This window comes from Bradyrhizobium barranii subsp. apii, from assembly GCF_011516635.5.
Classification (GTDB): Bacteria; Pseudomonadota; Alphaproteobacteria; order Rhizobiales; family Xanthobacteraceae; genus Bradyrhizobium; species Bradyrhizobium barranii.
In genome coordinates, this window is sequence record NZ_CP096255.1 from 1,541,680 (window position 1) to 1,598,964 (window position 57,285).

Annotated in this window: 42 protein-coding genes, 1 tRNA gene, 15 pseudogenes and 1 other annotated feature (2 of these 59 cut by a window edge); of the genes and pseudogenes, 31 read left to right on the forward strand and 27 right to left on the reverse strand. The window is 61.5% G+C overall.

Annotated features, from left to right (window positions below; translation table 11 throughout):
* The 3 genes and pseudogenes from HAP41_RS07310 to HAP41_RS07320 form a co-directional block, all read right to left on the reverse strand.
* A pseudogene (locus HAP41_RS07310) lies at positions 1-90 on the reverse strand (E3 ubiquitin--protein ligase) (its annotated part extends 698 nt beyond the left edge of the window); the annotation flags it as partial.
* Between the two features lie 516 nt (positions 91-606).
* A pseudogene (locus HAP41_RS07315) lies at positions 607-1,442 on the reverse strand (IS5 family transposase).
* 60 nt (positions 1,443-1,502) lie between these two features.
* A complete protein-coding gene (locus HAP41_RS07320; RefSeq protein WP_224580927.1) occupies positions 1,503-2,042 on the reverse strand; it encodes a hypothetical protein in 540 nt (179 codons plus the stop codon).
* Between the two features lie 478 nt (positions 2,043-2,520).
* Between HAP41_RS07320 and HAP41_RS07325 the strand changes: the two genes are divergently transcribed.
* Both HAP41_RS07325 and HAP41_RS07330 read left to right on the forward strand, forming a co-directional pair.
* Entirely contained in the window at positions 2,521-3,795 is a 1,275-nt protein-coding gene (locus tag HAP41_RS07325) for an IS256 family transposase (protein ID WP_166064748.1), read from the forward strand.
* Between the two features lie 714 nt (positions 3,796-4,509).
* The gene (locus HAP41_RS07330) at positions 4,510-4,941 is read left to right on the forward strand and encodes a hypothetical protein (protein WP_166103970.1); all 432 of its coding nucleotides are present in this window, start codon (positions 4,510-4,512) and stop codon (positions 4,939-4,941) included.
* A 574-nt stretch (positions 4,942-5,515) separates the two neighbouring features.
* On the opposite strand, the gene HAP41_RS07335 is transcribed toward HAP41_RS07330, so the two are convergent.
* Positions 5,516-6,052 carry a GNAT family N-acetyltransferase gene (locus HAP41_RS07335; RefSeq protein WP_166103967.1) on the reverse strand — a complete coding sequence of 179 codons (537 nt, stop codon included), beginning with the start codon at positions 6,050-6,052 and terminating at the stop codon, positions 5,516-5,518.
* Between the two features lie 887 nt (positions 6,053-6,939).
* Here HAP41_RS07335 and HAP41_RS07340 point away from each other — a divergent pair.
* Positions 6,940-7,086, forward strand: a complete 147-nt coding sequence (locus HAP41_RS07340) for a hypothetical protein (protein ID WP_166051656.1) — start codon at positions 6,940-6,942, stop codon at positions 7,084-7,086.
* Between the two features lie 207 nt (positions 7,087-7,293).
* Here HAP41_RS07340 and HAP41_RS07345 read toward each other — a convergent pair.
* Together HAP41_RS07345 and HAP41_RS07350 are read right to left on the reverse strand one after the other, a co-directional pair.
* Positions 7,294-8,433: pseudogene (locus tag HAP41_RS07345) on the reverse strand (IS3 family transposase).
* Between the two features lie 213 nt (positions 8,434-8,646).
* Positions 8,647-9,921 carry an IS256 family transposase gene (locus tag HAP41_RS07350; protein WP_166064748.1) on the reverse strand — a complete coding sequence of 425 codons (1,275 nt, stop codon included), beginning with the start codon at positions 9,919-9,921 and terminating at the stop codon, positions 8,647-8,649.
* 295 nt (positions 9,922-10,216) lie between these two features.
* Between HAP41_RS07350 and HAP41_RS07355 the strand changes: the two genes are divergently transcribed.
* Complete coding sequence (locus HAP41_RS07355) at positions 10,217-10,504, forward strand: helix-turn-helix domain-containing protein (protein WP_029084072.1); 288 nt, start codon at positions 10,217-10,219, stop codon at positions 10,502-10,504.
* Complete coding sequence (locus tag HAP41_RS07360) at positions 10,501-11,781, forward strand: type II toxin-antitoxin system HipA family toxin (protein ID WP_166103963.1); 1,281 nt, start codon at positions 10,501-10,503, stop codon at positions 11,779-11,781. The genes HAP41_RS07355 and HAP41_RS07360 overlap by 4 nt, the downstream gene beginning before the upstream one ends.
* 119 nt (positions 11,782-11,900) lie before the next feature.
* Here HAP41_RS07360 and HAP41_RS07365 read toward each other — a convergent pair.
* Both HAP41_RS07365 and HAP41_RS07370 read right to left on the reverse strand, forming a co-directional pair.
* Positions 11,901-13,059: pseudogene (locus HAP41_RS07365) on the reverse strand (IS3 family transposase).
* A 194-nt stretch (positions 13,060-13,253) separates the two neighbouring features.
* Positions 13,254-13,811: pseudogene (locus tag HAP41_RS07370) on the reverse strand (integrase core domain-containing protein); the annotation flags it as partial.
* A gap of 435 nt (positions 13,812-14,246) precedes the next feature.
* On the opposite strand from HAP41_RS07370, the gene HAP41_RS07375 reads away from it, so the two are divergent.
* Positions 14,247-18,689, forward strand: a complete 4,443-nt coding sequence (locus HAP41_RS07375) for a Ulp1 family isopeptidase (protein ID WP_224580926.1) — start codon at positions 14,247-14,249, stop codon at positions 18,687-18,689.
* A 114-nt stretch (positions 18,690-18,803) separates the two neighbouring features.
* On the opposite strand, the pseudogene HAP41_RS07380 reads toward HAP41_RS07375, so the two are convergent.
* Positions 18,804-19,049, reverse strand: a pseudogene (locus tag HAP41_RS07380) (transposase domain-containing protein); the annotation flags it as partial.
* Between the two features lie 375 nt (positions 19,050-19,424).
* On the opposite strand from HAP41_RS07380, the pseudogene istA (HAP41_RS07385) reads away from it, so the two are divergent.
* The 3 genes and pseudogenes from istA (HAP41_RS07385) to HAP41_RS07395 all read left to right on the forward strand — a co-directional run.
* Positions 19,425-20,861: pseudogene (gene istA, locus HAP41_RS07385) on the forward strand (IS21 family transposase); the annotation flags it as partial.
* Positions 20,862-20,946: 85 nt separating this feature from the next.
* The gene (gene istB, locus HAP41_RS07390) at positions 20,947-21,810 is read left to right on the forward strand and encodes an IS21-like element helper ATPase IstB (protein WP_166103960.1); all 864 of its coding nucleotides are present in this window, start codon (positions 20,947-20,949) and stop codon (positions 21,808-21,810) included.
* A 131-nt stretch (positions 21,811-21,941) separates the two neighbouring features.
* Entirely contained in the window at positions 21,942-22,985 is a 1,044-nt protein-coding gene (locus HAP41_RS07395; protein ID WP_166073103.1) for an IS110 family RNA-guided transposase, read from the forward strand.
* 405 nt (positions 22,986-23,390) lie between these two features.
* Here HAP41_RS07395 and HAP41_RS07400 read toward each other — a convergent pair.
* Positions 23,391-24,598 (reverse strand): annotated as a pseudogene (locus HAP41_RS07400) (IS3 family transposase); the annotation flags it as partial.
* Positions 24,198-24,315: a sequence feature (AL1L pseudoknot), on the reverse strand. (Overlaps the previous pseudogene by 118 nt.)
* 333 nt (positions 24,599-24,931) lie before the next feature.
* On the opposite strand from HAP41_RS07400, the gene HAP41_RS07405 reads away from it, so the two are divergent.
* Positions 24,932-29,152, forward strand: a complete 4,221-nt coding sequence (locus HAP41_RS07405; RefSeq protein WP_321576673.1) for a Ulp1 family isopeptidase — start codon at positions 24,932-24,934, stop codon at positions 29,150-29,152.
* 205 nt (positions 29,153-29,357) lie between these two features.
* Positions 29,358-29,900 (forward strand): annotated as a pseudogene (locus HAP41_RS07410) (IS256 family transposase); the annotation flags it as partial.
* Between the two features lie 310 nt (positions 29,901-30,210).
* Here the strand turns inward: HAP41_RS07410 and istB (HAP41_RS07415) are convergent.
* Positions 30,211-30,972, reverse strand: a complete 762-nt coding sequence (istB, locus tag HAP41_RS07415) for an IS21-like element helper ATPase IstB (RefSeq protein WP_166063422.1) — start codon at positions 30,970-30,972, stop codon at positions 30,211-30,213.
* 16 nt (positions 30,973-30,988) lie between these two features.
* A complete protein-coding gene (istA, locus tag HAP41_RS07420; protein WP_166065845.1) occupies positions 30,989-32,530 on the reverse strand; it encodes an IS21 family transposase in 1,542 nt (513 codons plus the stop codon).
* A gap of 168 nt (positions 32,531-32,698) precedes the next feature.
* Between istA (HAP41_RS07420) and HAP41_RS07425 the strand changes: the two genes are divergently transcribed.
* From HAP41_RS07425 to HAP41_RS07440, 4 genes and pseudogenes are all read left to right on the forward strand, one after another.
* Positions 32,699-32,917 carry a transposase gene (locus tag HAP41_RS07425; RefSeq protein WP_166103956.1) on the forward strand — a complete coding sequence of 73 codons (219 nt, stop codon included), beginning with the start codon at positions 32,699-32,701 and terminating at the stop codon, positions 32,915-32,917.
* A gap of 153 nt (positions 32,918-33,070) precedes the next feature.
* Positions 33,071-33,411, forward strand: a pseudogene (locus HAP41_RS07430) (SDR family NAD(P)-dependent oxidoreductase); the annotation flags it as partial.
* Between the two features lie 80 nt (positions 33,412-33,491).
* Entirely contained in the window at positions 33,492-34,334 is an 843-nt protein-coding gene (locus HAP41_RS07435; RefSeq protein ID WP_166103217.1) for an IS5 family transposase, read from the forward strand.
* Positions 34,335-34,397: 63 nt separating this feature from the next.
* A pseudogene (locus HAP41_RS07440) lies at positions 34,398-34,523 on the forward strand (SDR family oxidoreductase); the annotation flags it as partial.
* An 18-nt stretch (positions 34,524-34,541) separates the two neighbouring features.
* Here the strand turns inward: HAP41_RS07440 and HAP41_RS07445 are convergent.
* Entirely contained in the window at positions 34,542-35,435 is an 894-nt protein-coding gene (locus tag HAP41_RS07445; RefSeq protein ID WP_166103950.1) for a LysR family transcriptional regulator, read from the reverse strand.
* A gap of 287 nt (positions 35,436-35,722) precedes the next feature.
* On the opposite strand from HAP41_RS07445, the gene HAP41_RS07450 reads away from it, so the two are divergent.
* From HAP41_RS07450 to HAP41_RS07485, 9 genes and pseudogenes are all read left to right on the forward strand, one after another.
* Positions 35,723-36,118 carry a (R)-mandelonitrile lyase gene (locus tag HAP41_RS07450; protein WP_166103947.1) on the forward strand — a complete coding sequence of 132 codons (396 nt, stop codon included), beginning with the start codon at positions 35,723-35,725 and terminating at the stop codon, positions 36,116-36,118.
* Between the two features lie 83 nt (positions 36,119-36,201).
* Positions 36,202-37,144 (forward strand): annotated as a pseudogene (locus HAP41_RS07455) (aldo/keto reductase); the annotation flags it as partial.
* 70 nt (positions 37,145-37,214) lie between these two features.
* Positions 37,215-37,979, forward strand: coding sequence for an SDR family NAD(P)-dependent oxidoreductase (locus HAP41_RS07460; protein WP_166103944.1), 765 nt, complete (start codon positions 37,215-37,217; stop codon positions 37,977-37,979).
* A gap of 239 nt (positions 37,980-38,218) precedes the next feature.
* On the forward strand, positions 38,219-38,641 hold the full coding sequence (gene tnpA / locus HAP41_RS07465) for an IS66-like element accessory protein TnpA (protein WP_166055731.1): 423 nt from the start codon (positions 38,219-38,221) through the stop codon (positions 38,639-38,641).
* Positions 38,635-38,988: an IS66 family insertion sequence element accessory protein TnpB gene (gene tnpB, locus HAP41_RS07470; protein ID WP_166065968.1), complete on the forward strand. Its 354-nt coding sequence runs from the start codon at positions 38,635-38,637 to the stop codon at positions 38,986-38,988. Before tnpA (HAP41_RS07465) ends, tnpB (HAP41_RS07470) begins: the two co-directional genes overlap by 7 nt.
* Before the next feature lie 51 nt (positions 38,989-39,039).
* Positions 39,040-40,605, forward strand: a complete 1,566-nt coding sequence (gene tnpC, locus HAP41_RS07475; protein WP_166055670.1) for an IS66 family transposase — start codon at positions 39,040-39,042, stop codon at positions 40,603-40,605.
* Positions 40,602-40,922 carry a plasmid pRiA4b ORF-3 family protein gene (locus HAP41_RS49985; protein ID WP_256478584.1) on the forward strand — a complete coding sequence of 107 codons (321 nt, stop codon included), beginning with the start codon at positions 40,602-40,604 and terminating at the stop codon, positions 40,920-40,922. Before tnpC (HAP41_RS07475) ends, HAP41_RS49985 begins: the two co-directional genes overlap by 4 nt.
* Complete coding sequence (locus HAP41_RS07480; RefSeq protein ID WP_256478585.1) at positions 40,847-41,203, forward strand: plasmid pRiA4b ORF-3 family protein; 357 nt, start codon at positions 40,847-40,849, stop codon at positions 41,201-41,203. The genes HAP41_RS49985 and HAP41_RS07480 overlap by 76 nt, the downstream gene beginning before the upstream one ends.
* Before the next feature lie 50 nt (positions 41,204-41,253).
* Positions 41,254-41,535: pseudogene (locus HAP41_RS07485) on the forward strand (transposase); the annotation flags it as partial.
* Between the two features lie 86 nt (positions 41,536-41,621).
* On the opposite strand, the gene HAP41_RS07490 reads toward HAP41_RS07485, so the two are convergent.
* The gene (locus HAP41_RS07490) at positions 41,622-41,858 is read right to left on the reverse strand and encodes a helix-turn-helix domain-containing protein (protein WP_166103939.1); all 237 of its coding nucleotides are present in this window, start codon (positions 41,856-41,858) and stop codon (positions 41,622-41,624) included.
* Positions 41,859-42,233: 375 nt separating this feature from the next.
* Here HAP41_RS07490 and HAP41_RS07495 point away from each other — a divergent pair, with 375 nt between their 5' ends.
* Entirely contained in the window at positions 42,234-42,434 is a 201-nt protein-coding gene (locus HAP41_RS07495; protein WP_166103936.1) for a hypothetical protein, read from the forward strand.
* A gap of 444 nt (positions 42,435-42,878) precedes the next feature.
* Here HAP41_RS07495 and tnpC (HAP41_RS07500) read toward each other — a convergent pair whose 3' ends face one another.
* From tnpC (HAP41_RS07500) to tnpA (HAP41_RS07510), 3 genes are read right to left on the reverse strand one after another with little or no spacing between them, the layout of a single operon-like run.
* Positions 42,879-44,450, reverse strand: coding sequence for an IS66 family transposase (gene tnpC / locus HAP41_RS07500; protein WP_166103933.1), 1,572 nt, complete (start codon positions 44,448-44,450; stop codon positions 42,879-42,881).
* Positions 44,451-44,502: 52 nt separating this feature from the next.
* Positions 44,503-44,856, reverse strand: a complete 354-nt coding sequence (tnpB, locus tag HAP41_RS07505) for an IS66 family insertion sequence element accessory protein TnpB (protein ID WP_166073804.1) — start codon at positions 44,854-44,856, stop codon at positions 44,503-44,505.
* Positions 44,849-45,307 carry an IS66-like element accessory protein TnpA gene (gene tnpA / locus HAP41_RS07510; RefSeq protein WP_166073826.1) on the reverse strand — a complete coding sequence of 153 codons (459 nt, stop codon included), beginning with the start codon at positions 45,305-45,307 and terminating at the stop codon, positions 44,849-44,851. Before tnpA (HAP41_RS07510) ends, tnpB (HAP41_RS07505) begins: the two co-directional genes overlap by 8 nt.
* A 387-nt stretch (positions 45,308-45,694) precedes the next feature.
* On the opposite strand from tnpA (HAP41_RS07510), the gene HAP41_RS50700 reads away from it, so the two are divergent.
* A complete protein-coding gene (locus HAP41_RS50700; RefSeq protein ID WP_414643365.1) occupies positions 45,695-46,210 on the forward strand; it encodes a putative immunity protein in 516 nt (171 codons plus the stop codon).
* 422 nt (positions 46,211-46,632) lie between these two features.
* On the opposite strand, the gene HAP41_RS07515 is transcribed toward HAP41_RS50700, so the two are convergent.
* The 4 genes from HAP41_RS07515 to HAP41_RS07530 form a co-directional block, all read right to left on the reverse strand.
* A complete protein-coding gene (locus HAP41_RS07515; protein WP_224580924.1) occupies positions 46,633-46,773 on the reverse strand; it encodes a hypothetical protein in 141 nt (46 codons plus the stop codon).
* A gap of 103 nt (positions 46,774-46,876) precedes the next feature.
* Complete coding sequence (locus HAP41_RS07520) at positions 46,877-48,151, reverse strand: IS256 family transposase (protein WP_166064748.1); 1,275 nt, start codon at positions 48,149-48,151, stop codon at positions 46,877-46,879.
* Between the two features lie 68 nt (positions 48,152-48,219).
* Positions 48,220-49,440 (reverse strand): tyrosine-type recombinase/integrase, encoded by a 1,221-nt coding sequence (locus HAP41_RS07525; RefSeq protein ID WP_224580923.1) that lies wholly within the window; start codon positions 49,438-49,440, stop codon positions 48,220-48,222.
* A gap of 210 nt (positions 49,441-49,650) precedes the next feature.
* A tRNA-Leu gene (locus tag HAP41_RS07530) sits at positions 49,651-49,735 on the reverse strand.
* A gap of 158 nt (positions 49,736-49,893) precedes the next feature.
* On the opposite strand from HAP41_RS07530, the gene HAP41_RS07535 reads away from it, so the two are divergent.
* Positions 49,894-50,433 carry a disulfide bond formation protein B gene (locus HAP41_RS07535; RefSeq protein WP_166103928.1) on the forward strand — a complete coding sequence of 180 codons (540 nt, stop codon included), beginning with the start codon at positions 49,894-49,896 and terminating at the stop codon, positions 50,431-50,433.
* Positions 50,434-50,596: 163 nt separating this feature from the next.
* Here the strand turns inward: HAP41_RS07535 and HAP41_RS07540 are convergent.
* Both HAP41_RS07540 and HAP41_RS07545 read right to left on the reverse strand, forming a co-directional pair.
* Positions 50,597-51,681: pseudogene (locus HAP41_RS07540) on the reverse strand (AbrB family transcriptional regulator).
* A gap of 101 nt (positions 51,682-51,782) precedes the next feature.
* Positions 51,783-52,073 carry a PsiF family protein gene (locus tag HAP41_RS07545; RefSeq protein WP_166103925.1) on the reverse strand — a complete coding sequence of 97 codons (291 nt, stop codon included), beginning with the start codon at positions 52,071-52,073 and terminating at the stop codon, positions 51,783-51,785.
* A 199-nt stretch (positions 52,074-52,272) separates the two neighbouring features.
* Between HAP41_RS07545 and HAP41_RS07550 the strand changes: the two genes are divergently transcribed.
* Entirely contained in the window at positions 52,273-52,764 is a 492-nt protein-coding gene (locus HAP41_RS07550) for a hypothetical protein (protein WP_063985822.1), read from the forward strand.
* Between the two features lie 40 nt (positions 52,765-52,804).
* Here HAP41_RS07550 and HAP41_RS07555 read toward each other — a convergent pair whose 3' ends face one another.
* The gene (locus tag HAP41_RS07555) at positions 52,805-53,353 is read right to left on the reverse strand and encodes a TetR/AcrR family transcriptional regulator (protein ID WP_166103921.1); all 549 of its coding nucleotides are present in this window, start codon (positions 53,351-53,353) and stop codon (positions 52,805-52,807) included.
* 111 nt (positions 53,354-53,464) lie between these two features.
* On the opposite strand from HAP41_RS07555, the gene HAP41_RS07560 reads away from it, so the two are divergent.
* From HAP41_RS07560 to HAP41_RS07570, 3 genes and pseudogenes are all read left to right on the forward strand, one after another.
* The gene (locus HAP41_RS07560) at positions 53,465-53,890 is read left to right on the forward strand and encodes an acyl-CoA thioesterase (RefSeq protein WP_166103918.1); all 426 of its coding nucleotides are present in this window, start codon (positions 53,465-53,467) and stop codon (positions 53,888-53,890) included.
* A gap of 3 nt (positions 53,891-53,893) precedes the next feature.
* Positions 53,894-54,366, forward strand: a pseudogene (locus tag HAP41_RS07565) (PaaI family thioesterase).
* A 98-nt stretch (positions 54,367-54,464) separates the two neighbouring features.
* Entirely contained in the window at positions 54,465-55,124 is a 660-nt protein-coding gene (locus HAP41_RS07570; RefSeq protein WP_166103915.1) for a DsbA family protein, read from the forward strand.
* 78 nt (positions 55,125-55,202) lie between these two features.
* Here HAP41_RS07570 and HAP41_RS07575 read toward each other — a convergent pair whose 3' ends face one another.
* The 3 genes from HAP41_RS07575 to HAP41_RS07585 form a co-directional block, all read right to left on the reverse strand.
* Positions 55,203-55,409, reverse strand: a complete 207-nt coding sequence (locus HAP41_RS07575; RefSeq protein WP_085401909.1) for a hypothetical protein — start codon at positions 55,407-55,409, stop codon at positions 55,203-55,205.
* Positions 55,410-55,491: 82 nt separating this feature from the next.
* The gene (locus HAP41_RS07580; RefSeq protein ID WP_166103912.1) at positions 55,492-56,562 is read right to left on the reverse strand and encodes a carboxylesterase family protein; all 1,071 of its coding nucleotides are present in this window, start codon (positions 56,560-56,562) and stop codon (positions 55,492-55,494) included.
* A gap of 29 nt (positions 56,563-56,591) precedes the next feature.
* Positions 56,592-57,285: the 3' portion of a S1C family serine protease gene (locus HAP41_RS07585; protein WP_166103909.1), read on the reverse strand. It continues 278 nt past the right edge of the window; the window shows 694 of its 972 coding nt (coding positions 279-972); the start codon falls outside the window, past its right edge; its stop codon occupies positions 56,592-56,594.

The window sequence follows — 57,285 nt, forward strand, 5'->3', positions numbered from 1 at the left end:
GGAGGACAAATCCAGCAAGTGCGAGCCCGCGTTGTCCGAAACCCAGTTGTCCAGGATCTGCGCGCGCGCGGAGGCCGGGGTCCGATATCCCGGAGGACCGTCAACGTGGCAGCGTTCTGCCCTTAGCAGGCCTACCTGTCGATCAGCTGACGAGTGTCGCTGCAGAACCCCGGGTCGCTCGGTTGCCAGCGGTGACAGAAGTAAGCCCAGTTTGAGGTTGAACCGGTCAATCCTCTCAACCTTCGAGGAGGGAGCGCTCTTTTTTGAGGTCGCGCGCGTGCTATCTACGTAGCCCAGTCGGCCGCAAAAAGCCGTCACGCGGTTTCGAATTCAAGACATCGGAGGCTCCCGACCGCCGTGAAGCGGTCGTGATTTGCCGACCATACTCGCCCAGCAGCGGCTGGAGATGCTGTCCGCGAGTGAGTGCCCCGACGGGGCACTCATAAGCGCGGCAGGAGCTTTGGTTGGCCCTACGGGGCAAACGTCGCCGAGGTTCCCTGCTTATCGATGCAAGTTGTCCCTATCTTCGGGCCACCGATTGGACCAACCTGATATTCGCCAAGCACGTTGATTGCAGCAGCATGGCTTAGAGTCTGTCCGGAAAGATTACCTTGGACTGCATAGCTTTCGCAGCATGAGTCGGATGGAGGCCAGCTTGAGAAAGGCGAGCGCCCTGTGATTGAAGCATTCCCAATCTTTGGACAGTCTTCGGCATCGCCCGAGCCAGGCAAAGGTACGCTCGACGATCCAGCGTTTGGGCAAGACGACGAAACGGTGAGCCTGATCGGAGCGTTTGACGATTTCGAGGTTCACGCGCTTCAGAGCGCTACGCAGCCCCTTCTGGAAATGTGGCCCTTGATATCCGCCGTCGGCGTAGAGCTTCAGAAGAAAGGGATAGAGGCCGAACAACGTTGCCATCAGGAGCACGCCGCCGTCGCGATCCTGGATGTCCGCCGCATGCACGATGGCGTGCATCAAGAGGCCTTGCGTGTCGACGAGAATGTGCCGCTTCTTGCCCTTGATCTTCTTGCCCGCGTCGTAGCCATGGAGATCATGAGGCCCCCTTTTTCAGCGCTTTTCACGCTCTGGCTATCGATGATGGCGGCGGTGGGAGAAGCCTCGCGCTCGGCCCTTTCGCGACATTCGACATAGAGGGCGTGATGAATTTTATCGAGCGTGCCGTTCCAGCTCCACAGATCGAAGTAGCCATACAGCGTCGAGCGCGGCGGCAGGTCCTTGGGGATCGCGCGCCACTGGCAACCTGTGCTCAGGATGTACATCAGCCCGTTGGCAATCTCGCGCAGGTCCACCGTACGCTTGTTGCCGCCGCGCTTGGCCGGCGGGATGCGAGGCGCGATCAGCGCCCACTCCTCGTCGGTCAAGTCGCTCGGATAGCGCAGGCGGCTGCGGTCGTAGCGTGCACGGTTCTCGGTAGTCCACATTGGCGGCGCGTCCCCATCGAATCAGGCCGCTCACCTTGAATCACAACCGATTCATTCGACTCAACATGTTTTGGAACAGACACTTAGAGTCTGCACCAGGATGGGAGGATTGAAATTGCCGTCAGCAACATAGCCGGTGGAGATAGTTGCAGTCCCAGCTTCGTTCAGCACCTCGGCATTTGTCGCGGTTGTACCTTCGACAAGCCTTCCGCGTCCATCAGCGGCGCGTACGACGGCAAAAGGCTTGATTGTCCACGTACCGTCAGCGTTGTATACGACGCTGAAGCTTGAATAGCCCGGCGTCGCATCGCAAACGGCGGCAGTGGCCGAAGATGCCGTGAAGTTCATCACCGTACCAGCGGTGTAATTGCCGGTCTGGACATAGAAGATGCGAATGGGCTGACAATCCAGATTGGTATTCGGCTGGGCTGTCACGAAATTGGATAATGTGACGCCACCGGTAAGAGTCTGCAGGGCCGATCCTGCATTGTAGTTCTCCAGGGTAGGGTTGTAGACCGGCGTTATAATCCGGAAAGAGCCGGCTTGCGGTCCGGACGTGGAAACCGGCGACGAGAGCCCGAGCGATGGAGTTACGGTCATCGTCGTCGTATTCTTGGTTGGTGTTCCGCCGGCCGCCGGCGTTACGTTGATCGCCTGCGTGGCCGAAAGTTGACCTGAGGGTTTACCGACCGTTGGGGGGTAACCTGCTGTTGAACACCTGCGTAATCCTGCAGAATTAGTGAAAAGGTCAGGATCGCGCCGGATGTCGCATAGGGTAGGAGCGCTTGAGAATACAGACTATTCGTATACACCTCAGGCCCGCCCGTGTAGATAGCCGGCTGCTGGAAGAAGAAGAAGTTCTGAAGCGAGGGGCTGTTGTTTTGCACGTTGATTGTGATTGTCGTAGCCATGACGTTCCTCTCAATTCCGATGTGTTAAGTTTCTGAGACCGGCCATCAAGCATGTGAGCAGGGATCGTGGGGATGTCCCGGGTTCTGTTGAATTTCTGAAGAGGTCGGCGTTGCCCACCTTGAGCCGGTAGGCTCGGGGTGCTGATTCCACAAAGGAGAGCAACGCCATGACGAGAGATATCACACCGGCTGGTTGGCCGGCGACCGGGGCTGTGGAGAAATCATTTGCGGAAGTGCGAGCGAGCTTCGATCGGTTCTGCCTTGCGGCAGGAATCGAGGCGCTCGGCACGATGATGGAGGCGGATGTGACAGCGGCCTGCGGGCCGCGCCACGGTCGTGATGCGGCGCGGCGGGCGCACCGTTGGGGCCGAACGCGGGGGCGGATCGGTTTCCACGGCGGCAAGATCGAGGTCGATCGCCCGCGGGTCCGGGGCATGGACGGCCGCGAGGTCACGATCCCGAGCTGGGAAACGGCGGCGCAGGAGGACTGGCTCGGTCGCTGGGCGATGAACCTGATGCTGATCAATGTGTCGACGCGCCGGTTCGGCCGCGCCGTCCGGCTGCCCGAGGGTGACGTGCCGGCACCGCCCGGATCGGGGATTTCGAAGTCGGCGGCCTCGCGGAGGTTCGTGGCTCTGTCGGCGGCGCGGCTGGCCGACTTCATGGCTGCCGATCTGTCCGCGCTCGACCTTCTGGTGGTCCAAATCGACGGGCTGCATCTCGACGACGATCTCGTGCTGGTGGCCGCGATCGGGGTTGACGGCGAAGGCAACAAGCATCCGCTGGCGCTGGTGGAAGGGGCGACCGAGAATGCAGCAACGGTTCAGGCCCTGCTGGACAACCTGGTCTCGCGCGGGCTCGACCCGACGGTGCCAAGACTGTTCATCGCCGACGGCGCGAAGGCGTTGTCGAAGGCGATCCGCCGCACCTTCGGTTCGGCCGCTGCGATCCAGCGCTGCCAGATCCACAAGGCGCGCAACATCATGGAACGCCTGCCGAAAGAGCATCATGCGGCCACCCGCCGGGTGCTGCGCCAGGCCTGGGAGCTCGATGACGCCGACAAGGCTGAAAAATTGATCCGCAATCTCGCGCGTCGACTCGACCAGCAATGGCCCGGCGTTGCGGCCAGTATCCTCGAAGGCCTCGACGAAATCCTGACTGTCGTCCGGTTGAAGTTGCCGAAGGAGCTTCGCCGATCGCTCGCCTGTACCAATATCGCCGAGAACATGATGGGCACCATTCGCCGCGTCACGCGCAACGTTAAACGCTGGCGGGATGCCGGTATGGCCTTGCGATGGGTCGCGGCCGGTATGATCGAGGCCAACAAGGGCTTCCGACGATTGAAGGCGCATAAGCAATTGTCGGTTCTGCGTGCGGCCCTTCAAGCTCACCACGATCGCATGACAATCAAGTCCGTTGCCCACGTCACGAGGGCTGCGTAATATTCATTCCGGCAACGTCGACCCGACGTAGTTCAACAGCGATCGGGACATCCCCGGGATCGTCCTCACACCCTGGCTCTGAGTTGGCTCATCTGAGCTTCAGCCCGCAATTGTGAGGCCGAAATGGTCGCACGAATCGGGTCCCTGCGCTTGATCAGCAAGCGGTGTGCCATTGCGGATACTGAGATGCTGTATTTGAAGAGAAGGGAAAGCATGTGCTTAGCCCTACGCTGCCGAAGCGCGTGCTCCGCCAAGTTGGACTTGTGCCATCAAGGTATTAGATCGGACAGGGTAGATTGCGACATGGTCCAAGCGCCAAGGGCGCGCGCCCATCGGAATTGGCGTGCGCATACCGGTCGAGAAGTCTAGCTGAGAAGGTCGTTGTGCCGATCAACTCGACGTGCTCGAGATCGAAGCAAATCCTCGGGCGCGACGGCCTTGCTACTTCACTGCCAGAATCATTACTCAGGTGATGCGGCCGTTAATGTCGGTTCGGCTCATCAATTTCATGTCGTTAAAGAAGAGGGAGGTCTGTTGACCATCTGCCATTGGATAACAACGCCAAAACGGCCCACGCTCCTTACGACGCCAAGGCCCGCCTCGGCAGTCCCTAGCCCTCAAACATAGTCGCCCCGCTTCAATTGCCTTGCCTCGTCTCCCGTCATAAGGCATTGACCGCAGAAGTATTGGGTAAAAAAGCACCGGCTAAAGCTGTTGGATGGGCGGACGTCCTCGCCCCGCATCGCCGATCTTCCCGCATCGCGTCTGCTCACGAACTATGCTGCCCTGGGAATGGAAGCTCCTGCGCAAAGCCGACAAACCCGCCGATCAGCAGGCGGCCTGACCTTCACGCAACAAGCCATCATAGAGCTCGACGCTCTCACGTGCATGTGCCAATCTGGCGGCCTTCGTCGTATGCGTACTCTTGATGTGAGCGGCGTAGAATTTCTCAATCATCATGGTCAAGCGCTGGCTGCCCGGACTGTGGGCTTTGAAGGCGCGCGCGATTGCATGTATGCGATCGATCGCAAGGCATTTGAATGGCAAATCACGTCGCTGCTGGACGGCGAAGAATACGATTTGCCCAAGCCGCGAAACGGACGTGCCATAACGGCTGTCGCCTATCCGGCATGTCCGCCTCACTAGGTCTATGGTTCGAATTACCGTTTTTCGCAGGATTGAAGGGCCCGGCTTTGGTCTAGGTCGAGACGGATGCGCGCCACAATCGGATACAGCGGTCCATCGACCCTTTCGCGTGCGCGCCGGGTCTTCTTTGCGTTCGCTCTCTCAAAGGCGCCGTCGGGCTCCTCCTGCCCCGGGCGGCTTGGCCGCCGACGCGGACACTGTTCCGCATCAACATCCCGAACTGCCGTCCGATCACCCGCATGTACGTGGAGAAGCATCCGGACATGCGCACGCTTATCTGATCGATGACCTGCACCACCGATGGCCTTAGCCAGACCACAGATTAGCCTTGTACGCCAGAAGGCCAAGCGCGACCGTCATCATACGGAGCGGCCCTTTTCCAACTTAACCTCTGGCCCCAAAATCGGGGTCCATTTCAGATGCCCAATGCGGTACCTGCACCAGAGATTTAGTTGCGGCTGTTCTACGCCAGCGCTTGGCCGGCCTTCCAATCCATGACGCCCGGCACAAGCCTTAACTATAGATGAACTGGTTTCTCTCAGCGGGCCCGGCCGGCCCTGCCCCCTGAGGTATGCTAGCGCTCCATCTCGCCCATAAGGATTTCATCTGATGCGTATCGTGGATTGGAAATGAGAGTCCGCATTTCCGCATTCTTGTCCTCGTCCGTAAACCGGAATCCCTTCTTGTAGAAAAATTCTGAAGCTCCCTCATCTTGAGAGAGAAGGGATAGCGTGGAAAGTCCCGCGGACTCCCTAATGTGATCGGCGACTTCGATCATAGCCGTCCCGACCCCCTTGTACCTCGACCGGCCAACATTCTCTATGGTAAGAATTCGCAAACTGTCGCGCACCGGCGCCACGGTCATAGTCCCCACCTTATTGTGTTGACTGGCATCAGAAAACAAAGAAAGATTTTGGACGTTGCCAAAATTGCTACTTGCTCTGTGTAGCCTGACTGACTCACCTGTCCTCTTCTCAACAGCAAAAGAGGTCGGCCCTTCAGCAGCTAAAGCGGCCGTAAAAGCAGTCATATCTGCGCCAGAAGTGCCGGCCAACGCATCGCGCTGCTGGTCCACACTTTGCCCGTAGGCATTGTTGTAATTGGTTCTCATCGCAACGAGTTGTTATGTAGACAAGCTGACAAAAAGCTGACAAGTCGATATTTCTTGCCAATGCGCCCAATGCGCCCAATGCGCCCAATGCGCCCAATGCGCCCAATGCGCCCAATGCGCAGGCGTCGCCTGACACGCTCGCTTTGCGTCGTCCAAAGCAGTACTCAGCGCTCTAGGTGGTGTGGACTCTAAGGATTCCCTTTTAGGCGCAAATCAGATTCAAGACTGCTTTTGGGTAGGCAGTCTTGGGTGTGCCGCCGCATTGCCTCATTATTCAGTGGGCGCGCTTGAAGACCCGATGGAATCCGACGAGATCAAAGGGTGGCTTTGCGGGCTTAAGCCATACAGGGATTTCTGTCGCCATCAAAAAGTACGGCCCCCCAGAGTGGGTAGGGTCCCGATCCACTGCTGATGCAGTACCGTCAGTCCTCGTTAGCCTTTTCGAGCTGACTCCGTGGGGCTTACCAGCGGGCAATGTGGGAAGGCCGAGCAAATTATGACAAGCGAAAGCGCGCCTTCAAGGCCGATTGAAGCCGCGTGGGAGGCGGTGACACTCGGAGAGGCGGCCAACGTCGCGCTAGCCATCTGGGCCGCAATAGTCGCGGCCCACATCACCGCAGCGTCGGTGTATTTTTGGCGGGAGCAGCGCAGCCCAGCATGGTTGGCCGCTCTTGCGATTTTGGCATACTGGCCGATCTTGGTGCTGATCACATGTCTCAGCCTCGCTTTTAAACATCTAATCCGGCCTCTGATTGAGCAAGTCAAACGAAGAAGGCCCGGTACCAAAAGCCGCCCATTAGTAAGGGCGCCTCAGTTGGCGGCCTCTTCGTCATCATCGATGTCGTCGCCGTATTCAAATGATGGCTGAGTTGGTTCAGTAATCGTGGATGCAATCGATCAAGCTTTGCTTTGAAGGCCGTTTCGATTCGGCGCGGGTCATGGACAAACAACCGATACCCATCGGTGAACAGATCATCACCATCGTCTTGCTGGTGATCTTCGCGCTCGTGATTTGGTACGGCACCATGATCTGAGACTTCTTTCTTTGGAGTGGGCCTTGTCTAGCCAGAGACGCCTTTGGCGAAATTGATCACAGAGCTGGTCTCGGTTGTTTGGACAGGGCCCCGCGAAAATTAAGTGGATTCCTGCCGGGTTATGCTGAACGCGGGGCTTTACGATTTTGCTGTGGCGTCGGGAGGGCGCAAGCCCGACCAGAGCCGCAGCAAAATCGTTGGCGACGATCATGCGGCCGTCACCATCGTTTGCGCGCCGAAGTAAGCCTCGTCGGGCGTGCGTTCGTCAAGGCTCGAGTGAGGACGTCCTCGATTGTAGAACGCCAGATATTTGGAAATCGATGCTCGCGCCTCGAGCACGCTGTCGTAAGCACGCAGATAGACTTCCTCGTATTTGACAGTGCGCCACAGCCGCTCGACGAACACGTTGTCGCGCCAGGCACCCTTGCCGTCCATGCTGATGGCGATGTTCGCGTCCAGCAGCACGCCGGTGAAGTCGAGGCTGGTGAACTGGCTACCCTGATCCGTGTTGAAGAAGATCTCGGGCCTGCCGTGCTTCGCCAACGCCTCCTGGAGCGCTTCGACGCAGAATATCGTCTCCATCGTGATCGATACGCGATGGACCAATACCCTTCGGCTGAACACATCGACGACCGCGGCGAGGTAAACGAATCCACGTCGCATCGGAATGTAGCTGATGTCCATTGCCCAGACCTGGTTCGGCCGCTCGATCTTCAATCCGCGCAATAGGTACGGGTAGATCTTGTGGCCCGGTGCGGGCTTGCTCGTGTTCGGACGGCGATAGATCGCCTCGATCCCCATGCGCTTCATCAGCGTCGCGAGCGTCCCGACGTGGCGGCGGCCAACCTGCATGCCCTCACGCTGCAACAGCGATCGCAGCATGCGCCCCCCTGCGAAGGGATAATCGAGGTACAGCTCATCGAGCCGGCGCATCAAGACGAGTCCTCGGCCGAAACCGGCCGAGGTTCGTAGTAAACCGTACTGCGGGCAAGGTTCAGGACCTTCGCCTGGCGCACGACAGACAGATCATGGTCGCGGTCGATCATCGCTTTGCGCTCAGCAGGGCCGCCTTGGTGAGCGCGCCGGACAAAAAATCGTTCTCCAACGCAAGCTCGCCGATCTTGCCATGTAACGCTTCAAATCGACCGGCGCCTCGGCCGGTCCGTTGTCCTGCCCAAACACTCCGGCGGCGCCTTCCAGGAGTTGGGACTTGCAGGTCGTGATCTGGTTCGGATGGACATCAAACAGTTGCGCCAGCTCGGCCAATGTCTTCTCCCCCTTCACGGCCGCCAAAGCCACCTTTGCCTTGAATGCCGGAGAATGCGTCCGGCGACTCCTCTTCGTCATCTTCGCTCCTGTTTCGCGGCAAGAAGCCTCGCCGCTCTCAGGCAGAAAATCCACTCAAGCTACTGTCCGAATTTGCGGAGCCAGCTCTCTGCGTGTGTGTCGCTCTCGCAACGTCACACTTGTTCGCTTGAGTGCAACCTGCCTAAGGCAGGAGACCAGGGGATGTCCCGATCGCTGTTGAACTACGTCGGGTCGACGTTGCCGGAATGAATATTACGCAGCCCTCGTGACGTGGGCAACGGACTTGATTGTCATGCGATCGTGGTGAGCTTGAAGGGCCGCACGCAGAACCGACAATTGCTTATGCGCCTTCAATCGTCGGAAGCCCTTGTTGGCCTCGATCATACCGGCCGCGACCCATCGCAAGGCCATACCGGCATCCCGCCAGCGTTTAACGTTGCGCGTGACGCGGCGAATGGTGCCCATCATGTTCTCGGCGATATTGGTACAGGCGAGCGATCGGCGAAGCTCCTTCGGCAACTTCAACCGGACGACAGTCAGGATTTCGTCGAGGCCTTCGAGGATACTGGCCGCAACGCCGGGCCATTGCTGGTCGAGTCGACGCGCGAGATTGCGGATCAATTTTTCAGCCTTGTCGGCGTCATCGAGCTCCCAGGCCTGGCGCAGCACCCGGCGGGTGGCCGCATGATGCTCTTTCGGCAGGCGTTCCATGATGTTGCGCGCCTTGTGGATCTGGCAGCGCTGGATCGCAGCGGCCGAACCGAAGGTGCGGCGGATCGCCTTCGACAACGCCTTCGCGCCGTCGGCGATGAACAGTCTTGGCACCGTCGGGTCGAGCCCGCGCGAGACCAGGTTGTCCAGCAGGGCCTGAACCGTTGCTGCATTCTCGGTCGCCCCTTCCACCAGCGCCAGCGGATGCTTGTTGCCTTCGCCGTCAACCCCGATCGCGGCCACCAGCACGAGATCGTCGTCGAGATGCAGCCCGTCGATTTGGACCACCAGAAGGTCGAGCGCGGACAGATCGGCAGCCATGAAGTCGGCCAGCCGCGCCGCCGACAGAGCCACGAACCTCCGCGAGGCCGCCGACTTCGAAATCCCCGATCCGGGCGGTGCCGGCACGTCACCCTCGGGCAGCCGGACGGCGCGGCCGAACCGGCGCGTCGACACATTGATCAGCATCAGGTTCATCGCCCAGCGACCGAGCCAGTCCTCCTGCGCCGCCGTTTCCCAGCTCGGGATCGTGACCTCGCGGCCGTCCATGCCCCGGACCCGCGGGCGATCGACCTCGATCTTGCCGCCGTGGAAACCGATCCGCCCCCGCGTTCGGCCCCAACGGTGCGCCCGCCGCGCCGCATCACGACCGTGGCGCGGCCCGCAGGCCGCTGTCACATCCGCCTCCATCATCGTGCCGAGCGCCTCGATTCCTGCCGCAAGGCAGAACCGATCGAAGCTCGCTCGCACTTCCGCAAATGATTTCTCCACAGCCCCGGTCGCCGGCCAACCAGCCGGTGTGATATCTCTCGTCATGGCGTTGCTCTCCTTTGTGGAATCAGCACCCCGAGCCTACCGGCTCAAGGTGGGCAACGCCGACCTCTTCAGAAATTCAACAGAACCCGGGACATCCCCCAGGAGGGAGACCAGAAACGTCCCGATTACGTCCGTGGTGCTCTTAGCCGTCGCGGGTTTATGCAGCGCAGTTAGGAGACGTTACGCATGTTAACGAGCGATGACATTTATGGAAGTCAGCGCTCGCTGACATTTTCAATTGTCGTCGAACGCGGACATATGGTAATGTAAGCGAACGACAACGTTTTGAATTGCCATGCTCATACGCACATCGGCCGATCTCGGGGCCATCATTCGGGATACCCGCAAACGGCACAAGCTTGATCAGTCCAGCCTCGCCAAGCGCATTGGCGTCAGCCGTCAGTGGGTCATCGAGGTCGAGCGCGGCCACGCGCGCGCCGAACTCGGCCTCGTACTCCGCGCTCTTGACGCTCTCGGCATCCATCTAGACGCAGGCAGCGAACAACCACATGGCCGCGGTTCAGAAAAGTCAGCCGTCGATATCAATGCAATCGTGTCAAAAGCCAAAAGAAGCAGGCCATGACCAGCGAACTCGTCGCGCTCCTGGACGGCAGGGAAGTCGGCCGCGTGCACAACGACGCTCGTGGCCGCCTCACCTTCGTCTATGACAGCGATTGGCGTCAAACGAGGGGCGCGTACCCCATTTCGCTCTCCATGCCACTCGCGGCCGAGGAACACGGTCCCGCCGCTGTTCAGGCCTTTCTATGGGGCCTGCTCCCGGACAATGAGCGCGTTCTCGATCGTTGGGCGAAGAAGTTTCAGGTCTCGGCTCGCAACGTCTTTGCCCTGATTTCCCACGTCGGCGAAGATTGCGCCGGCGCCATTCAATTCGTCACGCGCGATCGTTTGGAGGAATTGCGAAGCGGTACGAATGACAAGGTTGAGTGGCTTGACGAAACCGCCGTCGCAAAACGTCTGCAAGCATTGAGAGAAGATCATGCCGCGTGGCGGTTGCCGCGTGACACGGGGCAATTCAGTCTTGCCGGCGCCCAGCCGAAAACCGCGCTGCTTCTGCAAAAGGCGCGATGGGGGATACCGTCTGGAGGCATTCCGACAACCCATATCCTTAAGCCGCCGACCGGCCATTTCGATGGCCATGCCGAGAACGAGCACATCTGCCTCAATCTCGCGCGCAATCTCGGCTTGCCCGTCGCCGGAACCAAAGTCGTGCGGTTTGAGAAAGAGATCGCCATTGTCGTCGAACGCTACGATCGGCAGTTCAGTGGCAATGACGTCATTCGCGTCCATCAAGAGGACGCGTGCCAGGCACGCGGCATCATGCCAACCAAGAAATATCAAAGCGAGGGCGGCCCGTCCGCTGCGGATATTATCGAACTTTTACGCACCTACTCCACCGACAGTGTTGATGATCTCGATACATTCATCGATGCCCTCGGCTTAAATTGGCTCATCGGAGGCACCGATGCACACGCTAAGAACTACTCACTACTCCTAGCCAGCGGCCCCACGGTGCGACTTGCGCCACTCTACGATGTTGCCAGCATCCTTCCCTACGACGATGTCGACTTGCAGAAGATGAAGCTCGCTATGAAGGTCGGCGGGGAATACAGGCTAGCCCAGATAGGTGCGCGCGAATGGCAGAAATTCGCCCGCGAGACCCGTTTCGATGCGGAAAAAGTGATTGCTGGATTGAACTCGCTGGCCGAACTGCTCCCCGACAACGTGAGCGACGTGTGCGCTGCCGCGCAAGCGGAAGGGCTAGATAACGTCATTATCGAGCGCCTTTCCGCCAAGTTGATCGAGCGAGCCAAAGAATGCCAACGCCTTCTGAAAAGGTGAAATGGACCCGCGGAGCGGGGCCGCTTGAGCCGGTTTGTTAGTTGGAAACTGACCGCTCCTGATTACTTCCTATCACGCTGCCAGAGACACTGTCTGCTGCTGTTGCTGTGGGCATGTGGTCAACGCGTCAGCGTTGTCCACCATTCCACAGCCTTCGCGGCCTGCATCCGTTCGCGCCAGACCGCCATCGGCGTGCGATAGCCGAGCGCCTGATGAAGGCGACGATCGTTGTAGAAGGAGATCCAGCTCGCGATCCCTGCCTTGGCCTCGCGGCCGTCGGCATAGCCCTTGAGATAGATGTCCTCATGCTTGAGCGACCGCCACAGCCGCTCGATGAAGACGTTGTCCATCCAACGACCGCGGCCATCCATGGAGATCTTGATCCCTGCGCCCGCCAACGCGCCGGTGAAGGCCGCGCTGGTGAACTGGCTGCCTTGGTCGGTATTGAAAATCTCCGGCCTGCCGTACTTCGCCAGCGCCCCTTCCAGAGCCGCCACGCAGAACGAGACGTCGATCGTGTTCGATAATCGCCACGCCAGAACCGCACGGCTCGCCCAGTCGATGATGGCGACGAGATAAAGAAAAGCCACGGCCGATGGGCAGATACGTGATGTCGGCGGCCCACACCTGGTTCGGCCGGTCGATCGTCATGTTGCGCAGCAGATAAGGATAGATCTTGTGGCCCGGCGCCGGCTTCGTCGTGTTCGGCTTCGGTCCCAGCGCCGCGATGCCCATCTTGCGCATCAACCGCTGCACGCGCTTGCGATTGACCTGAAGCCCCTCAGCCTTCAGCATTGCGGTCATTCGCCGCGAGCCCAGGAACGGCCAGGCGATGAACAGCTCGTCGATCCGCCGCATCAGGGCAAGGTCGTTGTCGTTGGCCGGCCGGTAGACCCCGGAGCGCGCGATGCCAAGCAACAGGCATTGCCGACGGGATCGACAGCGCCTTGTCCGCGCGATCGAGCATTCCTCGACGGTCCGGCGTGCTCATCTTCCGGACCTCCGCGCTAAAAAATCGCGCTCGACCGTCAGTTGTCCAATCTTGGCGTGCAGCTTCTCGATCTCGCGTTCGCGCGTTTCCTCGCTCTCGCGCCCGACACCCGCATCAAAGGCCCGCGCCGCCTGGTCCAGCAGTTGCTTCTTCCAGGCATAGATCTGGTTCGGGTGAACCTCATAGCGCTGGGCCAGATCGGCCACCGTCGCCTGCTCCCGCACGGCTTCCAGCGCAATCTTTGCCTTCAGTGCCGCGTCGATCTTGCGTCTCGTCTTCGTCGTCATCATGCCCTCCGTCTATCAAACGGAGCGGCCCTTTTCCAACTAACCTCTGGTCCCAAAATCGGGGTCCATTTCACTCGCGCCCCGTTCGCCCAACCCATCCCTCAAGCGCGTTGCAAAGTACCGGTCGTCAGGCGGTGAAAAGCCGAAGGCACCCGCGCGCCTCGTCAGAGCAGATGTGCGGCCCATCAATCGGACTAAAAAAACGCACTCTCACGAATAGGACGGGTTAGTCCCGGCATCTGCTGGAGCGGGTTGAGTGTGAATCGTTCTGGCTGGCAAGTCCAGCATTTGCAGATGTGTTCGTAAGGCGTGAGGCCGTTCAGGGTCTTCAAGCGCCGAGCGTAGTTGTAGGCGGTGATGAAAGGTGAGCTTCGAGCTGATCGTGTCGATCATAGTGGTAGCGTTGGACGGTCGCTTCCTTGATCGTGCGGTTCATGCGCTCGACCTGGCCATTGGTCCAGGGATGCTTGATCTTGGTCAGCCGATGTTCGATCCCGTTTTCTTGGCATCGCATATCGAACATATGCGTCACGTATATTGCTGTCGGGCCGTCCGCATAGCGGGGCGGGAAGGTGAACTGGACCCATTGTAAGTGAGCACTGTTTGGATCTTGTAGAAATAAGCGATCGGATAAGCCTTGAACTTTTTCTTCGAAGGCTTGCCGCCTTCAACCTCCGGCAATCGGCTGATGCCGTGGCGCTGGAGGCAGCGATGCAGGGTGACCGCGTCAGATGCGGGATGGTCAGCTGCAAATTCCGTTTGCTATCCTACCCCAGCTCGTTGAGCCGGAGTATCGCCGAAACCTCGTCCAGCTCCAGCGTGACCTCCCTCCGCGGATCTTCGAACCGCAGAGGACCTGAACTGATTCGCTGCATAAACCCCGTTCTGACCGTGTCGCGAGGGGATCAATTCCTCGTCTCGTCAGGGAGCAATTTTCCACGTCGCCCGACAGCGCTCGTCAGGTACTCGACAGCTTCCTCTCATAGCAAAAATTGTGGGGAAGAACACCCGAGTGTCCGACTGCCTGCGGCGCGGACGGTTCGGACCCACGCTGGTTTGTTGCTGGATCCAACGTTGAGAGCACATTCTGTGCTGTGGATTTGGTCGCCGCGCTGCCGTCTCGATTGCCCCGCGCATGAGATCCAAACCGAGCTCTGATGCGCCTATATCTTCGAAAGTGAGAACGGATGGATTTCACCTCAACTAGCCGACTGCAGCAACAATCGAACAGCGCCGCCCAGCAAGAGACTGCACCGGTGTCCCCGTCGACAGACGCGGCGGCCTTTGAGCGGCAGCTAAGCGAGATCACCCGTCCAGGTGATCGTGTGCTGATGCAGACCCCCCCCCATCAAGTCGCCGCATCGCCATCGGAGGCGCAGCCCATCATGCAGGCGAGCGGGCGCGAATGCCCTCCAGCGTCGCAGGGTGAAGGCGGCGGGCCGATGCCAGGCGCCTCGGCGCTGCAGTCTGGCCAGTCAACAGAGGTTTACATAGGTATCAGCAGGCGTCCTCTTTATTCCCAAGATGCTGACCTTATTTTGGGGCTTGAGGAGGCCCTCATCAAGGGGGGGGCTGCCGAGCGCACGGCCAAGAACAATGTGAGTAATCTTCTCACTCTCGACCGCTGGCTCTTTGAAAACAAAAAGCAGGCCATTGCTGCTCGGCTTAACGACGAGTCGCTGACCAATGATGTCCAGGAGTTCATAAGAAAGGGCGGTACCAAGAAGGTCCGTACAGCACTAGATCATCTCCGGACCTCGCAGTCGACGGGCGGAATCGTGCCGATCGCAGGCCTCACTGAGTTGAATCCTTATCCCAAGGACGCGGCTCTCATCAAAGAGTGCAAAAACGAAACACCAACACATATCGTCCAGAACTATGCAACTGCTCTTCGCAGTTTCAGTGACTACCTGCGTGAAAATAACAAGAAGGGCATTGCTGCTCGGCTTTCCGACAAGTCGTTGGATAAAGATGTCGACGGCTATAAGAAAACGCCCGGTCGAGACCCGAAGATCGGGGCCGCTCTAACTTATCTCCGAGGCTCGCGAGCGGGCGCCCGAGCGATGGAACTCGAGCGCGCTATCTCACCCGTTCCTGATTCTGAAGACGCGGTCCTCATGGAGCCGACGCGAGTCAGGGACGCCGCCGCGCAGCGCAGCGCGTGGGAGAGATCTGGCAGCTGGCCAGAGGTCCTCCCCGTGGAAGGTCACGATCAAGATTTGCCTTTGGGGATGATGGACGAAACCCGCCCGTCGTCGCCTCCCGGACCAACCGCGCAAGTCGGTGCATCGCCATCGGAGGCGCAGCCCATTATGCAGGCGAGCGGGCACGAATACCCTCCAGCGTTGCGGGGTGGAGACGGCGGGCCGATGCCAGGCACCTCGGCGCTGCAGCCGGGGAAGTCACCTGGGGTTTTGGTAGGTCGCAGCAAGCGCCCTCTTTATCTCGAAGATAAGCCCCTTATTTTGGGGCTTAGCAAGGCACTCACCGGGGTCGCCGAGCGCACCGCCCAGGACAATGTAGGTCATCTTCTCAGATTGGGCCGCTGGCTCTTTGAAAACAAAAAGCAGGCCATTGCTGCTCGGCTTAACGACGAGTCGCTGACCAACGACGTTCGGGAGTCGATAGGAAAGGGTGATCCCAAGAGAGTCCGTAAGGCACTAGATCATCTCCGGACCTCGCTGTCGACGGGCGGAATCGTCCCGATCGGAGGCCGCGCTAAGCTGAATCCGCACCCCGGGGACGAGGCCCTCATCAAAGAGTACAAAAACGAAGCAACGACAGGTACCGGCATTACCTATACGGTTGCTCTTGGCAGTTTCAGTGACTACCTGCGCGAAAACAACAAGCCGGGCATTGCTGGTCGGCTTCCCAGCACGTCGTTGGATGGAGATGTCGAGGACTATAAGAAGGACGCCGGTGGTTACCGCAACATCAGTGCCGCACTGGCCCATCTCCGAAAATCGTCGGCCGGCGCTAAGGCGATGGAGCTCGATCGCCATATTTCTCATCCTGATCCCGAAGACGCGGCCCTGATGGAGCCGAGGCGGGTCGGCGACGCCGCTGCGGAGCACAGCGCGTCGCAGGAAGCTGGCAGTTGGCCAGAGGAGCTTCCTGCGGAAGCCCACGATCAGGATTTGCTTTGGGGGCTGATGGACGAACCCGGCCCGTCGTCCTCGGCGCTGCAGCCGGCTCGATCAACTGGGGTTCGCAGGAAGCAGCCTCTTTATTCCGAGGACGCTCGCCTTATTTCGGAGCTTGAGAAGGCCCTCATCAAGGGCGGGGCTACCGAAATCACCGCCAAGGCCAATGTGTGGCCCCTTCGCAGCTTTGGCCGCTGGCTTGTCGCAAATAAAAAAAAGTCCATTGCTGCTCGGCTCGACGACAAGTCGCTGACCGATGATGCTGAGTTCTTTGGAAAGGGTAATCCCACGAGACTCCTTACGGCAATTGGTCATCTCCGGACCTCGCAGTCGACGGGCGGAATCGTGCCGATCGGAGGCCGCGCTAAGCCGAATCCTCCCCCCCAGGACGCGGCTCTCATCAAAGAGTACAAAAACAAAGCTGCGACAGGTACCGTACGTACCTATGCAGTTGTTCTTAACAGTTTCAGTGACTACCTGCGTGAAAACAACAAGAAGGGCATTGCTGCTCGGCTTTCCGGCAAGGCGTTGGATGGAGATGTCGAGGATTATAAGGACGCTGGTGGTAATCGGAAGATCGGTGCCGCACTGGCCCATCTCCGAAAATCGCCGGCCGGTAAGGCGATGGAGCTCGATCGCCATATTTCCCCCATTCCTGATCCCGAAGACGCGGCTCTGATGGAGTCGAGGCGGGTCGGCGACGCCGCTGCGCGGCACAGCGCGTCGCAGCAAGCTTTCAGCAGGCGAGAGGAGCTTCCTGCGGAAGGCTACGATCAGGATTTGGTTTTGGGGCTGATGGACGCCCCCGGCCCGTCGTCGTCTCTTGAGCCAGCCGCGTGCCATGACCAGGCACCGGATCCCGGAGAGTCCGACCGCCAGCAGTTCCCGGACGAGCCGATCGGTGCACTTGCCAAGAGCAACCTCCTGCCAAGCGAGGAGGTCGTCATCAACGATGAGCATGACACAGCTGAATTGAGGCCAGCGAAGAGGCCGAGGACCCTAGACAATCTGCACGGCGTTGCCATTGAGCGGCAACTGAGCGAGATCGCCAATTCAGGCGGTCGCCTGCTGACGTCGGCCCCCACCCATCAACTGGGTGCATCGCCATGGCAGGTGCAGCCGACGATGCAGGGGAGTGGGTACCAAGATGCCACGGCGCTGCAGCGAGCTGTCAGTCGGCCATTGGTCCTCCCGGAAGGTTATAATCAGGACCTGCGTTTGATGGTGGAAGACGGCCCACCGTGGCCCGGGGTTCCCCCGGAGCAGGCGCAGGACATAGTCCAAGCTGGACAGCAGGAACCTGCCTGGTCCGCCTCAACTTGGTCGCCGCAGATGCCGCTCAACTTTGATTGGGGTATGTGGCCGGTCCTGGAAGCATCGCCAGCGCACTCTGCCAGGGTTCACTCAGACACCTATGGCGGTCTTGAAGCAGCGGTTAATCCGAATTCGCCCGCATCATTTGAGTTGCGTGACAACGCTTGGAGCCCGCCGCCCGACTTTGCGCCGCCGTTTGCCAGGCCGGTACCGGGTCATCACCATGGCGCTCGACAGCTCGGCTCGCCGCAGCGGCTTTCTCCGATGCCAGCCTCCTCGGACGATGAAGCTTTGGCGTGGTTGAGCGAGGAGTTGTCGCGGCGGAAGATGCAAGCACCGGCGTCACCATCAACTGCCAGGGTTCAGCATCTCGCACTGGTGAATCCGAATCCGTCCGAGTTGCGCGACGATGCTCACTTTGAGCCAGCGCAGGCTGCCAGGGCTCGCTCAAGCACCTACGGCGGTCCTCCATTGGTTGATCTGACTGCGGCCACGCCGTCTGAATCACGCGACGATGTTAATTCTGTGCCGGCGTTTCCGAGCACCTCCTACGATGCTCAGATCGGGGCTTTAGGTCCGACAGCCTCGTCTCACGGCCGCGGGCTGGTGCTCGAGGGCACGGAATGGCTGGGCGACGAGCATGTCCTGAGAGATTACCAGCTCCTGGCGCAAGAGTTGCGGGGGAACAATCCGAATCTCGCCGCCCGGACGCGGTTCGTGGATCCTCTCATAACCCTTGTTAGCCTGCGCTTGGGCACCGAGAGCGAAATGCTACGCGCATTCCAGCGCATCGTCCATGATCAGAATGGTGACGACACAGCCGACTTCCTGTTCCTGCCAGTGAACAATGCCCGTGCTACGAATCTCCCCGGCACCCATTGGTCGTTGCTGTTTGTTGATCGCCGCGACCGCGAAAGGCCGGTTGCCTATCGCTACGACTCCATGGGGGAATACAACAACACGCCCGCAGCAGAGCTCGCAGCAAGGCTGGGCGCCCGCCTGGAGTCACGCGGCATGACCCAGCAGCTGAACACTTATGATTGCGGCGTCTTCGTGGTGGACGGCACGCGGGCGCTGGTTAGGCAATTGGAGCAAGGACGAGCACCACACCTGCTGAACCTCAGCAGCCTCGTTGCCAATCGGCAGGCGCTGCAGAACCGACTCAGGGGCTGATGTCGTACGCATACGACGAAGACCGCCTGATTGAAGCGTGCGCGCGGGCACGACGAACTCTATGATGGTTTGCGTGAAGGTCAGGCGGCTTGCTGACCGGCGGGCTCGGCGCAGGAGCTTCCATTCCCAGGGCAGCAGTTCGTGCAGATGCGATGCGGGAAGATCGGCGATACGGGCGAGGACGTCGGCGAGTCAGGCCTTGGGATCGACTTTGTTGAGGCGACAGGTCGTGATGATCGTCAGCATGATGGCGGCACGGTCGGCGCCACGCTGGCTGCCGGCGAAGGTCCAGTTGCGCCTTCCCAAGGCGATGCCTCTCAATGCGCGCTCAGCACAATTGTTGGTCAAGCAGATCCTGCCTGTCATTCGGCCCAAACAGGGCTCTGCGTCGAGGGTAGAGGGTACCGCCGCGCTACCGGACAGGGCTGGTATCGGTAGGGTCACGAGATCGGGACGAAGCGCGAAATTGGTTTGCATTTGCACGCCGCCAAGCCGCACCGATCGCGTCCAAGACAAGCCGCCCGAGATCGTATCGCCCCAAGATTGCGCGGCGGCGATCAGGGTGAGACTCCAGCGACAATCAAGGTGAGACTGCGTCGATGGGGACGGACCGAAGGGAGGGCGCAGCCCGACCGGAGGACCGTCCCCATCGGCGTCGCGTTTTTGGACCCGTCTGGCGGCCGGGTGCGGCTGGTGCAAGCTGTTGATTCGTCTCGACAAGAGGGAATCGATGCCTTGCCTGGCCTCCACATCACCGACCACCAGATGAGGCTGTACATGACCTACCGACTGACACTGTCCCCCGAGGCCGCCGCGGCCAAGGCGGGGTTCTCGAAGGCAAGCGCGGATCGAATCGAGGGCGATTGTCGCCCGCCATCGCAGAAGAAGACGCCGAGGGGCCGGCGCCGGTCCGATCCGCTCGGGCAGTATTGGGACGCCGAGATCGTTCCGATCCTGAAGGCTGCGCCCGGCATCCGCGTGATCGGCGGCTGGACGAGCTGCGCCGACGGCATCATGACTTGAACCCGAACATCCGCCGCACGCTGGAGCGGCGCATCAACGCCTGGCGCGCGCTCAACGGTCCCGAACAGGACGTGATCTTCCGCCAGCAGCACGAGCCCGGCCGCCTGGTCTGTCCGACTTCACCGACGTGAGCGCGCTCGGTATTACCATCGCGGGTGAGCCGCTCGATCACCGGCTCTATCACTTCCGGTTGGCGTTCTCCGGCTTCGAGCATGCCCATGTCGTGCTCGGCGGCGAAAGCTTCGTCGCCCTGGCGGTGGGCTTGCAGAACGCGCTGTGGGCGCTCGGCGGCGTGCCGCGGGAGCATCGCAGCGACAGCCTGTCGGCAGCATTCCGCAATCTGGCCGCCGACGCACGGGAGGATCTGACGCAGCGCTACGCCGGGCTGATGGGCCACTATGGCATGGCGCCAACGCGCAACAATGCGGGCATCGTACATGAGAACGGCCCGATCGAGAGCGCGCACGGCCATCTCAAGCGGGCACTGGAAGATGCGCTGTTGCTGCGGGGGACGCGCGACTTCGCCAGTCTCGATGCGTACCGGGCTTTTGTCGACGAGATTGTCGGCCGGCGCAACGCCAACCTCGCCAAGCCGATCGCGCTCGAGAAGGAGGCCTTGGCGCCGCTGCCAAAAGGCCGCACGACCGACTTCGAGGAGAAAGTGATCCCGGTGACGTAGTCAGGCGGCTTCATCCTGCGGCGCGTGTTCTACACCGTGCCTTCAAGATTGATCGGCCATCGCCTGCGTGTGCGCATCTTCGACGACCGGCTCGAATGCTTCCTTGGCGTCACGCCGGTCGTGACGCTGCGGCGCGGTCGGCCTATGGCCGAGAGCCAGGGCGGTCATGTCGTGGATTACCGGCACGTCATCCATGCCCTGCGGCGCAAGCCGATGGCGCTCCTCAATCTCGTTTATCGCGACCAACTCTTCCCGCGTACAGCTTACAAACGTCTGTTCGAGACCTTGCGGGAGCATGGTGATGACCGGCGCGCCTGCAAGGTGACGGTCGAGCTTCTGGCGCTGGCTCACGAGCGCGCCTGCGAAGCAGAACTCGCCGAGGTGATCGCGATGGATCTGGACGCGATCTTGCCGCGCTGCGCGGCCGCTTCCGACCCGAGGCGGCCTCGATCCCACGTGTCGCCGTGTCGCCGTCCAGCTGGTGCCGCTCGACGTCTACGATGAACTCGCCTCCGTCAGCGTCATGTTGGGCCGCTCGAACCTGGGAGAGGCAGCATGACCGGTATCGCTACCTCCGTCGATGCCGCCCGTGTCGAGCTGCTTCTCAATGAGCTCCGCCTGCCGGGCGTCAAGGCGATCTGGCCGAAGCTCGCCGCACAGTCGGACAAGGAAGGGTGGCCTGCCGCCCGCTTCCTCGCCGCCCTTGCCGAGCACGAGGCGGCCGATCGCACCCGCCGTCGGATCGAGCGACACATGGTGGAAGCGCGTTTGCCCGCCGGCAAGACGCTCGCCACCTTCGACTTCGAAAGCGTGCCGATGCTATCAAAGGCACAGGCGATGGCGCTCGCCGCTGGCGACGCCTGGTTGAAGGCCGGCGCCAATTTGCTCTTGTTCGGTCCACATGGCGGCGGCAAGACCCATCTCGGCACGGCGATCGGCCTGGCTCTCGTCGAGAACGGTTGGCGCGTTCTCTTCGCGCGCGCCACCGATCTGGTGCAACGGCTGCAGGTCGCGCGGCGCGAGCTGGCGCTGGAGTCCGCGATCGCCAAACTCGATCGCTATGATCTCCTGATCCTCGACGACATCACATATGTGAGCAAGGATCAGCCGGAAACCAGTGTGCTGTTCGAGTTGATCGCCGCCCGCTACGAACGACGCTCGCTGCTGATCACGGCCAATCAGCCATTTGGCGAATGGGGGCGTATCTTCCCGGACCAGGCAATGACGTTGGCTGCCATCGATCGTTTGGTCCACCACGCCACGATCCTCGAGATGAACGTCGAAAGTTACCGTCGAAAAGTTGCCCTCGATCGCAGACGCGGTCCAGGCCGGCCGCCTGTTCACACTACCCCCAACGAACTCGACGGCGGCCAGCGTCAATTATCTCCTGACTCGGCCGCCTCGTCTCATCTTGATTGACGCGCCGCTCCCATCCTGATTGATTGACGCGCCGCTCCCATCCTGATTGATGTGGTGGAACGGCCCGCTCCGACAGCATCATCGTGCTAAAACGTGGTCGTTGTTCGAACGCCACAAGGAGGGACCGTTCCATGAAGCAGGTTAGCACCATCGGGTTGGATTTGGCGAAGCACATTTTTCAAGTTCACGGCGCGGGTGCCGATGGCTCGCCGGTGTTCAACCGGAGACTACGGCGCAGCGAGGTCCTGCATTTCTTCTCGAAGCAGCCGGCCTGCCTTGTCGGAATAGAAGCCTGTGGCAGCGCTCACTATTGGGCACGCGAGATTGCAACTCTCGGCCATGAAGTGCGGCTGATCCCACCAGCTTACGTCAAGCCGTTTGTGAAGCGTGGAAAAACGGATGCGGCGGATGCCGAGGCCATCAGCGAAGCCGTGACTCGCAAGACCATGCGCTTCGTTCCGATCAAAACGGCCGAGCAACAAGCCGGAATGATGGTCCTGAAGAGTCGCGCACTTCTGGTGAAACAGCAAACGCAGACGATCAACGCCCTGCGCTCGCATCTGGCTGAGTTGGGCATCATTGCCGCCGCCGGCCGGACAAAGGTCGAGGCGTTGGTTGCAATCGTACGGGATGTAGCAGATATCCGCTTGCCTGCGGCAGCGCGCTTCGCGCTGACGGCAATTGCCGATCAGATCGAGGCTCAGGCGGACCAGATTGACAAGCTCGAGCGAGCCATTGTTGCCGCGGCAAGGACCGACAAGGACATGCGCCGACTGACTACCATCCCCGGCATTGGAGCCATTACAGCGGCGACCATCAAGGCGCTGGTGCCAGATCCCGGCGGCTTCAAATCCGCTCGTCACTTTGCTGCCTGGCTGGGACTGACGCCGCGACAGCATTCGAGTGGGGGCAAGGAGCGGATGGGGCGAATCTCGAAGATGGGAAACCCCGAACTTCGGAGCCTCCTCGTTCTTGGGGCGACATCCGTCCTGCGAATTGCCCGGAAGGCTGATCGGGCGCCGCCATGGTTGAAGTCGTTGCTCGCCAGACGTCCGTACAAGGTGGCAGCGGTCGCACTGGCCAACAAGACAGCGCGAATTGCCTGGGCGCTCTTGAACAGGGGCGGGATTTATCGGCATCCGGAGACGCTAGCGACGACTACGGCTGCCGCTTGATGAATACAGCAGTTGTCAAAGATATCTGACCGGCGCGGGCCGGCAGAGGGCAAGGAGCAATAACAGGCGATGAACCCACGGGACGAAATCCCGACACGAGTGAGGCTGGCGCGACAATGCGCTTCAAGCGCGTCTGATTGATTTAGCCCCTTGTGTCGCGGACTTCATCGAGGCCAGCGGTCATGCGCCGCGCTTTACAGGCCGTATACATGACCGCACCGCTCCCATGTGTGAAGTCGACTGAGAAAGCTCTTGCGCCCGCGGGCCGTTCCATACATGTCGCGTTATAAACGATAGGCGCTCGGTATCCGAATACGCCCACGTGGAGGCGAGGCGCGTCAGACCGCCAAACTCCTGTGATACAAAACCGCCCCGGGTTTGCCGGAGGCCATTTAGTTTAAGTTCTGCCGCCATGGCGGATTGTTCCAGCATGGCGTAGTAGCGTTTCTCGGCTTCGGCCGGCGGTATGTTGCCGATGGGCTCGAGGAGCCGTCGGTTGTTGAACCAATCCACCCATTCCAGGTCGCATGTCGCAATCTCGACGGCCTCGAAGCTGCGCCATGGGCCGCGCGGGATCACCTCGGCCTTGTAGAGACCGTTGATGGTTTCGGTGAGAGCATTGTCATAGGAATCTCCGAGGCTGCCGACAGAAGGCCCCACACCAGCTTCAGCCAAGCGCTCGATGTACTTAATGGATACGTATTGGCTGCCTCTGCCGCTGTGGTGCACGAGCCCGCCACGATGGACCGGCCGTCGATCTTGCAGTGCCTGCTCCAGCGCATCGAGCACGAAGCTGCATGCGCCGCGCGCGAGGCTCGCCAGCCCACAATCCTGCGGGCATAGGCGTCGATGACAAAGGCGACGTAGACAAAGTGAAGTCGGAGAGCCAGAGAACGTTCGGCCTTGGCGCCTTGAACGGGCGATTGACGTGATCCAGCAGGCGTGGCGCAGCCTTGTCGCTGATCGTGGTCTTGATGGGTTTGCCGTGGATCACCCTTGCAAACCCATGTTCCGCATAAGTCGCGACACTGTGCAACGGGCAACATCGAAGCCTTCGCGCTTGAGCTGGCGCCAGACCTTGCGCACGCCGTAGAGGGAAAAGTTTTGATCGAAGGCGCGCCGAACCTCGATCTTCAGGGCGGCGTCCGGCTTGGCGCACGTCGACAGCCTGGCGGGATCGCGCCGTTTGGCCCCATGGGCGTGGTAGGTCGAGGGGGCGATCAGGCAACACCCGACAGATCGGCTCGACCCCATGCGCCCCACGATGATCGTCAATGAAGGCGATCATGGCTTGGACTGGCGGTCGAGCTCCGCCATCGCAAAATAAGCGCTCGCCTTGCGCAGGATCTCGTTGGCCTGTCGAAGCTCACGGTTCTCCCGTTCCAGGGCCTTCAGCTTCTCGGCCATCTCCGTCGGAACGCCGTCCGCTGCCCGCTGTCGATCTCGACCTTCTTGACCCAGTCATGTAGCGTCTGCGGTGTGCAGCCAATCTTGGCGGCAATCGATCTCACCGCCGCCCACCGCGAAGGGTGCTCGCTGGCGTGATCCGGAACCATCCGAACCGCACGGGCCCGAACCTCGGGTGAAAACTTGTTCGTCGTCTTGCTCGTCATGGCTCCATCCTCTCGGGAGTTGGAGCCTCCGGCAAACCCGGGGCGGTTCAGACTGCAACAAAAGTGAGTCAGAGCCAATTTTTTACGTCGTCCCACAGCGCTCGTCAGGTACTCGACAGCTTCCTCTCATAGCAAAAATTGTGGGGAAGAACATCCGAGTGTCCGACTGCCTGCGGCGCGGACGGTTCGGATCCACGCTGGTTTGTTGCTGGATCCAACGTTGAGAGCACATTCTGTGCTGTGGATTTGGTCGCCGCGCTGCCGTCTCGATTGCCCCGCGCATGAGATCCAAACCGAGCTCTGATGCGCCTATATCTTCGAAAGTGAGAACGGATGGATTTCACCTCAACTAGCCGATTGCAGCAACAATCGAACAGCGCCGCCCAGCAAGAGACTGCACCGGTGTCCCCGTCGACAGACGCGGCGGCCTTTGAGCGGCAGCTAAGCGAGATCACCCGTCCAGGTGATCGTGTGCTGATGCAGACCCCCCCCCATCAAGTCGCCGCATCGCCATCGGAGGCGCAGCCCATCATGCAGGCGAGCGGGCGCGAATGCCCTCCAGCGTCGCAGGGTAAAGGCGGCGGGCCGATGCCAGGCGCCTCGGCGCTGCAGCCTGGCCAGTCAACAGAGGTTTACGGTACCCGCAGGCGTCCTCTTTATTCCCAAGATGCTGACCTTATTTTGGAGCTTGAGGAGGCCTTCATCAAAGGGGGGGCTGCCGAACGCACTGCCAAGGAGAATGTAGGTCATCTTCTCAGATTGGGCCGCTGGCTCTTTGAAAACAAAAAGCAGTCCATTGCTGCTCGGCTCGACGACGAGTCGTTGACCATTGATGCGCGCGAGTTCTTCGGAAAGGGTAATCCCACGAGACTCATTACGGCAATAGGTCATCTCCGGACCTCGCAGTCGACGGGCGGAATCGTGCCGATCGCAGACCGCGCTAAGCTGAATCCTTATCCCCAGGACGCGGCTCTCATCAAAGAGTACAAAAACGAAGCAACGACAGGTACCGCCAGTACCTATGCATTTGCCCTTAGCAGTTTCAGTGACTACCTGCGTGAAAACAACAAGAAGGGCATTGCTGCTCGGCTTTCCGGCAAGGCGTTGGATGGAGATGTCGGAGACTATAAGAAGGACGCCGGTGGTAATAGGCGGATCGGTGCCGCACTGACCCATCTCCGAAAATCGTCGGCCGGCGCTATGGCGATGGAGCTTGAGCGCCATATTTCCCCCTTTCCTGATCCCGAACGCGCGGCCCTGATGGAGCCGAGGCGGGTCAGCGACGCCGCTGCGGAGCACAGCGCGTCGCAGCGAGCTTTCAGTCGGCCAGAGGAGCTTCCTGCAGAAGGCTACGATCAGGATTTGGTTTTGGGGCTGATGGACGAACCCGGTCCGTCGCACTCGGCGCTGCAGCCGGCTCAGTCAACTGGAGTTTTGAGAAGGCAGAGGAAGCAGCCACTTTATTCCGAGGATGGTCCCCTTATTTCGGGGCTTGAGAAGGCCCTCATCAAGGGCGGGGCCACCGAAATCACCGCCAAGGCCAATGTATGGCCCCTTCGCAGCTTTGGCCGCTGGCTTGTCGCAAATAACAAAGAGTCCATTGCTGCTCGGCTTAACGACGAGTCGTTGACCGTTGATGCGCGCGAGTTCTTCGGAAAGGGTAACCCCACGAGACTCCTTACGGCAATAGGTCATCTCCGGACCTCGCAGTCGACAGGCGGAATCGTGCCGATCGCAGACCGCGCTAAGCTGAATCCTTATCCCCAGGACGCGGCTCTCATCAAAGAGTACAAAAACGAAGCAGCGACAGGTACCGCCATTACCTATGCATTTACCCTTAGCAGTTTCAGTGACTACCTGCGTGAAAACAACAAGCCGGGCATTGCTGTTCGGCTTTCCGGCAAGGCGTTGGATGGAGATGTCGAGGATTATAAGAAGGACGCCGGTGGTAATAGGCGGATCGGTGCCGCGCTGGCCTATCTCCGAAAATCGTCGGCCGGCGCTAAGGCGATGGAGCTCGAGCGCCATATTTCCCCCTTTCCTGATCCCGAAGACGCGGCCCTGATGGAGACGAGGCGGGTCGGCGACGCCGCTGCGCGGCACAACGCGTCGCAGCGAGCTTTCAGTTGGCCAGAGAAGCTTCCTGCGGAAGCCCACGATCAGGATTTGGTTTTGGGGCTGATGGACGAACCCGGCCCGTCGTCCTCGGCGCTGCAGCCGGCTCGATCAACTGGGGTTCGCAGGAAGCAGTCTCTTTATTCCGAGGACGCTCCCCTTATTTCGGGGCTTGAGGAGGCCCTCATCAAGGGCGGGGCCACCGAAACCACTGCCAAGTACAATGTAAATCGCCTTCTCAGCTTTGGCCGCTGGCTCTTCGCAAATAACAAAAAGTCCATTGCTGCTCGGCTCGACGACGAGTCGTTGACTGTTGATGCGCGCGAGTTCTTCGGAAAGGGTAATCCCACGAGACTCCTTACGGCAATAGATCATCTCCGGACCTCGCAGTCGACGGGCGGAATCGTGCCGATCGCAGACCGCGCTAAGCTGAATTCTTATCCCCAGGACGCGGCTCTCATCAAAGAGTACAAAAACGAAGCAACGACAGGTACCGCCAGTACCTATGCATTTGCCCTTAGCAGTTTCAGTGACTACCTGCGTGAAAACAACAAGAAGGGCATTGCTGCTCGGCTTTCCGGCAAGGCGTTGGATGGAGATGTCGAGGACTATAAGGACGCCGGTGGTAATAGGCGGATCGGTGCCGCACTGACCCATCTCCGAAAATCGCAGGCCGGCGCTAAAGCGATGGAGCTCGAGCGCCATATTTCCCCCGGTCCTGATCCCGAAAACGCGGTACTGATGGAGCCGATGCCCGCCGGCGGCGCCGCTGCGCAGCACAGCGCGTCGCAGGACGCGGGCAGTTGGCCAAAGGAGCTGCTTCCTGTAGAAGGCTACGATCAGGATTTGCTTTGGGAGCTGATGGACGAACCCGGCCCGTCGTCATCTCTTCTTGAGCCAGCCGCGCGCCATGACCAGTCATCGGATCCCGGAGAGTCCATTCGTCCCTTGAATTGGGGCTACGACCGCCAGCAGTTCCCGGACGAGCCGATCGGTGCACTTGCCAAGAGCAACCTCCTGCCAAGCAAGGAGGTCCTCATCAACGATGAGCATGACACAGCTGAATTGAGGCCAGCGAAGAGGCCGAGGACCCTAGACAATCTGCACGGCGTTGCCATTGAGCGGCAACTGAGCGAGATCGTCGCTTCAGGCGGTCGCCTGCTGACGTCGGCCCCCACCCATCAACTGGGTGCATCGCCATGGCAGGCGCAGCCGACGATGCAGGGGAGTGGGTACCAAGATGCCACGGCGCTGCAGCGAGCTGTCAGTCGGCCATTGGTCCTCCCGGAAGGTTATGATCAGGATCTGCGTTTGATGGTGGAAGACGGCCCACCGTGGCCCGGGGTTCCCCCGGAGCAGGCGCAGGACATAGTCCAAGCTGGACAGCAGGAACCTGCCTGGTCCGCCTCAACCTGGTCGCCGCAGATGCCGCTCAACTTTGATTGGAGTATGTGGCCGATGCTGGAAGCATCGCCAGCGCAGGCTGCCAGGGCTCGTTCAAGCACCTACGCTGGTCTTGAGCCATTTCTTGCTCTGAATGCGCCGACACCGTCCGAGTTGGGCGACGACGCTCACTTTGCGCCAGCGCACTCTACCAGGGCTCCCTCAGACATCTACGCTGGTCTTGAGCCATTTCTTGCTCTGAATGCGCCGACACCGTCCGAGTTGCGCGACGATGCTCACTTTGAGCCAGCGCAGGCTGCCGGGGCTCGCTCAAGCACCTACGGCGGTCCTCCATTGGTTGATCTGACTGCGGCCACGCCGTCTGAATCACGCGACGATGTTAATTCTGTGCCGGCGTTTCCGAGCACCTCCTACGATGCTCAGATCGGGGCTTTAGGTCCGACAGCCTCGCCTCACGGCCGCGGGCTGGTGCTCGAGGACACGGAATGGCTGGGCGACGAGCATGTCCTGAGAGATTACCAGCTCCTGGCGCAAGAGTTGCGGGGGAACAATCCGAATCTCGCCGCCCGGACGCGGTTCGTGGATCCTCTCATAACCCTTGTTAGCCTGCGCTTGGGCACCGAGAGCGAAATGCTACGCGCATTCCAGCGCATCGTCCATGATCAGAATGGTGACGACACAGCCGACTTCCTGTTCCTGCCAGTGAACAATGCCCGTGCTATGAATCTACCCGGCACCCATTGGTCGCTGCTGTTTGTTGATCGCCGCGACCGCGAAAGGCCGGTTGCCTATCGCTACGACTCCATGGGGGAATACAACAACACGCCCGCAGCAGAGCTCGCAGCAAGGCTGGGCGCCCGCCTGGAGTCACGCGGCATGACCCAGCAGCTGAACACTTATGATTGCGGCGTCTTCGTGGTGGACGGCACGCGGGCGCTGGTTAGGCAATTGGAGCAAGGACGAGCACCACACCTGCTGAACCTCAGCAGCCTCGTTGCCAATCGGCGGGCGCTGCAGAACCGACTCAGGGGCTGATGTCGTACGCATACGACGAAGCTTTCAATTACCCATAATTTCGCCGACTCGCGCTGATCCGCGAAATCTTGAATCGAAAGTATCACTTGTGATTCGGGGATGTCCCGGGTTCTGTTGAATTTCTGAAGAGGTCGGCGTTGCCCACCTTGAGCCGGTAGGCTCGGGGTGCTGATTCCACAAAGAAGAGCAACGCCATGATAGAGATATCACACCGGCTGGTTGGCCGGCGACCGGGGCGGTGGACGAAGCGTTTGCAGAAGTGCGGGCGAGCTTCGATCGGTTCTGCCTTGCGGCAGGGATCGAGGCGCTCGGCACGATGATGGAGGCGGATGTTGTGGCGGCCCGCGCCACGATCGCGAGGCGGCGCGGCGGACGCACCTTGGGCCGAACGCGGGGACGGATCGGCTTCCACGGCGGCAAGATCGAGGTCGAGCGCCCGCGGGTCCGGGGCGTGGATGGCGGCGAGGTCACGATCCCGAGCTGGGAAACGGCGGCGCAGGAGGATTGGCTCGGTCGCGGGGCGATGAACCTGATGCTGATCAATGTGTCGACGCGCCGGTTCGGCCGCGCCGTCCGGCTGCCCGAGGGTGACGTGCCGGTACCGCCCGGATCGGGGGTTTCGAAGTCGGCGGCCTCGCGGAGGTTCGTAGCGCTGTCGGCGGTGCGGCTGGCTGACTTCATGGCTGCCGATCTGTCCACGCTCGACCTTCTGGTGGTCCAAATCGACGGGCTGCATCTCGGTGCGGATTCCGATGATCTCGCCCGGGTGTACCGATTTGATCTCGCCCAGGATTTCGAGATGATCTCGCCCACCATTCCGATTTGATGTCGCCCGGGGGCGCGAGTGAAATGGACCCCGATTTTGGGACCAGAGGTCAGTTGGAAAAGGGCCGCTCCGTTTGATACACGGAGGGCATGATGACGACGAAGACGAGACGCAAGATCGACGCGGCACTGAATGCATATTTCAGTGATCGTGAGCAGCGATTTCGCGCGATCATGAGCGCCGAATTCAGACGATCGTGAGCAGCCTCGCTCCGGCCGAGGCGGTGATAGGGTCAGCGTTCTGGCTGCTCGTCAAGGGTGATGGTTTTGGCGTTGCGTTTTCGCATGCTTTCGCCAGCAAGCTGGAGGCGGTGAGCGTTGTGGACGAGGCGATCCAGAATCGCGTCGCCTAGCGTGGGATCTCCGATAACTTCGTGCCATGTGTCCACAGGGAGTTGGCTGGTTACGATGGTGGAGGAGCGGCCATGGCGATCGTCAAGGATTTCCAGTAGATCGCGCCGCTCGGCAGCGGTGAGCACCGACAATCCCCAATCATCCAAAATCAGAACCTGGGCGCGGCCAAGGGTTTTGAGCAAGCGGGCATAACGTCCATCGCCCCGCGCGAGCCCCAACGCTTCGAACAATCTTGGGACGCGGTGATAGAGGACCGAGCGATTATCTCGGCAGGCCTTGTGGCCGAGGGCACAGGCTAACCAACTTTTGCCCAATCCGGTCGCCCCGGTTATGAGCAAATTCTCGTGGCGATCGATCCAGTCGCCGCTGGCGAGCTTGGCGAAGACGGCCCGGTCGATACCCCGCGGCGTGCGCAAATCGACGTCCTCCACGCAGGCATTCTGGCGGAGCGAGGCCAGCTTGAGGCGCGTGGTGAGCCGCCTGGTGTCGCGTTCCGCCGCTTCCCGGTCGACCAGCAGGCCGATGCGATCTTCGAACGGCAAGGCTTCGAGATCAGGCGATCGTCGCTGCTCCTCGAAGGCCTTGGCCATGCCGCTCAAGCCGAGCTCGATCAGGCGTTCGTGGGTGGGATGGTTGAGCATACAGGTCTCCTTGGCTTCAGTGAAAATAATCGCGGCCGCGGATGTTGCCGTGGCGCAGGGGTTGGTGTTCGGAGGGCTCGTCGAGAAAGGTACGATCCAGACCGTTCTGGAGGATGGAGCGGATCGAGGCGACGGATCGCGCCTTGATCAGAATGCCGCGCCGGCAGGCCGCTTCGACGCGCTCCGCGCTGTAGCTTTTGACCAGTGACAGAATGCCGAGGCAGGTGCGAAAGCCTTGCTCGGGATGCGGCCGGGCCGCGATCACGGCCTGGAAGAAGGCGGCGGTCGACGGACCGATCCGCTCGCCGGCGACGATCACTCCGGCGGGCGTCCATTGACCGTAGCGCCGATGGGCGCTGGGCATATGGTCGGCGATGGTGGTGTGGCCCCGCCGGTTGGGCGCGCGGGCGTGGCTGGCGATCCTGCGGCCGTTGTGGAAGATCTCGACCGTTCTGTCATCGATGCGTGCGTCGACAAGCTCACGGATGAGCCGATACGGCGCGGAATACCAGTGTCCATCGATCTCGATATGATAGTCGGGGCCGATCCGGCATCGCTTCCAGCGTGCGAAAGCGTAAGCCTGGTCCGGCAGCTTTGTAAGCTTGGGCTTGTCGAGCTCGGCGAACAGTTCGGCGCGACTGGCGCCAAAGTCGCGCATCTGCCTTGCATTGAGTTCGACGACGAGTGTTTTGATGGCTGCGTTCAGCTCCGCCAACGAAAAGAAGCGTTGGTTGCGCAGCCGCGCCAGAATCCATCGCTGGGCGACTTGCACCGCAACTTCGACCTTTGCCTTATCTTTTGGGCGCCGCGGCCGGGCTGCGAGAATGGCCGTGCCGTAATGGCTCGCCATCTCGGCATAGGTTCGGTTGAGGCCGGGATCGTGGCGGTCGGGATTGGTGACGGCGGCCTTGAGATTGTCGCAGACTACGAATGTCGGCACGCCGCCGAGGAAGGCGAAAAGATTGATGTGGACCCGGATCCAGTCGGCGAGCCCCTCGCTTGGACAGGCCTCGGCATAGGTATAGTTGGAGGCGCCCATCGCCGCGACGAACAGCTTCATCGACTGCACTTCCCCGTTTGAGGGATCGATGACGTCGATGGTGTCGCCGGCGAAATCCACGAAAACCTTCTCGCCGCCCAGATGCGTCTGCCGCATCGAAGGCCGGGCTCGCCCCTTCCAGGCCTCGTACGTCGTGCAGAACCAGGTGTAGCCGAAGCCATCGGGATGGGTGGCGCGATACTCGTCCCACAGCAGCCGACGGGTCACGTTGCGTCGGCGCAGCTCCTTGTCGACATAGCCCCAGTCGGGAACGGCCCGCTGGGGGCTCTGCGACGCAGGCCTCGGCGCCGGGAAAAGCAGCAGCTCCAGGTCCTCGTCGCTCATTCCGGCCGGCAACGGCCAGTTCAGCCCGGCAGCCCCGGCTCGGCGTAGATAGCTGTGCACGGCGCCGTTGCTGATGCCCAAGGTGCGCGCGATGGCTCGCTCCGGCAAGCCTTGAACATGTTTTAAGCGGAGAACCTCTTTGATCCGGCGCATCGACAATCTCTGGGTGGGCATCGGCCTTCCTCGTTCACTGACGAGGCAGTTCCTAAGCCGGTTGAGTTGTCGGCCGAAGCGGGCTGAGTTGCTGAAAAGCTGCTCACGATCCCGCGAAATCCGTGCTCACGATCGTCTGAAATCTCTGCTCACGATCCCCTGAAATCCGTGCTCACGATCCCGCGAAACATGCAACTGAAGGCAAAGATTGCGCTGGAAGCCGTGCGGGAGCAGGCGACGGTGGCCGATCTGGCCCAGCGCTATGAGGTTCACCCGAACCAGATCTATGCCTGGAAGAAGCAACTGCTGGACCAGGCGGCGCGGACTTTGATGTGGGTGCCGGGCGCGAGAGCGAGGAAACGCGCGAACGCGAGATCGAGAAGCTGCACGCCAAGATTGGACAACTGACGGTCGAGCGCGATTTTTAGCGCGGAGGTCCGGAAGATGAGCACGCCGGACCGTCGAGGAATGCTCGATCGCGCGGACAAGGCGCTGTCGATCCCGTCGGCAATGCCTGTTGCTTGGCATCGCGCGCTCCGGGGTCTACCGGCCGCCCCTGTCTTCGGCAGGCTTGATGCCGCCTACAACAATGCCGGCGTCCAGAATGTCGCGGTGGAAGCTGCCGAGTCCACACGGGAGGATTTTGACCGAGTGATTTCGATTAATCTGCGCGGCGTATGGAGTTGCATGAAATTCGAGCTCCGACAGATGCTCAAGCAGGCTATCGGTGCAATCGTCAACTGCTCTTCCATCGGCGGCTTGGTCGCCGGCCCCAAACGCGGAACATACCAGGCCTCGAAGCACGGGGTGCTGGGGCTCACGAAAAGCGCAGCGCTCGACTAGCCGCAAGGGGCATTCGTATCAATGCGGTATGCCCGGGTATCATCCATACGGCAATGTTAGTGTCCGACCGAAAAATAAGTTGAGTGATATCAGCGAGTTCTGATTCCATCGGTGTTGCGAAGCATCAAAGGGATCGAGAATGTGGACTGATATCACCCGGGCACAGTTTGCCCGAGAGGAGCTGCGTTTGCCAAGCGACTTGACGGATGCGGAATGGGGCGTGCTGGAGAGGTTGCTTCCTGTGCGGGCCAAGCGCGGGCGGCGCCCGAAATGGAGCTATCGCGACATCGTCGAGGCAGTACTCTATCTGCTGCGCGGCGGATTGCCGTGGCGCATGCTGCCGCCCACTCTGTTTCCACCAATGACCACGGTGCAGTACTATTTCTACCAATGGCGCGACAGCGGATTGTGGCAATCGATCAACCACGCACTCCTGATGCTGGCGCGCGAGGCGATCGGCCGGGAGGCCTCGCCGACGGCCGGCGTGATCGACAGCCAATCGGTCAAGACCACGGAAAGTGGCGGCCCTCGCGGCTACGACGCGGGAAAGAAGATCAAGGGTCGAAAGCGCCACATCGTCACCGACACCCAAGGGCTCCTGGTCGGAGCGATCGTTCACGCTGCCGACGTCCAGGATCGTGACGGCACGCCAGATGTCCTGTGCAGCGTTCGCTACCGCTTCCCCTGGCTGCGCCATATCTTCGCCGATGGCGGCTATGCCGGCGAAAAGCTCAAGGCGGTGCTGGAAAAGATCGGCCGGTGGACTGTCGAGATCATCAAGCGCTCCGATGCCGCACAGGGCTTCGAGGTGCTTCCGCGCCGCTGGGTGGTCGAACGAACCTTCGCCTGGCTCGGCCGCAACCGCAGATTGGCCAAGGACTTCGAGCGAACCATCGAAAGCGCAACTGCCTGGCTCTTCCTCGCCTCTGTCCAACTCATGACAAGGCGCATCGCAGCGATAAAAACAGCAATGCAATTTTGAGTCAGGCTCTTAGACAAGATGATGGCCACTCAGGCAGACGCCCTCAACGCGATGCTGCAGAACGTTCCCATCGGCCGGCTTGGCCGCCCTGAAGAGATCGCAAGCGCCGTGCTCTGGTTGTGCAGCTCAGAAGCGAGTTTCATGGTCGGTCACGCGCTCGCCGTGGATGGCGGCTATACCATACGTTGAACTGTGGGATCCCCCTCATCAGGGACGATGCCGGAGCGCCTCTACCAACAGCGAAAAGGCTGCAGAGGGTTGGCGTCGGCTGGGATAATACAGATGGTAGCCCGGATACGGAGGGCACCAGTCGTCAAGCACCCGTTTAAGCCGGCCCTTGTTGATGTGTGGTTGCACCAGCCCCTCCGGCAGATAGGCCAATCCCAAACCTGCGAGCGCGGCGTGGAACATCTGGGTCGTGGTGCTGAAGAACAGTTGGCCTTCGACGCGAACTTTCAGTTCGCGTGAGCCCTTGCCGAACTCCCAGGCGTACAAGCCACCATGGGTCGGCAGACGCAGATTGATGCAATTGTGCTCAACCAAGTCTTGCGGCTTCTTCGGTACGGGCTGATTTTTGAAATAAGACGGAGCGCCGACCACGGCCATGCGTGCATCCGGTCCGATGCGAACGGCGATCATGTCCTTCGTCACCTGCTCGCCGTCCCGCACCCCGGCATCGAAGCGCTGCGCGACGATATCCGTCAGCCCGTAATCGCTGACGATCTCGACCTTGATGTCCGAATTTTCGCGAAGCAGCTTCGCGAGCTTCGGCAGGAGTACGGCGTCGGTGGCGTATTCGGTGGCCGTGATGCGGATCGTGCCCGAGGGTTTTTCCCGAAGGTCGCTCAGGGCCGCAAGCTCCCCTTCGATCTCCTCTATCCTCGGGCTGACGTTACGCAGAAGGCGCTCGCCGGCAGCCGTGGGCGACACGCTCCGCGTAGTGCGCGTCAGCAGGCGCAGCTTGAGACGGGCTTCGAGCTCCTTGATGGTGTAGCTGAGCGCCGACTGCGACACGCCTAGTTTCGCCGCTGCCTTCGTGAAACTCCCCTCCCGGGCGACGACGAGAAAGACCGAGAGATCGTCGAGATTGCCACGCCGCATTTATCGATCCTGTTGATAGGTCTATCCCGATTATAGCGTCTAATCCCTATAGATGCGCGCGCTAAATTAGGAACAGCGATTACCGAAGCGGAACACCCCGCGACGTGACGGAGTTCGGCCAATGGACGGGGCGGACACACTCTTGCGGCTTTGCGGAGGCGCTCCGGCGCCGGCGCAGCATGCCTTCACCCGAAGGAGCGTTCTCTCGGCCGGTGCCGCATTGGTGACGCTGATGCCGACGCCTGCGGCATTCGCATGCGCTGCGACATTGAACGAGGAATGGAACGATGGACATCAAACGCAATGGCTCGCGGCCGTCCGGCAAAGGTCCCGAAGCATGGTTCAGCGGTAGCGTCCGGGTGGATCCGCTGTTTCAGGTGGGCGACCCGACACGCATCAGCGGCGGTCAAGTGACCTTTGAGGCAGGTGCCCGAACCATGTGGCACACCCACCCGCTCGGCCAGACTCTCATCGTCACGACCGGACTTGGCTGGGTGCAGAGCGAGGGTAGCCCGGTCGTGGAAATCCGCCCCGGCGATGTCGTCTGGTTTCCGCCTGGCGAGAAGCATTGGCATGGCGCGACACCGACGAATGCGATGACGCACATCGCCATCACGGAATCGCTCGACGGCAAGAATGTAGAGTGGATGGAAAAGGTCAGCGACGATCAATACCACAAGTGACCATGTGCGCGGACACCTCGCTGCGTCGACGCGTCCGGGCGCGAATCGGCCGCGGGGGCGACCGTCAAACAAGGAGATTTAGTATGCAAACGCGCAAGCTTGGCGATCTTACCGTCTCCGGCCATCGGCCTGGGCTGCATGGGCCTCAACTACCATCGGGGTCCCGCTCCGAACCGCGCCGACATGATCGCGCTCGTCCGGGCCGCTGTCGAGCGCGGCGTCACCTTCTTCGACACCGCCGAGGTCTACGGCCCGTTCACGAACGAGGAACTCGTAGGCGAGGCGCTGGAGCCGTTCCGGAGGGACGTCGTCATCGCCACCAAGTTCGGCCACGACCTTGATACCGACGGACTCGACAGTCGCCCCGAACGCATACGACAGGCCGTCGAAGGCTCGTTGAAGCGGCTGCGGGTCGAGGCGATCGACCTGCTGTACCAGCATCGGGTCGATCCCGACGTTCCGATCGTGGACGTCGCCGGCGCGGTGGGGGATCTCATCGCCCAAGGCAAGGTCAAGCACTTCGGCCTGAGCGAGGCTGGCGCCTCGACCATCCGCCGCGCCCATGCCGTGCAGCGGGTCGCGGCGGTCCAGAGCGAATATTCGCTCTGGTGGCGCCAGCCCGAGAAGGAGGTGCTGCCGGTCTGCGGCGAACTGGGGATCGGCTTCGTCCCCTTCAGTCCCCTCGGACGGGGATTTCTGACAGGCAAGATCGACGAGACCACCACGTTCGGTGGCAACGATAACCGCGCGAGCCTGCCGCGCTTCACTCCCGAGGCGCGCAAGGCTAACCGTGCTGTGGTCGATTTGCTGGAACGGATCGGCGCGCAGAAGCGCGCCACGCCTGCGCAGATCGCGCTGGCCTGGCTGCTGGCGCAGAAGCCGTGGATCGTCCCGATCCCTGGCACGACCAAGCTCGGCCGCCTCGATGAGAACATCGGCGCGGCCGCGATCGAGCTTACGCGCGAGGACATTTGCAACATGGATGCCGCCGCCGCGAAGATCAAAATCGTAGGCGACCGCTACCCGCCGCAGAGGCCGAGCGCGCGCAGCGCTGACTGCACGCGTGCCGGAACGACGAACATACAGGAGAGCTACCATGAAGATCTCATTCGAAGGAAAGGTCGCGCTGGTGACGGGCGCGGCGTCCGGTTTGGGCCACGCCATGGCAAAGGCTTTCGCGGAATCGGGAGCCTCCGTCGCGCTCGCCGACTGGAACGAGAGGGCAACGCACGCTGCGGTCGACGAACTGATCGCGCAAGGCGATAAAGCCATAGGTATTCGGTGCGACGTCTCGGATGACGCGCAGGTCGAAGCCATGGTCGCGGAGACGGTCGCAGCCTTCGGAAGGCTCGACGCGGCCTATAACAACGCGGGAGTCCAGAACGTTCTGGCCGAGACGGCCGACACGACCCGCGAGGATTACGACCGCGTCATGGGCATCAATCTTCGTGGCGAATGGAGCTGCATGAAGTTCGAGTTGCGTCGGATGCGCGAACAGGGAAGCGGGGCCATAGTCAATTGCTCATCGCTTGGTGGACTCATCGGCGGCGCCGAGCGCGGCATCTACCACGCCGCAAAACATGGGGTAATCGGATTCACCAAGAGCGCGGCTCTGGAATATGCGGCTCGGGGCATCCGTATCAACGCCGTTTGCCCCGGACTTATCCGGACGCCGATGTCCGATCAAATGGTTGCGGCCGGACAAGGCGACGAGCTCAAGGCCATGGAAAAGAGCATTCCGATGGAACGGGTCGGCCGGCCCGAGGAGATTGCAAATGCGGTCCTCTGGCTCTGCAGCGACGCCGCCAGCTACGTCACCGGCCAGTCGATTTCCGTGGACGGCGGCTTCATAATGCGCTGACAAAGTCGCTGAGAGTCATTTTCGAGGGATTCAGCAGGCGATCTGCAGGTTGCCATCCGCTTCTGCCCGTAATGCCCGACCGGCGCCGGCCCAGAAGCGTTGCGGACGGCCAGGCCACTGTGATTCAAGTTCCCAAACTGGGGACTCGAATGTAAGCGTAGCGCCGAGGCCCGTCTGATTGTTTGTGCGGAGTCTTGAGAGCACCGTTAGAAGAGTCATCTTCTGGAAGGGTGCTCACAATGGACGACCATTCTGACGACATAAGACGACCGTTGTCACCGCGTATTGAAGTGTTCGCTGGCGCAGGTCGAAAGCGCTGGCCGGATGATTTGAAGGCGCAGATTGCGGCGGAAAGCCTCGAACCGGGGGCGGTTGTAACAGACGTCGCTCGTCGCCATGGCTGCCGGCCCCAGCAGGTGCATGATTGGCGGCGCCGGGCGCGTTTGGGCCAGTTGGTATTGCCGGCGTCGGCGGACACGCTGTCGTTCGTGCCGGTGGTGTCGGAATTAGCGTTGCCTGCGGCCGCAGAGCCCTCCGGTTCGCCGGAAGCAGCCATTGTTACGGTTGAGTTCCAGGGCGCGCGCGTGGAGGTGCGCGGGGCGCCTGGCCTTGCTGCGTTGAGCGATGTGTTCATTGCGCTGCGACGGACACGTTCATGCTGACGATGCCGGCGAGCCTCATGATCTACGTGGCGACGCAACCTGTGGACTTCAGGAAGGGTGCAGAGGGCTTGGCGCTGCTGGCGAAGGATACGCTGGGCCATGACCCGATGAAGGGCGTGGCGGTGGTGTTCCGTGCGAAGCGCGCCGATCGGGTGAAGATCGTCGTCTGGGATGGCAGCGGCCTTGTGATGTACTGGAAGCGGCTCGATGGCAGCGGCTTCAAATGGCCACCCATCGTGGCCGGTGTGATGCGGATGAATGGGGCCCAGCTGTCAGCACTGCTGGCCGGCATGGATTGGACGCGCATGCACGCGCCTCGGATCCCGCAGCCGAAAGCGCTTGCGTAAAAATGCAAATCATCGCTGCATCGTGACGCGAAGCATGGCAAGCTCGGGCCAATGAGTGATTTGCCTGATGAGCTACCGAGCGATCCAGCCGAGTTGCGTGCCTTTGCCGCGGCTCTGCTGGATCGCTGCGCCCGGCTCGAGCGGTTGCTCAAGCTTGCGAAAGATGCGCAGTTCGGTCGGTCCTCGGAAAAGCTGGACGCTGATCAGCTGCAGCTTGTTCTGGAGGATATCGATCAGGCCGTTGCGGCTCTCGAAGCCGCCGAGAATCGTGCCAATCCCAAAACAGGCGAGAAGAGAGCTGCCGCGCGCAGAGCCAACCGTGGTCAGCTGCCGGAGCATTTGCCGCGCGTCATCGAGACTATGATGCCGGCCGAGAGCTGCTGCCCGTCTTGTAAGGGCAACCTCTTCGAGATTGGTCAGGATGAGAGCCAGAGGCTCGACGTCGTTCCGGCGCAGTATCGCGTCATCATCACCCGCCGTCCCAAGCTGGCCTGCCGCGCCTGTCATGGCGTCGTCCTGCAGCACGCGGCTCCCGAGCGATTGATCAGGGGAGGATTGCCCACCGAGCGGCTGGTCGCGCATGTGATCGATGCCAAGTATCACTGGCATTTGCCGCTTTACCGCCAGGCGCAGATGCTGGCGACGCACGGAATAGCGCTGGATCGTTCCACGCTCGCCTTCTGGGTCGGCTATGCCGCCCAGGAATTGAAGCCCGTGTGGCATCGTCTGCGCCAGCTTCTGCTCGCCTCCTCGAAGCTCTGTGTCGATGAGACCCCGGCGCCGGTGCTGGATCCGGGGCGCGGCAGAACAAAAACCGGCTACTTCTGGGCGCTGTCACGCGATGACAGGCCTTGGGCCGGACCTGATCCGCCTGGGGTAGTCTATGCCTATGCACCGGGCCGCGGCGCCGTTCATGGCTTGCGGCTGCTGGAGGGCTATCGCGGCATCATCCACTGCGACGGCTATCAGGCTTACAAGACCATGACCCGAGAGACGCGTGCGGACGCCCTGTCCGGGACGCTCGCCTTCTGCTGGTCGCATCTGCGGCGCCAGTTTGTGAAGATCGAGCGGGAGGCTGCGCCTGCGCCAGCTCCGGTTGCCCGCGAGGCTCTTGAGCGCATCGCCCAGCTTTACGCGGTCGAGAAGGCCCTCCGCGGCCGATCTGCGGACGAGCGCCGTGCTGGCCGACAAGCGCATACCCGGCCTCTGGTTGCAGCCTTGAAGCAGTGGTTTGAGGCCAAGCTCGATCACCTTGCGCAGAAGAGCGACACGGCGAAGGCTTTGCGCTATGCACTACGTCATTGGGACGGCCTGACGCTCTATCTTGATGATGGGCGCATCGAAATGGACACGAATGCTGTCGAGCGTGCGATGCGACCGATCAAGCTCAACGCCAAGAACTCTCTTTTTGCCGGTTGCGACGAAGGCGCCGGGAATTGGGCATTGCTGGCTTCGCTCATTGAGACCTGTAAGCTCAATGGCGTCAGTGCCGAGCACTGGCTCGCTGACGTTCTCGCCAAGCTCGTCAATGGTTGGCCTGCAGCGCGACTGGACGAACTGCTTCCCTGGGCGTCGACCTATACGATGCATACACGCGATCCGAGGCTGGCGGCATGAGCCTGAACACGACCGCGGTCCGGATCAAGGTGACCCTCAAGGATGTGAAGCCGGAGGTGATGCGTCGCCTTGTCGTACCCGTCACCCTGCGCCTTGATCGGCTGCATCTGACGCTTCAGGAGGCATTCGGCTGGACGAACAGTCACCTCTTCGAGTTCTTTGCTGGTGAGGCACATTGGGGGATTCCCGACCCCGACAATGATTACGGTCACCAGCCCATGGATGCCCGCAAAGCGCGGCTGTGCGATACGTTCGCGAGACCGGCGCCAAGACGATCCACTATCTCTATGACTTCGGCGACAGCTGGGACCATGTGATCAAGCTCGAAAAATGGTTCGAGAACACCACGACGGAGGGGCTTCCCTTCCTGCTCGAGGCCGCCGGTCGTTGTCCTCCGGAAGACGTCGGCGGTGCGCCAGGCTATGCCGAATACCTCGCCGCCATCAGCGACCCCGCCCATCCCGAGCACGGACACATGCGCCTCTGGGGCCCGGAGCGGTTCGATCCCAACGTCGTCGACCGGAAGGCACTCGAAGCCGCCGTCAACGCGTTGTCCGACACAAGGAAGCCGCGGCGACGCGCCACGCGAACAAAATAGGCGTCAAGCGCCATTCAAAAGGGCCGCAGAGCTACGCTTACACTCGAATCATGCGCTACGAACTCGCCGACTATGAATGGGCTGCCATCAAGCCGATGCTGCCCAACAAGCCGCGTGGCGTTCCTCGGGTAAATGACCGTCGTGTCCTCAATGGCATCTTCTAGGTCTTGCGATCGGGAGCACCCTGGCGTGACCTGCCGGAGGCGTTTGGCCCATACACGACTTGCTACAACCGTTTCGTGCGCTGGCGACGGGCCGGTGTCTGGGGCCGCATCATTGACGCACTTGCCTCTGCCCATGATGCCACTATCCAGATGATCGACACCTCCAACCGAAAGATCGCACTTCACAAGATGTTCGTCTTCGATGTCGAAGAACGGTAAGTTCGCCAACGCGCCAGTACGTCACTCGGAAGACGTTAAGCAGGGCTTACTTCAATCGATTTGCGGGCGTCCGGCAGCGTTTTGAGCCATACTCTCAAATCGTCGGGCAGGATGATCGTACGCCTCCCGTGCTTCTTGCCCTTGAGATCACCGCTGCTGATCGCCTCGCGAATCGAGGTCAGCCCGATCCCGGTGAGGGCGCTTGCCTCCTCTGGCGACACTGACAGCCGTTCCGAGAGTGATATCTTTTCCTTCTGGCCGAACTCGTTCATCACTTAAGCCCCTTGTCGTTTGCGGGCCACAACGGCGCGGCTAGTCGCATCGCCCTGTCCTCGACCTAGGACAACCTCACTCCTCCTTTGCGTAGCTTGTACAGCCACCATTAAAGAGCGCATCGGAAAACGTCATCATCCCCCACATGATGCAACCGGCCGTGCCGAAGCAAAATGGATGTCAAAAGTGCGTGGCACAATTGGATACCAAAGCGAAAGAAAGGAGAGGTTCTCGCTTTCTAATTTCTTCGCCCCTATCAGCCGTATCTGCTGAGAGAGGCACACCATCGGACCAGCATATAGAGCCAACTGACGGAGAGTTGCGCCTCAATGCGGCTGTGCTAGTACGCCCACTCTCGAATCGAGGAGCTAAAAGTGGCGAAGAAGGCAAAGAAGACAGCTACGAAGAAGAAACCTGCGCGTCGCGAATACACAAAGGCTGACGTGAAGGAGCTGCGCGCTCATTCTAAAGCGAAGACCCCGGTTGCAAAAATTGCGAAGCTCACAAAGCGCTCCGAAGGCTCACTCCGCCAAAAGGCGCTCAAGCTTGGAATCGGGCTCGGACACCAGCGCTAGAAGGCGGCATCATGACGCTCTCGACCAGAACGTTGTTGCAAATCATCTGCGTCCTCGTCGTTGTTGTCGCAATGAAGTTGTTGAGTGCTCATTATGACTTCAGCTGGGCAGCCGCAGTTGGCGGTTGACTAAAAGAACACCCTGGAAGGTTGAGCCGAAGCCCACCTATTCTGGTGCGAAACTGGTGCTGTGACGCATCACTCAGGTGGAGGCCAATATCGGCAACCGCAGGTCTCTCGCGTGAAGCAGCTGACTCTTAATCAGCGGGTCCCAGGTTCGAGCCCTGGTGCGCCCACCATACAAATCAAGACCTTAGCGAGAGAAACCGTTTGAGAAGGCCGGACTAAAACGGTTTTTCAAACGGTGTTTTGTGGGTAAGCGCGATTTTCTTCGCACGCCGGCGGTTTTGATGGATTGCCCTGGTATCGGGCGATACCGAGCCGTTCAGGCAGTGGCGGCTTTGTGGAAGTTGAAGGGCAGCAGGTCTGTAATATCGGCGTCGCCGGCGCGCTGAGGCAATTCGGTGAGGACGTGGCGCAACCACGCTAACGGCTCGACACGTGAGGCGCGGCAGGTCAGCATCAGGCTATAGACGACGGCACTGGCCTTGGCTCCGTCCACGGTATCGCTGAACAACCAACTCTTCCTGCCAGTTGCAAAAACCCTGATGTCGCGCTCCAGAAGATTGTTGTCAATCGGCATGCTGCCGTCCCCGGTGTAGCGCGTCAGATATTCCCATTGGTTTCGGGTGTAGGATACGGCGTCGCCGAGCTTGCTGTCAGGCAAGACCTTCGGGGCCATGTCATCGAGCCATACTTTGAGAGCATTGAGGATGGGGACACTATGTTGCTGGCGGAAGCGGCGAATGCAGTAGGCCTGTGTTTCACCCTTCTCCGGTATTCCGTCCCACGCCCGCCTTTCAACCCGGTAGAGCTGTTCAAAGAACCGCAGCGCTTGCTCGGGCGGACCGCCGCCCTTCTTCCTGGCTTTGAGGGCATCGACAAAGCGCCGCCGGGAGTGGGCCATGCATCCAATGTGGGTGGCCCCTTCCAGCGTGCGCCATGCGGTATAGCCGTCACTCATTACAATGCCACGGTAATCGCCGAGGAAGGCTTGCGGGTGGATTTGGCCGTGGCCCGGCTGATAATCCAGAAGAACGATCGGCTCGTGGCTGCCCTTGCCGCTGCGATAAGCCCACATGTACGATGTGCTGGTGGCCCGTTTGTCCTTCTCCTTGAGGACCTGAACCGTTGTCTCGTCGCCATGGATGAGAGGTTGTGATCTGAGCCGCAGCTTCAGGGCGTCGTAGATGCGATGCAGATGCTTCTCGCTCGAGCCAATCACCCAGTGGCCCAAAGCGCCGCGGCTGACAGGAACACCTGCACGTTCGAAGGCCTGCGCCAGGCGGTAGAGCGGCGTGCCATCGACATATTTGTGAACCAGCGCGAACGCCAGCGTCGAGGGCGTGGCAACGCTGCCCGGCAATGGTTGCGGCGGCATCGGCGCGGTCACGACAGGGGCGTGGATCCCGGTGCGATCGCTATGGCGGCACGCATATTTGAAGCGCACATTCTGTAAAACCTTCGCCTTCACCTCGATATGAAGTTGCTCGGTGACAGCCTCGCCCATGCGATGCATCTGGCCACGGCAGCAAGGACACGCCTTCTGATCGTCGGACAGGTCATACTCGACGCGCTCACGAGGTAGGTTCCCCGGCAGCGGCTTGCGGCCGCGCTTCTTTCCCATTGTGTTTTCGACGGGTGGCAAGCCCGTGTCCGGAAGTTCGGCGATATTGTTCGTTTCACTGCCGGCGTCCTCCTCATCGGAGGCCTGCTCGGCTTCATTGAAGAGACGATCAACATGCTTTTCGCTGCGCGGCGCAAAACGATGCAGGCGTGCCAGCGCCAGTTCTTCCTCGAGCTTGGCGACGCGGTCGGCGAGTTGATGGTTCTCCGCCTGCAGCGCAGCAATGCGTGCCAACAGCACTTCAACACTCGGATCGCCGGTTCGATTCATCGAATTCTTGAATCTGAACCGTACCGACGCGTCAACCGCTCAACTCGAGAGCTCAGCCGGCAACCTGATATTGCCGCACCGGATGGCGGACCATCGCATCGATATCGATGCCGTCAAGGATCCAGTGCAATTGCTCCGTCGTCAGCGTGACGATCGCCTCCTGGCGGCGCGGCCATCGGAACCTGTCTTCGGTCAGCCGCTTCAGGACCAGTACAAAGCCGGACCGATCGAAGAACAGAAGCTTCATCCGGTCGCAACGGCGATTGCAGAACGCAAAAACCGCCGGAGTGAATGGATCGAGCGCCATCGTCTCCTGGACCAGGACCGCAAGGCTGTTGATGCCAGCCCGGAAGTCGATCGGCTCACGGTGCAGATAGACCTGCAGGTCATCGCCCAGTCTAAACATCGCCCAGCGCTCCGATGATCGCCGTCAATGCATCCACATCGCCGCATTCCAGCGCGAGCTTCACGCCATTCGGCAGCGACACGCTCACTTTGGCCGGAGAACAAAAAGCTGGAGTCCCTTTGGGTTCCGAACCACGCACTTCATCGTAAGCCGGCAAATCAACCGTCGCCACGCTGTCTTTTCGCGACAGGTCCCGCTCGGACTTCCCCTCAAGCTGAACCGGGATGAACGCCGGGCGTGAGGACGGCGGCAGCGACCTGGTCGCGCTGTGCTTCTTGATCCACTTCCGAAGGAGGTTCGCGTTGACCCCATGTTCGAGTGCAAGCCTCGATACCGAAACCCCAGGCTCAAGGCAGGCCGCGACAAGACGCTCTTTCGATGCCGCCTCGTAGCGCCGGCGACCGTTCCGGCCGACAAGCCTGACCCGCAGTTTCTGATCATCGTCGCTCATCACAAGGTGTCCACCTATTTTGGTGGACACCTCATGCATCAGGACTCTCAAAAGCAAAAGGTGCGGAGAAATTCGCGCTTACTTTTGTGGCAGCCGGCGGCCCATCTACTCCCGACAATGTGATTGGCAGGCTCGCGCCTTGAGTGCCCTATCAGCCTCTCCGCATGCTTTCGCATCTCTGCTAACGGTCGTCGACAGTTCCCAAAATCCTCTTCGGCAGCGACTATTGTTTCGCGACGCGGGAGGCCGTTCCGCTTACCATTGGAGGCGTAAACGCCAACTTAGCATTCGGGGAAGAAGACCTCGTGGCCATCGCGAGTGGGAACGCGGCACGCCTATTCCCGCGGCTGTTGGTGCGTACAAACAAGTATTCGGAGTGAGACAGGCATGATCTTGACAAAGGAGCCAGACTTTCGCCTGGTGACAATTCGCCGTGGCGGCACTCTGACTGACGATGACCATTGTCACTTAGCCCATTACGCGGCGACCTGCGCAGAACACGTCCTTCCGTTTTTCGAGCGTGTCAGGCCAGATGATGAGCGTCCCCGCAGGGCCATTGAGCTAGAGCGGGCATGGGCGCGGGGCGAGGTCAAGATGATGGAGGCGCGTGCAACTGCATTCGTCGCGGATGCCGCGGCGAAGAACGTGCCGGAACCGGCCAAATATACTACGCTCGCGGCCGGACAGGCCGCGCCGGTGGCCCATGTGGCGGCGCACGCATTGGGGCGGCGGCCTACGCGATCCGTGCCGTGCGGGCGGCCACTCCTGATGGAGAGGGCGAGGCGGCCGGCCGCACGCATTCGACCAACGGAAGGGTCGAAATATCGACAAACCAGCAACGCGCTGAGTTCGCGATCGCAAACTGGACATGTTCGCACACACGAATTCCATTTTCACACGTAGCTAAATTGGTGGGTTTTGGTCTAGGAAGGTCGAAAATGCGTTATATCTCAATGGGGATTGACTGACACTCTCTCCGCCATCGCGTTGTCTTCCAGCGTATCGGACCGTTTCGACGGCTGGCGGCTAGTCGGTGGGCCGCGCGACACCGCCATAGCAGCCTGTCCTCCGACGTTCCTCCTAGTCACCGCGCAAACCGTAGCCTGTAAGCGTAGGGTCGGCGGAGGAGATCAAAACGATCAAAGCGCGGGCAAAGCTCACGCCGATCGAGGTTGAATGCAGAAAGGGAAGTGCCGCCAATTGGTTAGATCGCTACCTGAACAGAATGTCGGTATCGGTGGTTGCGCCTCCAGGATTTGAAGGGACTTAGCGCGGCGAAACTCGATCGAGGCGACCGATATTAACCAGCCTGATGACGGGCAGACTCATGCCTGCGCTCCTCCCTTGATCGGCATCACCTTCTTGGGATCGAGCCAGTGGTCGATCCGATCAGCCCAATGCTGCATCAGCTTCGTGCGCGAGCCGATCAGCGCGAGCGGTCCGTGCTTCTTGTACAGACCTTCCACAGTAGAGTTATCGAGATGCGCGAGCTGCAGCTCAACGACATCGCCGTCGGGGATGTCCCGATCGCTGTTGAACTACGTCGGGTCGACGTTGCCGGAATGAATATTACGCAGCCCTCGTGACGTGGGCAACGGACTTGATTGTCATGCGATCGTGGTGAGCTTGAAGGGCCGCACGCAGAACCGACAATTGCTTATGCGCCTTCAATCGTCGGAAGCCCTTGTTGGCCTCGATCATACCGGCCGCGACCCATCGCAAGGCCATACCGGCATCCCGCCAGCGTTTAACGTTGCGCGTGACGCGGCGAATGGTGCCCATCATGTTCTCGGCGATATTGGTACAGGCGAGCGATCGGCGAAGCTCCTTCGGCAACTTCAACCGGACGACAGTCAGGATTTCGTCGAGGCCTTCGAGGATACTGGCCGCAACGCCGGGCCATTGCTGGTCGAGTCGACGCGCGAGATTGCGGATCAATTTTTCAGCCTTGTCGGCGTCATCGAGCTCCCAGGCCTGGCGCAGCACCCGGCGGGTGGCCGCATGATGCTCTTTCGGCAGGCGTTCCATGATGTTGCGCGCCTTGTGGATCTGGCAGCGCTGGATCGCAGCGGCCGAACCGAAGGTGCGGCGGATCGCCTTCGACAACGCCTTCGCGCCGTCGGCGATGAACAGTCTTGGCACCGTCGGGTCGAGCCCGCGCGAGACCAGGTTGTCCAGCAGGGCCTGAACCGTTGCTGCATTCTCGGTCGCCCCTTCCACCAGCGCCAGCGGATGCTTGTTGCCTTCGCCGTCAACCCCGATCGCGGCCACCAGCACGAGATCGTCGTCGAGATGCAGCCCGTCGATTTGGACCACCAGAAGGTCGAGCGCGGACAGATCGGCAGCCATGAAGTCGGCCAGCCGCGCCGCCGACAGAGCCACGAACCTCCGCGAGGCCGCCGACTTCGAAATCCCCGATCCGGGCGGTGCCGGCACGTCACCCTCGGGCAGCCGGACGGCGCGGCCGAACCGGCGCGTCGACACATTGATCAGCATCAGGTTCATCGCCCAGCGACCGAGCCAGTCCTCCTGCGCCGCCGTTTCCCAGCTCGGGATCGTGACCTCGCGGCCGTCCATGCCCCGGACCCGCGGGCGATCGACCTCGATCTTGCCGCCGTGGAAACCGATCCGCCCCCGCGTTCGGCCCCAACGGTGCGCCCGCCGCGCCGCATCACGACCGTGGCGCGGCCCGCAGGCCGCTGTCACATCCGCCTCCATCATCGTGCCGAGCGCCTCGATTCCTGCCGCAAGGCAGAACCGATCGAAGCTCGCTCGCACTTCCGCAAATGATTTCTCCACAGCCCCGGTCGCCGGCCAACCAGCCGGTGTGATATCTCTCGTCATGGCGTTGCTCTCCTTTGTGGAATCAGCACCCCGAGCCTACCGGCTCAAGGTGGGCAACGCCGACCTCTTCAGAAATTCAACAGAACCCGGGACATCCCCTCGCCGTCCCATGCCTTGGCGTCCTTGATCTCTTCGTGGTGAGACAGGGTCGAGAACGTGGTCCGGAATCCGTGGGCGCAATGATCAGTCTTGGTGTCAATGCCAAGCAGCCGCAAGCGCTTGTTAAGCGTGTTGTTTGATAGAGGCCCGTCCTTCGAGCAGGAAAACACGTAGCGGCGATGGCCGGTCAGCGTCTGGGCGCTGCGCAGGACTGCGAGTGCCTGTCGGGACAAAGGCACGACATGGTCCCAACCGGTCTTCATCTTGGTGGCTGGAATAGTCCAGCGTTCGGCATCCCAATCGACTTCGCTCCACTCCATTTCATTGACCATGCCTGGGCGAGGAATGGTCAGCGCATCGAAGCGCAAGGCAAGGCCAACAACGTCACCAAACCTCGCTCTCGTCCAGGGTGCGCTGACGAGTTTGAAGACGCGCGTCACATCACGTGGGTCGGTGACGCCGGGACGCGGCGTCGAAATGTTCGCAATCATCTGCCCATTCAGGTTACGGAATGGGTTGTAGCCGTCTCCTTCGACATCGGCATAGTCGCAGATTTGTTCACCGATGCTGCGCACGCGGTCGCGCGTTTCCAGCTTTCCCTCGGTTTCGTATGAACGCATGAACGCGAGAACGTCCGGACGCTTGATGTCCAGCCTAGATAACTTGCCGAAGCGAGCTTTGACGTAGCCGACACGCAGCTCAAGCACCTCAATGGTCTTGGGATCGCGCACCGCGACGATCCTGCCGCGTTTGACTTTTTCGATTTTCTTCTTCGCGAGCCACTCGTCGGCCCATTGCCCGAACGAGCGGGCGGCCGTCTGCCGGTGCTTGTCGAGCTGCTTCTCTGTGCTCGGGTCTTTGCCTTCTTTGAGCAGGTCTTTGGCCTTGTTACGCTCTCGCCGCGCGTCGGCGAGCGAGAACGTGCCATCCTTGCCGTTGCCGTAAGGGCCGATGGAGTAGGTTTTCCGACGGGTGTGGAAGCGGTAGTCCATCCGCCAGAGCTTGGAGGCAGCCTTGCCGGGCTCGCTCTGGTCGGGTGTGACGAAGAGATAGAGACCGCCGCCGGTCACGTCGGAGATCTTTGCGGGGCTCCACGTGCCGTTGTCGAATTTCGGTCGCGCGGCTCGGCAGTCGACGTCTGTCTTGATCTGCTTGGGGTTGGCGCACCCGCCATCGTTCTTGCCGGCCATCAGCTCAAAATCCCTTCGTCCGGAGAAGCGAAAGTCGCCGCGAACGTTTGTTCTAGATACCGACAAAAATACCGACAAATCGGGCGGCTGGGATCGGATGAGAACAAACGGTGACGAATACCGATGTACGCGGAAAGGCCTATTTTTCAAGGGCTTGGAGCGCTGTGCGGACGGCTGCGGACGCTCGCGAACGGGCCCGAACAACCTAGTTGGTGCCCCTGGCCGGAATCGAACCAGCACTCCTTGCGGAACTCGATTTTGAGTCGAGCGCGTCTACCAATTCCGCCACAGGGGCTCCCGGTCGGCCCCCGGAAAAGGGCCTCGCAAAGCGGGCGGACTATAGCCATGGACAGGGCAGGGTCAACCCGCGCCAAAGTGATCCCAGCCGTTCTCGACAGCCGCCTGGGCCGGGGTTAGAGCCTTAGGAAAGCGACCCATCCGGAAGAGGCTGCCGTGACGACCCAGAGTGCCGCAATACCTGCATTCAGGCCGGCTGGGACCGGTCCCGCGCTGACCGCCTCGGTGCTCGTCACGCTGATTGCCGCCGCGACCATCGCCGGCGCCTGGTTCTTCCAACTCGTGCTGGAGATCCTGCCCTGTCCGCTGTGCCTGGAGCAGCGCTACGCCTATTATCTCGCGATCCCGGTCGGTGTGCTCACGGCGCTTGCGGCGCGGAGCGGGGCGCCGCGGCCGCTGTTGCTCGCGGGCCTTGCGATCCTCGCGCTGGCGGCACTCGCCAATGCCGGCCTCGGCACCTACCACTCCGGCGTCGAATGGGGTTTCTGGAAGGGCCCGACCGATTGCTCCGGTCCCGTCATCAATCTCGGCAATGCCGCCGACCTGCTGTCCAAGCTCGATACCGTCAAGGTGGTGCGCTGCGACGAGGTGCAGTGGCGCTTCCTCGGTCTCTCGCTCGCCGGCTACAATGTGCTGATCTCGCTGTTGATGGCTGCGATCGCGGCGTGGGGATTTTTGCGGACGGCGAAGCGCTAGGCAAGCTGCCGCAGGGTGGGCAAAGCGACTTGTCCGCCGTAGCTCGAAGAGCGAAGGCGTGCCCGCCATTTTTAGCGATATTGCGGGAGCATGGTGGGCACGGCGCTAGCGCGCCTTTGCCCACCCTACGAGACCGGAGCTCCGCTACGACTGCGGCGCTTCGCTAATCATCCACATCGTCCTGCGTGCGGCCGAACAGGTGCACGATGCCCGGGGTCGCGATCGTCACGAACACGAAGCGCGACAAATGATGGGCGCCGACGAAGATCGGGTCGATGTGCAGCGTGAGCGCGAGCGCCAGCATCGCATCCATCGCGCCCGGCGCAAAGGCGACGACGACATCCGATAATTTCACCTGCGTGGTGAGTGCGACGATGCCGACGAAGATGGCCGAGACGGCGATGGCCACGGCAAACGAGCCCAGCGCCGCATGGATGTGGCCGGCGAGCGTCTTGATCCGCATCCGCGCGAAACGGCTGCCGATCAGCGCGCCGATGCCGATCAGCGCCACGCCGCGCACCCAGTTCGGCAGGCCGCCCTCGACCCAGCCTGCGCCATGCAGCACGCTGGAGGCGATCATCGCGCCGAACATCCAGCTCGCCGGAAACTTGATCAGCCGCAGCAGGAGCGCCGCGGCCAGCGAGGCCGCGACCAGCTCCACGAGCTCGAACGGCGAGGCGATCGTCGTCGTCAGCGACGGCGCGACGGAGGGCGCCACGCCCGCGAACGCGAGCACCATCGGCAGCGCCGCGGTGAGGATGATGACGCGCAGGGTCTGCACCACCGCGATGCCGGGCAGGTCGGCGCCGCGCTCGACCGCCAGGATCGTGATCTGCGACAGCGCCCCGGGCTGCCGGCAAGGAAGGCCGAGGTGCGGTCCCAGCCATGGATGCGCTGGAGGTAATAGCTCGAGCCGAAGGTCGAGCAGAAGGTCGCGAGCGCAAGCAGGCCGATGGTGAGGGGATAGGCGCTGACCTGTTGCAGCAGATGGCGCGAGACGACCGACCCCAGTGAAATGCCGAGCAGCACCAGCACGGTCTGGGTCAGGATCGGCGGCAGTGCCAGCTGGCGGCCGGCGATCGCGGCGATCCCGACCGCGATCATCGAGCCCGAGATCAGTCCCCCGGGAAGTCCGGCGACCAGAAACACGAGGCCGCCGGCGGTGCCGATGACGAGCGTCTCCACCGTGCTCAAGATCTTGGCACGGCTTGGCCATTCGAACGGCAGGGAGGCGGTGATTTGCTTCACGCCACCTTATCGCAAATCAGCGGGAGGCACACAATTGCAGCCTCGTCATGCCGCAATGCGCGCGCCTCTCACGGATGCTCGCAAACCGTAGTGTGACGGATTTACTTCTTGTCGGCGGCGGGGGCGGCGGTGCCGGCCTTCGCTTCCTTCATGCATTCACGGCGAAATTTTTTGCGCTCCTTGCCCTTCAGTGCCTTGGCGTCCGCTTGCTTGGAGCATTCGAGCGACTCCGCCGAGCGCTCCTTCGGCGCCTTCTTGTCGGCGACGGGAGCGGCGGCAGTTGTGGTCTTGGCGTCGGTCTTGGCAGCCGGCGCGGCGGTCTGCGCGAAGGCGGTGCCGGTGGCGAGCAGGGAGGTCAGGGCGACGATGGCGAGGCGAGACGTGAAGGTCATGGTGGTGCACTCTTGCGAGATTGCGGAGGGTTGGGAACGTCGGCTCGCCTTGCTGAACGCGACATGAATAATCCGAGCCGGGGGGATCACTATATTTTGGCGGCAGGCGCCATCGCTTCCTTGTCGCGGCCGGGCGGCACGCTAGGATAGCAATCCTCGTTTCGCTTCCGTCGGGGAAGACCAAGGAGGAGGACCAAGGATGACCATTCAATCAAAATTGCTGTGTGCGGTTGCATTGACGGGCTTTGCCGCGCTGGTCGCGAGCGCGCCGGCGCAGGCGCTGACCTCGCAGGAGTGCAGTGCGAAATACCAGGCCGCCAAGAAGGACGGCTCGCTTGGCACAACGAAGTGGAATGACTTCCGCAAGGCCCAGTGCGGAGCGGATGCGACGCCTGCCGCCGCGCCGGCCGCCGCTGCTCCGGCTGCGCCCGCCGCTCCTGCCGAGCCGAAGCAGGCGAAGAAGGAGGCGGCCCCCGCTGCCGCGCCAACCCTGCCGGCCGGACCCGCGATCTATCCGAATGCGGTCGATCCGAAATACGCCAAGGAGACCGCCGGCAAGGCGCGCCTCCACACCTGCGTCGATCAGTACAATGCCAACAAGACCACCAACGGCAATGGCGGCATGAAGTGGATCGAGAAGGGCGGCGGCTATTACAGCGAGTGCAACAAGAAGCTGAAGGGCGCCGCCTGAGCTTCGACATGATGCGATGGCCGGAGCAAAGCTCCGGCCATTAGCCCAACAGCTTCTCGGCCGACTTCGCCACCAGCTGCGAGCGTTTGCGCGGACCGCGCTCGACGAACAGCAAGCTCTGGCCGAAGATGAAGCAATAGAACAGGAAGGCCTGCGCCTCGGCCGCCTCGGCCTCGAGGCCGGTCGCGCGATAGAGCTCGGCGACGTGCTTGAGCCGCGCCGCGTCCACGCTCGCGACCGCCGTGGCCGCGTTTTCGTCCGAGCGGGCCCATTGCCGGATCGCGAGCTCGATCGCCATGCCCTCCGGATTGAGCCGCTCGGAATAAAGCTGGATCACCGCCTTCAGCCGCTCGCGGGGCTCTTGTCCATCGAGGCTCGTCTGCTGCGCGATCGACGCTGCACGTCCCTCGCGCCAGCGTTCCAGCATGGCATCGAGCAGCGCGGCACGGTCGGCGAAGCGGCGGTAGAAGCCGCCCTTGGTGACGCCGAGATTCTTGGCGAGCAGCTCGACCCTGACACCCTCGACCCCCGAGCGGGCGAGCTCGGTAAACCCTGCCTCGACCCAGACATCGCCCTTGCCGTCGTTCATGAAGGAAGCCTCACCGGTTCTTGATACGGTACCGTATTGCTAACGCGCGGAGGCGCTGATACGCTACCGTATCAATGATCAGAGGGCGGAAAAACGGCAGGAGGAATTGCGATGCAGGAGGCGACCTATCGCGGCACGGTCTATCCGTGGCAGTGCGATCATGTCGGCCACATGAACATCATGTGGTATGTCGGAAAATTCGACGAGGCCAACTGGAATCTGTTCGCCCGCCTCGGGCTGACGCCGAGCTATCTGCGCTCTTCCGGCCGCGGCATGGCCGCCGTCCAGCAGAACATCACCTACAGGCGGGAGCTGCTCGCCGGCGACATCGTCGAGATCCGCAGCCATTTGCTGGAGGTCCGCGACAAGTCGATCCGCTTCCGGCACGACATGACCAATGCCGAGACCGGCGAGATCGCCGCGTTCTGCGACATCACCGGCGTGCACATGGACCGCAGCCAGCGGAAGTCGGCGCCGTTCACGGATGCGATCCGCGCGGTCGCTCTGCAACATCTTGCCGAGCCGGCCGAGGTTTGAGCCATGGCCGCGTTCGAGCCGAAAAATCCGGGCTATCGCGCTGCCGCCATTGCCATGTTCGACGGCCAGCCGGCGATGCGCACGCTCGGCATCGTGATCGTCCGCCTCGCGCCGGGCGAGGTCGAACTGGCCATGCTGCATTCGGCGGCCTTCACGCAGCAGAACGGTTTTATCCATGCCGGCATCATCACGGCAGGCCTCGACAATGCCTGCGGCGTCGCCGCCTTCACCTGATGCCGCGCGAGACCGACATCCTGACTGTCGAGTTCAAGACCTCGCTGCTGGCACCCGCCCGCGGCACGCGCTTCGTCTTCAAGGCCGAGGTGGTCAAGCCCGGCCGCACGCTCACCTTCTGCGAGGCCCGGGCCTTTGCCGAGCATGAGGGCAATACCACGCTGATCGCCGCCATGACCGGGACGCTGATGGCGATGTTGCCTCGCGCGGCGGCGGCTTCGCCAGCGCCGATCCGCGCATAGCATGGCGATGACATCGCGCCCGCAACGCTCTATATGACGCGTAACAGTTCCCGGTTGCGAACCGTATTTGCAGCGATGGGACCGAAACGGGACGAGATATGGCTGGATTCAGGAACAAGGGCCTCGTGGCGACGCGGCGTGCGGCGCTGACGCTGATCGGGGCGGGTGCCCTTGCGGCAGGTCGGATCACCTCTGCGCGCGCGGCCGCCGCCGATGACGAGGTGCTGACCGAAGCCAAGGTGCTGCGCGACCCCGAAGTTCCCGTGGCCGGTAATCCCGACGGCAACATCAGCATCATCGAATGGTCCGACTACAATTGTCCCTATTGCCGCAAGCTCGAGCCGGAGCTGCGTCAGGTGGTCCAGGACGACGGCAAGGTCAGGCTGGTGATGAAGGATTGGCCGATCCTCGGGCCGGTCTCGGTCACCGCGGCGCGGATCGCGCTCGCGGCAAAATTCCAGGACAAATACCATCAGGCGCATGACGCCATGATGGGTGTCAGCTCGCGCCTGACAGAGCCGCGCATCAACGAGCTGCTCGCGGCCGCCGGCGTCGACATGGACCGCCTGAAGCGCGATCTCACCGACCGTGCCAAGGACATCGACGCCGTCCTCAAGCGCAACAACGAGCAGGCCGAAGCCTTCGGCTTCAGTGGTACCCCCTCCTTCATCGTCGGCAAGTACCGCGTGCCGGGCGTGCTCAGCATGACCGAGTTCGAGCAGGTCATCGCCGATGCCCGCAAGGCCAAGATGAACTGACGCGAGCACATCGATCGCCGTCAACGCAAAGGCGCCGCCGCGGACCCGCGACGGCGCCTTGTTCGTGATATCGCGTCGTTACTTCGACGAGATGCGGACCCAGTCCTTGTGCGCGCGATCGCGCAGCGCATCCCAATCGGCCTTGGCGACGTCCCAGTTCACGATGGTGCGATTGGACGTCGCGACCTCGCCATTGGCGACCGACGACGTCTGCATGGAGTCATAGACGTACACGCCGCAACCGAGCAGCAGCGCGCCCAAAATCATTCCGAAAAACGTCTGCATCTGCGAACCTCCGGTGACGGGCGATAACGTCGGCCCGGAGTGATGGTTCCGCGGCAGTACGGCGCAGATAAGGACGACCCGTTCATCCGCGGTTCAGCCACTCCAGCAGCTCTGCGTTGATCTCGCGCGGATAGGTGTGGCTGAGGTCGTCGATCTCGTGATAGATGACGTCGGCGCCGGCAGCGGAAAGGGCCGCCTGCGTCTGGCGCGCGGTCTGTACCGGAAACATCCAGTCGAGCTTGCCGTGGGTGATGAAGATCGGCAGCCCCTGCAGGCGCACGGCGTCCGCCATCTCCGCCATCAGCGGATGGAAGGTCGCCGACACCGGCGCGAGATGCGTGAAGGGCGAGGCGCCGTCGAGCCCGGTGACGTAGCAGAAGGTGCCGCCGTCACTCATGCCGGTCAGCAGCAGGCGCGCGCCGTCGATGGTCCAGCGGCTGCGCACCGTGTCGAGGATGCGCATGAGGTTCGGCGTGTCGCTATCGTCGCCCATCAGCGCCCATGTCGGGCCGGTCGCGGTCGGCGCCACGAGGATCGCGCCAAGGCTGCGGGCGTCGCGGAGCCAGCTCCAGAGGAAACCGCGGCCGTTGCCGCTGCCGCCATGCAGCGCCATCACCAGCGGCATGGCGCGCTCCGGCGAATAATATTCTGGCACATAGACCGAGAAACCGCCGCGGCTGCCGGGCTCGTTGTGGTCGTGGAAGATGCCGGTGTGTTCGCCTGCGCCGGCTTCCAGCCGCGTCAGCGGATCGTCATTCTCGCGATTGGCGGCGTTGAGGAAGAAGCTGCTGACCGGCGGAAATTGGGTCGACAGCGGATACAGCGCCTCCTGTGCACGAGGCAGATGGCGCAGCGCGCGGAAGACCGCGACGAGATCGCCATTGCCGCGCTCGACCTCGCGTATGCCGGCAAAGGCGGCGAGCGTCTCGTTGCAGGCGCGGTCGAGCCGCTCGCGCAGCCCGGTGAACTGCTCGGGCCAGGCGCCGATCGCAGCGTGCGCCGCCTGCAGCGCCGCGTCGGGCGCGCCGATCGCATTCATCACCGAGGCAAAGGCCGGCGGATGCAGATTCCGGGTGAAGAAGCCGAGTGCTTCCAGCGCGTTGAGCAGCGGCGGCAGCACGGTCACGATGTCGTCAACGACGGCCTCGGTCATCGCCGCTTCCTTGCGTCAGTTCGGTGGTGTCAGTGCAGCTTCGGCGCTTTCAGCAGCTTGAAGCGGTCGGTCGACGTCACCGTGACGTCGAAGGTGACACCTTCATGATGCACCGTCAGCGGCACGTCGACGCCGGCGGCGCCGAGCGCCCACATCTTCTTGTAGAAGGCGGTCTGGCTCGTCACCTCCTCGCCGTCCACTGCAAGGATGACATCGCCGGTCTTCAGCTCCGCGCGCGCGGCTGGGCCATTGGTGGAGATCCCGATCACCACCAAGCGGTTGTCAATTTCGGTCGAATAGAGCCCGAGCCAGGGCCGCGACGGCTTGTTGACGCGGCCGAATTTGCGCAGATCGTCGAGCACCGGCTTCAACAGGTCGATAGGCACGACCATGTTGACGTGCTCGGCCTTGCCTTCGCGTTCGCGCTCGAGCTGCAGCGAGCCGATGCCGATCAGCTCCCCGCGCTCGTTGAGCAGCGCCGTGCCGCCCCAGTTCGGATGCGCGGGATAGGTGAACACGGCCTCGTCCAGCAGATATTCCCAATAGCCGGCGAATTCCTGCTTGGCCACGATCTGGCTCGCGACCGAGCGCGTGCGCCCGCCGGCGCCGCCGACCACGACGCGGTCGCCGACCCTTGTTTTCGCCGAGTTGCCGAGCGGCAAGGGTTCGACGTCGAGCTGGCCGAGCGCCTGCACGAGGCCGAAGCCGGTGACGGAATCGAAA

Bases quoted from the DNA above. Each gene is read 5' to 3' on its own strand.
- HAP41_RS07355 (WP_029084072.1), top strand. From the start codon at position 10,217: ATGCTCATACGCACATCGGCCGATCTCGGGGCCATCATTCGGGATACC.
- HAP41_RS07545 (WP_166103925.1), bottom strand. From the start codon at position 52,073: ATGACCTTCACGTCTCGCCTCGCCATCGTCGCCCTGACCTCCCTGCTC.
- HAP41_RS49985 (WP_256478584.1), top strand. From the start codon at position 40,602: ATGAGCCTGAACACGACCGCGGTCCGGATCAAGGTGACCCTCAAGGAT.
- HAP41_RS07525 (WP_224580923.1), bottom strand. From the start codon at position 49,440: ATGGCCGGCAAGAACGATGGCGGGTGCGCCAACCCCAAGCAGATCAAG.
- tnpB (WP_166073804.1), bottom strand. From the start codon at position 44,856: ATGTTTAGACTGGGCGATGACCTGCAGGTCTATCTGCACCGTGAGCCG.
- HAP41_RS07425 (WP_166103956.1), top strand. From the start codon at position 32,699: ATGCAACTGAAGGCAAAGATTGCGCTGGAAGCCGTGCGGGAGCAGGCG.
- HAP41_RS07340 (WP_166051656.1), top strand. From the start codon at position 6,940: ATGCAATCGATCAAGCTTTGCTTTGAAGGCCGTTTCGATTCGGCGCGG.
- HAP41_RS07320 (WP_224580927.1), bottom strand. From the start codon at position 2,042: ATGACCGTAACTCCATCGCTCGGGCTCTCGTCGCCGGTTTCCACGTCC.
- HAP41_RS07560 (WP_166103918.1), top strand. From the start codon at position 53,465: ATGCAGGAGGCGACCTATCGCGGCACGGTCTATCCGTGGCAGTGCGAT.
- istB (WP_166103960.1), top strand. From the start codon at position 20,947: ATGACCGGTATCGCTACCTCCGTCGATGCCGCCCGTGTCGAGCTGCTT.
- tnpC (WP_166055670.1), top strand. From the start codon at position 39,040: ATGAGTGATTTGCCTGATGAGCTACCGAGCGATCCAGCCGAGTTGCGT.
- HAP41_RS07350 (WP_166064748.1), bottom strand. From the start codon at position 9,921: ATGACGAGAGATATCACACCGGCTGGTTGGCCGGCGACCGGGGCTGTG.
- HAP41_RS07335 (WP_166103967.1), bottom strand. From the start codon at position 6,052: ATGAGAACCAATTACAACAATGCCTACGGGCAAAGTGTGGACCAGCAG.
- tnpA (WP_166073826.1), bottom strand. From the start codon at position 45,307: ATGAGCGACGATGATCAGAAACTGCGGGTCAGGCTTGTCGGCCGGAAC.
- HAP41_RS07395 (WP_166073103.1), top strand. From the start codon at position 21,942: ATGAAGCAGGTTAGCACCATCGGGTTGGATTTGGCGAAGCACATTTTT.
- HAP41_RS07325 (WP_166064748.1), top strand. From the start codon at position 2,521: ATGACGAGAGATATCACACCGGCTGGTTGGCCGGCGACCGGGGCTGTG.
- HAP41_RS07435 (WP_166103217.1), top strand. From the start codon at position 33,492: ATGTGGACTGATATCACCCGGGCACAGTTTGCCCGAGAGGAGCTGCGT.
- HAP41_RS07575 (WP_085401909.1), bottom strand. From the start codon at position 55,409: ATGCAGACGTTTTTCGGAATGATTTTGGGCGCGCTGCTGCTCGGTTGC.
- HAP41_RS07570 (WP_166103915.1), top strand. From the start codon at position 54,465: ATGGCTGGATTCAGGAACAAGGGCCTCGTGGCGACGCGGCGTGCGGCG.
- HAP41_RS07405 (WP_321576673.1), top strand. From the start codon at position 24,932: ATGGATTTCACCTCAACTAGCCGATTGCAGCAACAATCGAACAGCGCC.
- HAP41_RS07360 (WP_166103963.1), top strand. From the start codon at position 10,501: ATGACCAGCGAACTCGTCGCGCTCCTGGACGGCAGGGAAGTCGGCCGC.
- HAP41_RS07555 (WP_166103921.1), bottom strand. From the start codon at position 53,353: ATGAACGACGGCAAGGGCGATGTCTGGGTCGAGGCAGGGTTTACCGAG.
- istA (WP_166065845.1), bottom strand. From the start codon at position 32,530: ATGCCCACCCAGAGATTGTCGATGCGCCGGATCAAAGAGGTTCTCCGC.
- HAP41_RS07375 (WP_224580926.1), top strand. From the start codon at position 14,247: ATGGATTTCACCTCAACTAGCCGACTGCAGCAACAATCGAACAGCGCC.
- tnpC (WP_166103933.1), bottom strand. From the start codon at position 44,450: ATGAATCGAACCGGCGATCCGAGTGTTGAAGTGCTGTTGGCACGCATT.
- HAP41_RS07520 (WP_166064748.1), bottom strand. From the start codon at position 48,151: ATGACGAGAGATATCACACCGGCTGGTTGGCCGGCGACCGGGGCTGTG.
- HAP41_RS07550 (WP_063985822.1), top strand. From the start codon at position 52,273: ATGACCATTCAATCAAAATTGCTGTGTGCGGTTGCATTGACGGGCTTT.
- HAP41_RS07580 (WP_166103912.1), bottom strand. From the start codon at position 56,562: ATGACCGAGGCCGTCGTTGACGACATCGTGACCGTGCTGCCGCCGCTG.
- HAP41_RS07445 (WP_166103950.1), bottom strand. From the start codon at position 35,435: ATGCGGCGTGGCAATCTCGACGATCTCTCGGTCTTTCTCGTCGTCGCC.
- istB (WP_166063422.1), bottom strand. From the start codon at position 30,972: ATGCTCAACCATCCCACCCACGAACGCCTGATCGAGCTCGGCTTGAGC.
- HAP41_RS07450 (WP_166103947.1), top strand. From the start codon at position 35,723: ATGGACATCAAACGCAATGGCTCGCGGCCGTCCGGCAAAGGTCCCGAA.
- HAP41_RS07490 (WP_166103939.1), bottom strand. From the start codon at position 41,858: ATGAACGAGTTCGGCCAGAAGGAAAAGATATCACTCTCGGAACGGCTG.
- tnpB (WP_166065968.1), top strand. From the start codon at position 38,635: ATGCTGACGATGCCGGCGAGCCTCATGATCTACGTGGCGACGCAACCT.
- HAP41_RS07460 (WP_166103944.1), top strand. From the start codon at position 37,215: ATGAAGATCTCATTCGAAGGAAAGGTCGCGCTGGTGACGGGCGCGGCG.
- HAP41_RS50700 (WP_414643365.1), top strand. From the start codon at position 45,695: ATGATCTTGACAAAGGAGCCAGACTTTCGCCTGGTGACAATTCGCCGT.
- tnpA (WP_166055731.1), top strand. From the start codon at position 38,219: ATGGACGACCATTCTGACGACATAAGACGACCGTTGTCACCGCGTATT.